37 protein-coding genes and 2 pseudogenes (2 of these 39 only partly in view) are annotated in these 57,671 nt (G+C 70.7%); 16 read left to right on the forward strand and 23 right to left on the reverse strand.

Features of this window, described 5'->3' with window-relative positions:
- On the forward strand, nucleotides 1–228 hold the 3' portion of the coding sequence (locus ACZ63F_RS15960; RefSeq protein ID WP_469711591.1) for a chorismate mutase. 99 nt of this gene lie to the left of the window's left edge; the window shows 228 of its 327 coding nt (coding positions 100–327); the start codon falls outside the window, past its left edge; the stop codon is at nucleotides 226–228.
- Nucleotides 229–826: 598 nt separating this feature from the next.
- Here ACZ63F_RS15960 and ACZ63F_RS15965 read toward each other — a convergent pair.
- Complete coding sequence (locus tag ACZ63F_RS15965; RefSeq protein ID WP_469711593.1) at nucleotides 827–1,981, reverse strand: hypothetical protein; 1,155 nt, start codon at nucleotides 1,979–1,981, stop codon at nucleotides 827–829.
- 205 nt (nucleotides 1,982–2,186) lie between these two features.
- On the opposite strand from ACZ63F_RS15965, the gene ACZ63F_RS15970 reads away from it, so the two are divergent.
- Nucleotides 2,187–3,221 carry an LAETG motif-containing sortase-dependent surface protein gene (locus ACZ63F_RS15970; protein WP_469711594.1) on the forward strand — a complete coding sequence of 345 codons (1,035 nt, stop codon included), beginning with the start codon at nucleotides 2,187–2,189 and terminating at the stop codon, nucleotides 3,219–3,221.
- Between the two features lie 129 nt (nucleotides 3,222–3,350).
- Here the strand turns inward: ACZ63F_RS15970 and ACZ63F_RS15975 are convergent, their stop codons facing one another.
- The 3 genes from ACZ63F_RS15975 to ACZ63F_RS15985 all read right to left on the reverse strand — a co-directional run bounded on the left by ACZ63F_RS15975 (nucleotide 3,351) and on the right by ACZ63F_RS15985 (nucleotide 7,849).
- On the reverse strand, nucleotides 3,351–5,126 hold the full coding sequence (locus tag ACZ63F_RS15975; protein ID WP_469711596.1) for a GMC family oxidoreductase N-terminal domain-containing protein: 1,776 nt from the start codon (nucleotides 5,124–5,126) through the stop codon (nucleotides 3,351–3,353).
- 84 nt (nucleotides 5,127–5,210) lie between these two features.
- Nucleotides 5,211–6,836 (reverse strand): succinic semialdehyde dehydrogenase, encoded by a 1,626-nt coding sequence (locus ACZ63F_RS15980; RefSeq protein WP_469711598.1) that lies wholly within the window; start codon nucleotides 6,834–6,836, stop codon nucleotides 5,211–5,213.
- 137 nt (nucleotides 6,837–6,973) lie between these two features.
- Nucleotides 6,974–7,849: a serine/threonine-protein kinase gene (locus tag ACZ63F_RS15985; RefSeq protein ID WP_469711600.1), complete on the reverse strand. Its 876-nt coding sequence runs from the start codon at nucleotides 7,847–7,849 to the stop codon at nucleotides 6,974–6,976.
- Nucleotides 7,850–8,370: 521 nt separating this feature from the next.
- Here ACZ63F_RS15985 and ACZ63F_RS15990 point away from each other — a divergent pair.
- Nucleotides 8,371–8,541, forward strand: a pseudogene (locus tag ACZ63F_RS15990) (CPCC family cysteine-rich protein); the annotation flags it as partial.
- A gap of 100 nt (nucleotides 8,542–8,641) precedes the next feature.
- Nucleotides 8,642–9,400: pseudogene (locus ACZ63F_RS15995) on the forward strand (IS5 family transposase); the annotation flags it as partial.
- A 348-nt stretch (nucleotides 9,401–9,748) separates the two neighbouring features.
- On the opposite strand, the gene ACZ63F_RS16000 reads toward ACZ63F_RS15995, so the two are convergent.
- The 4 genes from ACZ63F_RS16000 to ACZ63F_RS16015 form a co-directional block, all read right to left on the reverse strand.
- The gene (locus tag ACZ63F_RS16000; protein ID WP_469711602.1) at nucleotides 9,749–10,291 is read right to left on the reverse strand and encodes an imm11 family protein; all 543 of its coding nucleotides are present in this window, start codon (nucleotides 10,289–10,291) and stop codon (nucleotides 9,749–9,751) included.
- A 3-nt stretch (nucleotides 10,292–10,294) separates the two neighbouring features.
- Nucleotides 10,295–17,203 (reverse strand): polymorphic toxin-type HINT domain-containing protein, encoded by a 6,909-nt coding sequence (locus ACZ63F_RS16005; protein ID WP_469711604.1) that lies wholly within the window; start codon nucleotides 17,201–17,203, stop codon nucleotides 10,295–10,297.
- Nucleotides 17,204–17,295: 92 nt separating this feature from the next.
- Nucleotides 17,296–20,916, reverse strand: coding sequence for a LamG-like jellyroll fold domain-containing protein (locus tag ACZ63F_RS16010; protein ID WP_469711607.1), 3,621 nt, complete (start codon nucleotides 20,914–20,916; stop codon nucleotides 17,296–17,298).
- 32 nt (nucleotides 20,917–20,948) lie between these two features.
- Complete coding sequence (locus ACZ63F_RS16015) at nucleotides 20,949–22,466, reverse strand: VCBS repeat-containing protein (RefSeq protein WP_469711609.1); 1,518 nt, start codon at nucleotides 22,464–22,466, stop codon at nucleotides 20,949–20,951.
- Between the two features lie 548 nt (nucleotides 22,467–23,014).
- Between ACZ63F_RS16015 and ACZ63F_RS16020 the strand changes: the two genes are divergently transcribed.
- On the forward strand, nucleotides 23,015–24,910 hold the full coding sequence (locus ACZ63F_RS16020; protein ID WP_469711611.1) for a glycosyltransferase family 2 protein: 1,896 nt from the start codon (nucleotides 23,015–23,017) through the stop codon (nucleotides 24,908–24,910).
- A 10-nt stretch (nucleotides 24,911–24,920) separates the two neighbouring features.
- Here the strand turns inward: ACZ63F_RS16020 and ACZ63F_RS16025 are convergent, their stop codons facing one another.
- A complete protein-coding gene (locus tag ACZ63F_RS16025; protein WP_469711614.1) occupies nucleotides 24,921–26,537 on the reverse strand; it encodes a serine/threonine-protein kinase in 1,617 nt (538 codons plus the stop codon).
- Nucleotides 26,538–26,700: 163 nt separating this feature from the next.
- Here ACZ63F_RS16025 and ACZ63F_RS16030 point away from each other — a divergent pair, with 163 nt between their 5' ends.
- A complete protein-coding gene (locus ACZ63F_RS16030) occupies nucleotides 26,701–27,078 on the forward strand; it encodes a hypothetical protein (protein WP_469711616.1) in 378 nt (125 codons plus the stop codon).
- 16 nt (nucleotides 27,079–27,094) lie between these two features.
- On the opposite strand, the gene ACZ63F_RS16035 is transcribed toward ACZ63F_RS16030, so the two are convergent.
- The 3 genes from ACZ63F_RS16035 to ACZ63F_RS16045 all read right to left on the reverse strand — a co-directional run bounded on the left by ACZ63F_RS16035 (nucleotide 27,095) and on the right by ACZ63F_RS16045 (nucleotide 34,080).
- A complete protein-coding gene (locus ACZ63F_RS16035; RefSeq protein ID WP_469711618.1) occupies nucleotides 27,095–28,786 on the reverse strand; it encodes a serine/threonine-protein kinase in 1,692 nt (563 codons plus the stop codon).
- Between the two features lie 222 nt (nucleotides 28,787–29,008).
- Entirely contained in the window at nucleotides 29,009–31,870 is a 2,862-nt protein-coding gene (locus tag ACZ63F_RS16040) for a protein kinase (protein ID WP_469711620.1), read from the reverse strand.
- 137 nt (nucleotides 31,871–32,007) lie between these two features.
- Nucleotides 32,008–34,080: a serine/threonine-protein kinase gene (locus ACZ63F_RS16045; RefSeq protein WP_469711622.1), complete on the reverse strand. Its 2,073-nt coding sequence runs from the start codon at nucleotides 34,078–34,080 to the stop codon at nucleotides 32,008–32,010.
- Nucleotides 34,081–34,249: 169 nt separating this feature from the next.
- On the opposite strand from ACZ63F_RS16045, the gene ACZ63F_RS16050 reads away from it, so the two are divergent.
- Nucleotides 34,250–35,293, forward strand: coding sequence for a serine hydrolase domain-containing protein (locus tag ACZ63F_RS16050; RefSeq protein ID WP_469711624.1), 1,044 nt, complete (start codon nucleotides 34,250–34,252; stop codon nucleotides 35,291–35,293).
- 293 nt (nucleotides 35,294–35,586) lie between these two features.
- Here the strand turns inward: ACZ63F_RS16050 and ACZ63F_RS16055 are convergent, their stop codons facing one another.
- Nucleotides 35,587–37,293, reverse strand: coding sequence for a glycerol-3-phosphate dehydrogenase/oxidase (locus ACZ63F_RS16055; RefSeq protein WP_469711626.1), 1,707 nt, complete (start codon nucleotides 37,291–37,293; stop codon nucleotides 35,587–35,589).
- Nucleotides 37,294–37,898: 605 nt separating this feature from the next.
- Here ACZ63F_RS16055 and ACZ63F_RS16060 point away from each other — a divergent pair.
- Complete coding sequence (locus ACZ63F_RS16060; RefSeq protein WP_352359541.1) at nucleotides 37,899–39,122, forward strand: nucleotide sugar dehydrogenase; 1,224 nt, start codon at nucleotides 37,899–37,901, stop codon at nucleotides 39,120–39,122.
- Between the two features lie 409 nt (nucleotides 39,123–39,531).
- On the opposite strand, the gene ACZ63F_RS16065 is transcribed toward ACZ63F_RS16060, so the two are convergent.
- The 4 genes from ACZ63F_RS16065 to ACZ63F_RS16080 form a co-directional block, all read right to left on the reverse strand.
- Complete coding sequence (locus tag ACZ63F_RS16065; protein ID WP_469711629.1) at nucleotides 39,532–40,656, reverse strand: GuaB3 family IMP dehydrogenase-related protein; 1,125 nt, start codon at nucleotides 40,654–40,656, stop codon at nucleotides 39,532–39,534.
- A gap of 116 nt (nucleotides 40,657–40,772) precedes the next feature.
- Nucleotides 40,773–42,275: an IMP dehydrogenase gene (gene guaB, locus ACZ63F_RS16070; protein WP_352359545.1), complete on the reverse strand. Its 1,503-nt coding sequence runs from the start codon at nucleotides 42,273–42,275 to the stop codon at nucleotides 40,773–40,775.
- A gap of 178 nt (nucleotides 42,276–42,453) precedes the next feature.
- Complete coding sequence (locus tag ACZ63F_RS16075) at nucleotides 42,454–43,041, reverse strand: sigma-70 family RNA polymerase sigma factor (RefSeq protein WP_469711632.1); 588 nt, start codon at nucleotides 43,039–43,041, stop codon at nucleotides 42,454–42,456.
- Between the two features lie 277 nt (nucleotides 43,042–43,318).
- Complete coding sequence (locus tag ACZ63F_RS16080; protein ID WP_003948568.1) at nucleotides 43,319–43,930, reverse strand: response regulator transcription factor; 612 nt, start codon at nucleotides 43,928–43,930, stop codon at nucleotides 43,319–43,321.
- 381 nt (nucleotides 43,931–44,311) lie between these two features.
- On the opposite strand from ACZ63F_RS16080, the gene ACZ63F_RS16085 reads away from it, so the two are divergent.
- Complete coding sequence (locus ACZ63F_RS16085) at nucleotides 44,312–44,641, forward strand: WhiB family transcriptional regulator (protein ID WP_123974752.1); 330 nt, start codon at nucleotides 44,312–44,314, stop codon at nucleotides 44,639–44,641.
- Nucleotides 44,642–44,745: 104 nt separating this feature from the next.
- Here the strand turns inward: ACZ63F_RS16085 and ACZ63F_RS16090 are convergent, their stop codons facing one another.
- A complete protein-coding gene (locus ACZ63F_RS16090) occupies nucleotides 44,746–45,645 on the reverse strand; it encodes a LysR family transcriptional regulator (RefSeq protein WP_469711635.1) in 900 nt (299 codons plus the stop codon).
- Nucleotides 45,646–45,725: 80 nt separating this feature from the next.
- On the opposite strand from ACZ63F_RS16090, the gene ACZ63F_RS16095 reads away from it, so the two are divergent.
- The 6 genes from ACZ63F_RS16095 to ACZ63F_RS16120 all read left to right on the forward strand — a co-directional run bounded on the left by ACZ63F_RS16095 (nucleotide 45,726) and on the right by ACZ63F_RS16120 (nucleotide 51,890).
- Entirely contained in the window at nucleotides 45,726–46,394 is a 669-nt protein-coding gene (locus tag ACZ63F_RS16095; protein ID WP_352359552.1) for an MOSC domain-containing protein, read from the forward strand.
- Between the two features lie 97 nt (nucleotides 46,395–46,491).
- Entirely contained in the window at nucleotides 46,492–47,265 is a 774-nt protein-coding gene (locus ACZ63F_RS16100) for an SDR family NAD(P)-dependent oxidoreductase (protein ID WP_390642310.1), read from the forward strand.
- Between the two features lie 94 nt (nucleotides 47,266–47,359).
- Entirely contained in the window at nucleotides 47,360–48,067 is a 708-nt protein-coding gene (locus tag ACZ63F_RS16105) for an ester cyclase (protein ID WP_469711639.1), read from the forward strand.
- Nucleotides 48,068–48,725: 658 nt separating this feature from the next.
- Nucleotides 48,726–48,854: a hypothetical protein gene (locus ACZ63F_RS16110; protein ID WP_469711642.1), complete on the forward strand. Its 129-nt coding sequence runs from the start codon at nucleotides 48,726–48,728 to the stop codon at nucleotides 48,852–48,854.
- Between the two features lie 58 nt (nucleotides 48,855–48,912).
- Nucleotides 48,913–49,605, forward strand: coding sequence for an ABC transporter ATP-binding protein (locus ACZ63F_RS16115; protein ID WP_382719022.1), 693 nt, complete (start codon nucleotides 48,913–48,915; stop codon nucleotides 49,603–49,605).
- Nucleotides 49,602–51,890: an ABC transporter permease gene (locus tag ACZ63F_RS16120; protein ID WP_469711645.1), complete on the forward strand. Its 2,289-nt coding sequence runs from the start codon at nucleotides 49,602–49,604 to the stop codon at nucleotides 51,888–51,890. The genes ACZ63F_RS16115 and ACZ63F_RS16120 overlap by 4 nt, the downstream gene beginning before the upstream one ends.
- A gap of 289 nt (nucleotides 51,891–52,179) precedes the next feature.
- Here ACZ63F_RS16120 and groL read toward each other — a convergent pair whose 3' ends face one another.
- The 4 genes from groL to ACZ63F_RS16140 form a co-directional block, all read right to left on the reverse strand.
- Nucleotides 52,180–53,805, reverse strand: coding sequence for a chaperonin GroEL (gene groL, locus ACZ63F_RS16125; RefSeq protein WP_469711647.1), 1,626 nt, complete (start codon nucleotides 53,803–53,805; stop codon nucleotides 52,180–52,182).
- 126 nt (nucleotides 53,806–53,931) lie between these two features.
- Nucleotides 53,932–54,240, reverse strand: coding sequence for a co-chaperone GroES (groES, locus tag ACZ63F_RS16130; protein ID WP_004955293.1), 309 nt, complete (start codon nucleotides 54,238–54,240; stop codon nucleotides 53,932–53,934).
- Between the two features lie 450 nt (nucleotides 54,241–54,690).
- Nucleotides 54,691–55,446, reverse strand: a complete 756-nt coding sequence (locus ACZ63F_RS16135) for a polysaccharide deacetylase family protein (protein WP_469712041.1) — start codon at nucleotides 55,444–55,446, stop codon at nucleotides 54,691–54,693.
- Between the two features lie 56 nt (nucleotides 55,447–55,502).
- Nucleotides 55,503–56,396, reverse strand: coding sequence for a polysaccharide deacetylase family protein (locus ACZ63F_RS16140; protein ID WP_469711649.1), 894 nt, complete (start codon nucleotides 56,394–56,396; stop codon nucleotides 55,503–55,505).
- Between the two features lie 90 nt (nucleotides 56,397–56,486).
- On the opposite strand from ACZ63F_RS16140, the gene ACZ63F_RS16145 reads away from it, so the two are divergent.
- Nucleotides 56,487–57,659 carry a THUMP-like domain-containing protein gene (locus ACZ63F_RS16145; protein WP_469711652.1) on the forward strand — a complete coding sequence of 391 codons (1,173 nt, stop codon included), beginning with the start codon at nucleotides 56,487–56,489 and terminating at the stop codon, nucleotides 57,657–57,659.
- Here ACZ63F_RS16145 and ACZ63F_RS16150 read toward each other — a convergent pair.
- Nucleotides 57,656–57,671, reverse strand: partial view of an RNA polymerase sigma factor gene (locus tag ACZ63F_RS16150; protein WP_469711654.1) — the end only. Its footprint extends 1,271 nt past the window's final position; 16 of the gene's 1,287 nt are visible here — the last part of the coding sequence; its start codon lies beyond the right edge, outside the window; it ends in the stop codon at nucleotides 57,656–57,658. The two genes, ACZ63F_RS16145 and ACZ63F_RS16150, sit on opposite strands and share 4 nt — an antisense overlap.

A 57,671-nucleotide genomic window follows, 5' to 3' on the forward strand; every position in this document is an offset into this window, starting at 1 on the left:
ACCGGTGCGCGGGAGCGCATCGACGCGCTCGACGACCGGATCATCGGCCTGATCCAGGAACGGATGGCCGTCTCCGCCGTCGTCCAGGAGGCGCGGATCACCTCCGGCGGCCGCCGGGTGAACCTCTCCCGGGAGATGGAGATCCTCGGCCACTACAGCTCGGCCCTCGGCAGGCCCGGCACCGCTCTGGCCATGACGCTCCTGGAACTGTGCCGGGGTCGCATCTGAGTCGGGCGGACCTGAGTTCGGGACCCTTCTCACCCGTACGGCGCGTGACCGGTCCGTGCACCGTTTCGTTGGTGGGGTGTCCGTGTCAGCCAGGGGCGGGCCCGAAAGAACCACGCGTGGCTTCGCTGGAGCGATGAGGCGTACGGAACGTGCCGTGCGCCGTGGGACCTCGTTCCAGTCAAGTGACCGGACGGCAGGGGACAGCAGCCCGGTCACCCAAGAGACGGCCGGCTCCGGGGACGCCCGGGGCCGACCGGCGGAAAATTGCAAAAATGCACAAGGGCTGGGTCAAACGGTTGCGGAGGCCGCGTACATCCAGCACGATGCGTAGAAGGCCCGCAAAGCCTTCGGAGTTCCCAAGTCCCAGTTCAGGCAACGGAATTGCCGTGTACCGACCGTCCGCCAATGGTCGAGACCTGCCGTACGCCCCGAGCGCGCCGGGGCGCCGACCCGGGGCACGAACGGCGGTACAGGGCACAGAGACCAGCGGCGCAACCCCCCGGCGCCGCTCCCAGGCACCGACGCTGCCCTGACGTCGGTGCTGACGAAAGAAGGGCCCCGCGGCTCCGTTCCGCGGGGCCCTTCGCCTGTCCGCGGACTAGGTCCGGCTCACGGTGCCGCAGGCCTCCTCCTTGCCGATGTCGCGGCTGCGGTCGTACGGGTCGACGGACGGGCCGGTCGGGGTGGCGCTGCCGGCCGGGGCCTGGGAGGGGAACTGCGGGTGCAGATAGCCGTCGTCGGTGCCGCAGGCCGTGTTGCCGGCGTCCTCGTCGTAGCGGAGGAGGGTGAGGCGGCCGGGGGTGACCCGGTACCGCGTGGGGTCGGAGAGTTCGGTGTCGATGACGCGGCGCACGATCGTGCGGGTGACCTCGGTGGAGCCGTCGGTGGCAGCGGCGGCGCGGACGACCGGGTAGACGAAGGTGTAGTCGGCGTGCACGGCCACGCCCTGGTACTTGCCCTTGGCGAAGGTGATCCGGCCGCGCACCTTGACGATCTTCCCGGCCGGCTTCACGTCCTTCGGGTCGAAGCGGCTGAAGAGGAACAGCGGATCGTGGGTCTTGCTGGGGCTGCGCAGCGAGGTCTTGAGGTCCTCGAGCACCCGGGGCTGCTTGGGGTCGAGCACCGACAGAGCCGCAGCAGGGGTGCCGCCGGCCATGACGTCGGGGTTCAGGTTGGCGTCGACCAGCAGCTTCCGGGTCTGCTGGAGGGCGAGTTCGACGCGGTCCTTCGGGATCGCGCCGATCGCCGTGGCCTTCGGCAGCACGATGCCGGCCGCGCCGTCGGCCCAGCGCAGCGCCGGGGAACCGGCGAACGGGTGGGCGAGCGTGGGGGTGTCGGGGGCGACCGCGGAGGGCGGGGCGGTCGGACTGGCGGTCTCGGCGGGCAGCTGCGTGGTGGCGGCGTCCGTGCCGGCGGACGAACCGAAGGGGTCGCCCGGAATCAGGGACGGCCGCATCGCCACGACGGCGACGGCGATCGCCAGCGGAACGCCGATGACCGCCCAGGTCCTGCGGCGCCGTGCGGCCCGCCCGTTCATCTCCTGCCAGGCCGGCCCGGTACGCCAGCCCTCGGGCTGCCCCTGCTGCCCCTTGAGCCGCTCGGTCACCTCACGGGCCCGGGCTGACGGCTCCTTGTGGGCGGACTTGCGGATGTCCCGTTCGGTGTCCTGGAGGAACTGCTCCCACACCTCGTCGGATATGGAGGAGGACGACGGCTCGTCCCCCGACGATTCTTCGGACCGTCTGTCAGACATGACACTCTCTCGCTCGGCCGTTCGACGGGGCGAGAATAGCCCTGGAAACTGCCGTGTCCATGTCCTCCAGCGGTCCGACAGGCGCGTGACCCACCTCACATAAGGATTCTGTGAATGTGGAGGCAACCATTCACACGATTCACCGGTCACATCTGCGGAACCAGCGGTGACATCCGTCCGCCGCAGCTGACGCACGGGGGTCCCCATGAAACTTCTGCAACTCCGCCGGATCATGGCAACGGCGGCGGCAGCTGCTGTCATCGCGCCGGTCGCCCTGCTGTCCGCGCCGGCCGCGTTCGCGGAAGAGTCGCCGTCGACGCCCGCGTCGGAGAGCGCGCCGGACGGGACCCCCGGCGACACGTCGTCCGCCTCCCCGTCGGACTCCGGCTCGGCCTCGCCGAGCGACACCGCCTCGGCGTCCGGGTCCGCGTCGCCCTCCGGCTCCCCCAGCGACAGCGCGAGCGCCTCGGCATCGGCGTCCTCCTCCGCCGGGCCGTCCCAGTCGGCGGAGCCCAGCGAGGACCCGACCGACCCGGACGTGCCCTACTGCGAGGACCTCGACCAGGACTTCGGCGACGCCAAGGTGTCCGCCGACATCAAGGGCCTGCCCGGCAAGATCGTCGCGGGCGACGGCTTCCACGGCTTCAAACTGGTCGTGACCAACGACTCCGGGGCGGACGTCGAGGGCGTCGCCTTCTACGCCGAGATCGAGAACTACGAACTCGACGCGTCCAAGTACCTCAGCCCGTACGTCGACCTGGAGTTCAAGAACCCCGACACCGGCTCCTGGGACCGGATCGGCGACGACGACTGGGCCGGCGACTACTTCTTCTACGTGCCGAAGCTGAAGGCGGGCGCGAGCAGGTCGGTCGACCTGCGCGTCTCCGTCGACGCCAAGGCACCCGCCGGTGACGCCTACTCCTTCGGCTCCGGCGCGTACCTCGACAAGGTCGAGGGCCAGGACTGCATCGCCGAGGGCTGGGCCCAGTACGACTTCACGGTCCTCAAGGCCGGCTCGTCCAACCCGGACCCGGGTACGGCCACGCCGGGCGACGACGGCGGCAAGGACTCCGTGAAGAAGCCCCAGGGCGACGTCTCCGACCTGCCGACCGGCAACCTCGCCGACACCGGCTCCAGTTCGGCGCTGCCGGTCATCGGCCTGGTCGGCGGAGTCGCCGTCGTGGTCGGCGCCGGCGCGGTGGTCCTGGTACGGCGGCGCAGGACCGGCGCGGACGCATAGGCAAGGTCGCGCGGACCGTCGTACGGCGGCGGCCGCGCACCGACCGAAGAGGGACCTGAGCTCGGAGGGGGGCACAGGTCCCTCTTCGGTGTCCGGCTGCTTCTTCCTCCGACTGCCTCTCCCCCCCGGCTACTTCTTCTGCGGTACGGCCGGGATGCCGAGGAACGGCAGCCGCAGCGCGCCGAAGGCCTCGGCCGGGACCGCCGGGTGGTGCGGCTCGACCGCGTGCAGGCGCTGGTACGGCTCGCCCTGCCGGGGCCGCGGGTCCGTCTCGCCCTTGTTGGGCCAGTAGGACATCGCCCGCTCGGCCTGCGCGGTGATGGTGAGGGACGGGTTCACGCCCAGGTTGGCGGAGACGGCGGCGCCGTCCACGACCGAGATGCCCGGGTGGCCGTAGAGCCGGTGGTACGGGTCGATGACCCCGGTCTCGCGCGAGTCTCCGATGGGGCAGCCCCCGAGGAAGTGGGCGGTGAGCGGGGTGCCCATCAGCTCGCCGACGTTGCTGCCGGCGAAGCCGTTGATCTCCTCGGCGAGCACGGTGGCCGCCTCCGACGCGGCCCTGATCTGCTTGGGGTTGGGGGCGCCGTGGCCCTGCCGGGCGGTGAGCAGTCCCTTGCCCACGCCGTCCGGTTTCAGGTACGTCGTCAGGGAGTTGTCCAGCGACTGCATGACCAGGCCGATGATGGTCCGCTCCGACCAGCGCCGGTTGGAGAGCGAGCGCAGCACGAGGAGGGGGTGGCGGGCCGCGTTCGCCAGCCAGCCGAGGACGCGGGAGGACCCCTCCGCGTACGGCACCTGGAGGATCGACAGGCCGCCCATCGCGTTGGAGCCCTTGCCGTAGCGGACCGGCTCGATGTGCGTGTTCTCGTCCGGGTGGATGGACGAGGTGATCGCGACGCCCTTGGTGAAGTCCGCCTTCGGGGTGCCGTGTGCCTTGCGGTAGCGCCGGTCGTCGGTCTGGGCGCCGACCAGGGCCTCGGAGTTGGTGCGGGTGAGGTCGCCGAGGCGGTCGGAGAGGTACGGCAGCTGCCCGCCGGCCTTCATGCGGTGCAGCAGGGTCTGGGTGCCGTAGGTACCGGCGGCTATGACGACCCGGCGGGCCTTGAAGGTCCGGCCCTGCGCCTTCCGGTCGTCGGTGGGGAGGGTGGCGATCGCGTAGCCGCCCTGGGAGTCGTCGGTGACCGAGACGACGGTGGTCATGGGGTGGACGACCGCGCCGGCCCGCTCGGCGAGGTGGAGGTAGTTCTCGTTGAGGGTGTTCTTCGCGCCGTGCCGGCAGCCGGTCATGCACTCGCCGCACTCGGTGCAGGCGTTGCGGGCGGGGCCCGCGCCGCCGAAGTAGGGGTCGGCGACCTGGTCGCCGGGCGCCGCCTTCGCCTCGCCGTCGGCGTCCTTGCCGTCGCCGAAGAAGACGCCGACCGGGGCGAGGTGGAAGGTGTCGCCGACGCCCATCTTCTGCGCCGCCGCCTTCAGGTGCACGTCGGACGGGGTCATCGTCGGGTTGAGCCGTACGCCGAGCATGCGCTGGGCCTGGTCGTAGTACGGCTTCAGCTCCTCCTGCCAGTCCGTGATGTCCCGCCACTGCGGGTCCTCGAAGAAGGCCTTCGGCGGGACGTAGAGGGTGTTGGCGTAGTTCAGCGAGCCGCCGCCGACGCCCGCCCCGGCCAGGACCATGACGTTGCCGAGGAGGTGGATGCGCTGGATGCCGTAGCAGCCGAGCTGCGGGGCCCAGAGGTAGTTCTTGATGTCCCAGGAGTTCTTGGGGAGGGTGTCGCGGGTGAAGCGGCGGCCGGCTTCCAGTACGCCGACCTTGTAACCCTTTTCCGTGAGGCGCAGGGCGGTTACGGAGCCGCCGAATCCTGAGCCGACGACCAGGACGTCGTAGTCATAGGTGTCCTGAGACAACGTGCCATCTCCCCTTTGAGTGTGCACTGCGGGTGGTCGGTGGCTGGTCGCGCAGTTCCCCGCGCCCCTCGAGGAACAGGCCGGTTACCTGAGCCTCAGTGCCTTCATCACCCGGAGACTGGTGCTCATGAACTGGGCGTACTTCTCGTCGTCCATCCCCAGCGAGGGCGCCATCGGCAGCAGTCGCTGCTGCGCGACCGTCTGCGCCTCCGTGTACTTGAGGATGCCCTCCGAGCCGTGCCGGCGGCCCAGGCCCGAGTCCTTCATGCCGCCCATCGGGGACTGGACGCTGCCGTAGGCGGGGGCGTAGCCCTCGTTGACGTTCACGGTGCCGGTGCGCAGGCGGGCGGCGACCGCACGGCCCCGGCTGCCGTTCTTCGTCCAGACGGACGAATTGAGGCCGTACGGCGTGCCGTTGGCGTGCTCGACGGCCTCGTCCTCCGTCGTGAAGCGGTAGATGGAGACGACCGGGCCGAAGGTCTCCTCCGTGCAGACGGCCATCGCGTCCTCGACGCCCTCGAGGATGGTCGGCTCGTAGAAGTAGGGGCCGATGTCCGGGCGGGCGGTGCCGCCGGCGACGACGGTCGCGCCCTTCTCGACGGCCTCCTCGACGTGCCGCTTGACGGTCTCCAACTGCCGTTCCCCGACCAGGGACCCCATGTCGGCGCCGTAGGCGAGGGACCGGCCGAGCCGCATGGCCTTCGTACGGGCGGCGAAGCGCTCCACGAAAACGTCGGCGATCGACTCGTGGACGTACAGCCGCTCGATGGAGATGCAGAGCTGGCCGGCCGAGGAGAAGCAGGCGCGGACCGCGCCGGCGGCCGCCTTCTCGATGTCGGCGTCGTCGAGGACGAGCATGGCGTTCTTGCCGCCGAGTTCGAGGGAGACGCCGACCAGGCGGGCGGCCGCGCCCTGGGCGACCTCGCGGCCGGTACGGGTGGAGCCGGTGAAGGAGACGTAGTCGGCGTGCCGGACGACCTCGGGGCCGACGACCGGGCCCTCGCCGAGGACGACCTGGAAGACGTCCGCGGGCAGCCCCGCCTCGACGAGGAGGTCGCGGGCCCACAGGGCGGTCAGGCAGGTCTCGGTGTCCGGCTTCATGACGACCGCGTTGCCCGCGGCGAAGGCGGGGAGCGCGTCGCCGACGGAGAGTTCGAGGGGGTAGTTCCAGGGGGCGATCTGGCCGACCACGCCCCGCGGGTGCCGGAGCTCGGTCACCTTGGTGAGGGTGGGCATGGCGCCCGCGTGCCGCTTGGGGCGGAGGTAGGCGGGAGCCTTACGACCGTAGTGCCGCGCGGCGACGGCGACGGCCTGGACCTCTTCGTGGGCGTGCAGGCGGGCCTTGCCGGTCTCCAGCTGGATGAGGTCGAGGACCTCGGCCTGGCGGGCGAGGACCAGGTCGTGGAAGCGGAGCAGCACGGCGGCGCGCTGCCGTACCGGCACCTTCGCCCACACGGCCTGCGCGGCACGGGCCGCCTCGAAGGCCTTGGCCACGTCCTCGGGGGTGGACTCGGGCAGGTCGGCCAGCTTCTCGCCGGTGAAGGGCGTGTGGTTGGCCGTACGTCCGGAACCGACGACACCCTTGGTGAGCTGGGCGACCAGCTCGGGCGTGACCACGTCGGCGGCGGTTCGGGCCCCTGCGGGCGCGGGGGCGAGCGGGTTCGTGCCGGTGGGGGCCGGTGCGTGGGCCGGGGCCTGCGAGTCCGTCATGAGCCGCAGGGTATTCGGGCGCGCGGCCTTTGGGTACCCGTGGGTAACCCGGTTTCACGGAGTGCACACACCGCGCCAGTGATCACTGGCAGAGAATGCGCTGATCAGCCGCCTCGGATGCCCTCGGGTGCGGACGATCAGCCACGCTCCGGTTTTTTGGCGAGGAGGAGGCCGAGGGCGGTGAGGGGGGTGAGGCGGCGGGGTTCGGGGGCCGCCGGGGTTGGTGGGACGGGTGGGTGGACCGGGGCAGGTGCAGGGGGCTCGGTGACCCACGCCGGAAGGTTGACCCCGGCAACCTCGGCGAGCACCTCCGCGGCGCCGGTGGCCGTCGGCCGAGCCTCGGGCTCGGCGGCGAGGAGCTTGTCGAGCAGCGGTCCGAGGGGCCCCTGCGCACTCCCCACGACCGCCCGGAGCAACGCGCCCAGCGACCACAGGTCGGAGGCGGGCCCGGCGACGCCCCGCCCCGCACCGCACTCGGGGGCGTCGAAGGGGCCGCACCCCTGTCCCCCGCCGATACCGAAATCGGTGACGACGACACGGTCTCCGCCCGCTTCGAGCAGGACGTTGGACGGCTTGAGGTCGCGGTGGACGATGCCGACGCAGTGCGCGGCGTGCAGCGCCCCGAGGACGGCGAGCCCGATCCGGGCGGCCTCGGCGGCCGCCAGCGTCCCCCGGGCGGCGAGGACGGAGTGCAGCGACTCCCCCTCCACCAACTCCATCACCACCCAGGGAAGTTCGTCATCGAGGAGTACGTCGTGGATGGCGACGGCGGCGGGATGGTCGACGCGGGCGGCGGCCCGCGCCTCGTGCAGCAGCCGGTGCGCGGCGCGCCGCCGTTCCTCGTCGTCCGGTTCCCCGGCCAGGCGCGGCTCCTTGACGGCGACGTCCCGCCCGTCATGCTCGTCCCGGGCCCGCCACACGGTCCCGGCCGGCCCCGAGCCGATGCGCCGGGCGAGCCGGTAACGCCCACCGATCAGCCGTCCCTCGACCGGCAGTTCGCCGTCTTCGCTCATGGCACATGAGTACCTTGCACACCGTGCCGTTGTCGAAGCGACGCGGTCAGGGGGCCGTCGGCTGAGGGCAGACGCGAAGGTGCCTGACCGGAAGATTCCGGCCAGGCGCCCTGGATCGTACGTTCACTCACCTGGTACTCCAGCAGGATTTCGCTGTCTGACCTGGTCTTTCGCCGGGTGGCGGGAATGCAGCGTGACTTCGAACGTGCGGGGGCGGTCTCACGGAGACCGCCCCTCGATCGTGCGACAACGCTGCAGGTAGTGACAGCGGCGGGCGATTGCCTGCCGTTGGCGGCGCCAGGCTTTCCTCACCCTGCGGCGATACGACCCAAAAGTCCGCACAGCAACCTGAGCCTCTACCAAGTCCTCGACACGTTAACGGACCTGCTGCGGTGCTGGGACGGCACCTGCACCACCTGCGGCCGCCCCCTCACCAGAGCGAGAACTTAACGAAGCACTACTAGGTCGTTTCTTGTGGATCACCCGTGCAACCGGAACGATTTCAGCCATGACCGCTACGGATCGGCCCCTCGGTTGCCCCTGGGAGGGGCCCTGTCACCTGCCCCTGTTGCTTCCAGCAGACCCTGGAGGAGCGGGCCAACTTCGAGATCTGTCCAGAGTGCGGCTGGGAGGACGATGCGGACGCACACATTGTCCGAGGTGGGCCCAACGGCTCGCTGAGCTTGACGCAGGCCCGGCTGGACCACCTTGAAGAGGTTGCCGAGACGGGCGATGAGTCCGTGACGCGCGGCGGTGAGGGTCTATGGCTGTCGGAAGCACGACGCCAGGTCCCACCGGCAGATGATCGGCGCGATCGCTTCACGTTGCAGACCGGAACGCCGTGGGTGCATCTGCCGGAGAGGTACGGCAACTGGCGAGGCATCTACAACCGACTGCGGATGTGGGGCTACGACGGCACCTGGGAACAGGTGTTCACCGCACTGATGGCCCAGGCTGACGCTGACGAGGACCAGGCCTGGGCCGTATCGGTGGACTCCATAATCGTGCGCGCTCACCAGCACGTGGCCGGGGCCCGCCAAAGGGGGCCTCGGCCGGCAAACCCGCCGACCATGACATCGGCCGGTCCCGTGGCGGACTGACCATGAAGATCCACCTCGCTGCCGGTGCCCGCTGCCGACCTCTGGCGTTCGTTCTTACCGAGGACAGGCCGGCGACGCGCCCGACTTCACGGACGTCATGACTCGCCTGCGCGTTCCCCGACGGCGTGGTCGTCCGCGCACCAGGCCGGACGTGGTCCTGGCGGACAAGGCCTACTCATCCCGCGCGATCCGCGACCACCTGCGCAAGCGCGGTATCCGCGCGGTCATCCCCGTCCCGGCGGACCAGCGAAGCCACCGGCCAAGGCGCGACAGCCGGGGCGGTAGACCGCCGGCCGTCGATCGCGAGGCATACACGCAGCGCAACACCGCCGAGCGGTGCATCAACCGTTTGAAGCAGTGGCGCGGTATCGCGACCCGCTACGAGAAGACCGCAACCATCTACCTGGCCGGGCTCCACATCGCTGGCATTTTCCTCTGGTCCTCCCGGTGATCCAAACGAAAGTCCCAAGTCGACGTCGAAGACCTGCCCCAGCAGAACCCGCGGATCCAGCAGGGGCACCAGGCAGGTTCTGTGGACGAACAGCTCCTGCTGAGCCTCCGTGAGGCGGTTTGAGACGGTGAGCCGAAGCAACTCGGGGTCGGTTTCGGCGACATCTCCGAAACACAGAGCACAGGAATACACGGTCGCGCTCACGATGCCACTCCCTTCATGTCACCCGAGTCCGGACCATCGCCCCTTTTCGATCTGCCCCAAAAGGGCCAGGCCCTCCGGAGTCATCCGGAGGGCCTTCTGCGCCTTGTCGGCCACTGCGTCTACCACAGCCAGCCGTTCAGCCTTTCAGGATTCCGCCCAGTCGACGGAGACAAAACGGAACCCTTCGACTCCGGCGCCCTCAAGCGCGCTTTTGACGAGATCACCCACGAACACCATGGTGATACCACCGGGCACCCGGAACACTCGCGACGCGACCTCATCGGCCGCATACGCCCGAAATGCCGGAAAGCGCAGCGCCTCGTAGGTCTCGTACTTGTCGATGACGGATGCGTCCCGATCCACGACGTCGAGCACGTTCGGCGCCTGCACCAGAAAAACGGGCTCTCCGTCCAGCACGCCGTCGGCGATCTTGTGAATGTCGGAACCGGCACACCGGACCAGCACGTCGTAGGCCCGCTCACTGCAGACCCAGTCCCTCATCTGGGGATACCAGAACACATCGGGCTTGCGCTTCGCGCTCCCCGGCTCCCACTCGAACTGGAAGACTGCACCGACAGGCGGATACGGCGTATCCCAATCGTGCTCGACGACACTGAACGGGAACCGGGAGTCGTCCGCGTCGACACATCCATACTCGTCCATGTCGAGTTCTGCCAGATAGGCCACTACCTATTTACCGTACCTTTCATATCTGGCGTACTGGTCCACGCCGCTGAGCTGCGTTTTCAACTCCGACATGAAGTCGAGGACCGCCTGTTTTCCGCCTCTGGCGTCGGCCGCCTGGACTTCGTCATTGATATAGGCGTAGTAGGAGTGCACAAAGGTTCCGCGGTGCCCCTGGTGACTCATCCATACGCCGTTCTCTGCCGAGTCGATGTCGATTCCGTGCTTCTTCAGGATCTGCCAGGCCGCCTTCACCTTGGCACAACCGCAGGGGATCATGTGATGGGCCTGAGCGGACACGCCGTCCGGCTTGGCTTCCCCGGCCTTCTCCAGGTTCCTTCCCAGCTTCGCGCTGTTGCAGTTGTGCACCAGGACGGGGATGGAGCCGGTCAGCACATAATACGTGTGCAGGTCCGCGACCGTGAGGTTGTGGACCGTGGCCTGCACAACCGTCCAGCGCCGGACAGCGGTGATCTGCACGAGGCTTCCCGTGCTGGTCCGCAACCGGTCGCCGCCGTGCAGGTCGGTCGCCTTGACCCACGCGCCGAGCCCGGCGACCCAGAACGGATGCCCGTCGGTCGCGGTGACGGACGCCGTCTTGGAACCCTTCTTGCCGTCGACGTCGACAGTGACCTTGACGAGGTGCTTGAGTCCCTTGCCTGTGATCTGGGCGGTAACCGTTTCGGTTCTGGTTTCACCGGTTTTCGGGTCGGTGGCGAGGACCTTGTCGCCGATGTCGACGTCCTTGATCCTCTTGGCGGTGCCGTCGGCCATCACAACCCGCGTGTCGGGCGTGAAACTGTTGCAGACCTTTTCTGCGGTCTCGGCCGCCTCTTCAGCGGCCGTGGCCGCCTTCTCGCTCTTTCTCCAGTCCTTGAAGGTGTTCCACAGCTTCTTGCCGAGCCCGACGATCCGCTTGCCCAGGGCGTACGCCTTGTCGACGCGGTACCAGTACTTCGAGACCAGCTTGCCGAGCGGGCCGCCGCCGATGAACGACGTGACGACGTTCGCCGCGGTCGCCCCGCACGAGCCCAGGCTCCCGGTCGTGAAGCAGTCCAGCGCGTCCGTGATACCCAGTTCGTCGGCGATGATCTTGCCGAGCTCCTTGGCGATGGCGATCGCGCGCTGCTTGGCGGAGTCCTCCTTCGCCCGGGCCTCGTCCGCCTTCGCCTGCGCCGGGGTGGCTGTCGTACCGCTGCCCGTGCTGCCCGAACCGCCGTTGTCCCGGGTGTCGACCGCGCCACGGTGGGTGGAGGGGCCGGGGCCGCACTCGTTCCAGCCGCCCACACAGTCCGCCAGACGCAGGCCCGACGCATCGCTGTTGGTGACCGGGCTGTTGTTGGCGTACGCGTAACCGTTGATCTGCTGTGGGTCGTTGTAGTCGACGACCGGGTCCGCCGAGATGAAACGGCCCGTGTCCGAGTCGTACTCGCGGGCGCCCAGCGTCGTCAGGCCCGTGGACTGCTGGATCGTGCCGCCGACGAAGCCCTTGTCGTTCACCCAGCTCGTCGAGGAGGACGACGACTCGTCCCTCTCGTTGCCGAACGGGTCCGTGCGGCGGCGAGTCGTCGAACCCGTCTTCGCATCGACCGCCAGCTCCGCCGTGCCCTGATGGTCCGAGGCGAGGAAGTGGACGCCGTCCGCCTCCCGCATCGCGACCGTGGCGTCGGCGAAGGTGTAGTACCGGGTCGCGGTCACCTTGGCCGTGGACTTGTCGTAGTGCAACTCCATACCTGGGAGGTAGAACGTCTTCTCGGTGGAGGTGTCCCGGATGAGCCGTTCACCGTCCGCGTCGTACTTGTACGACGTCACCGCCCCGTCGGCGTTCGTGACCGTGGTCAGCTCGCCCTGCTTGTCCCAGTCCAGCGACTGGGTGTCGCCGCCCAGGACACGCGTCTTGGTGTTGCCGGACGCGTCGTAGGTGTACGTGTCCCGGGAGGTGACCTGCGGCGTGGTGCTCGTCGCCGTGGTGGTTTCCGTCACCGATGACACCGTGTGCGCGCCGGAGGCGGCGCCGTTCGGGCCGGAGCCCGCTTCGCCGTACTTGTACGAACGGCTCGACGTGGCGGCCCCGTTCAGCCCGTGCCGCACCTCGCTCGTGCGGTTGCCGATCGAGTCGTAGCCGTACTCCGTCCAGTAGGGAGAGACACCACCGACCGTGGACGAGGAGGCGCCCGCGGCGCAGGCCGTGTCCGTGCTGCCCGTGCCCTTCGCGCCGTTCGGCGTCACCGACGACGTCCACGTCTGCTTCAGCCGCTGCAGACCGTCGTACGTGAAGCACTGGACGTCCGACGTTCCACCCGTCGGCGTGTCCGCGATGGACAGGATGTTGCCGCCGGCGTCGTACGTGTAGTCGGCGTCGTAGGCGACACTGGACGCGCCCTCAACGTCCACCCGCGAGTTGGTCAGCCGGTCGGTGCCCGCCTCGTAGGTGTTGGTGATCCACGTCTTCTTCGCCGTCGACTCGCCCGTGTAGAGCTCGATCTGTTCGAGGTTCGACGTCGGGGAGTAGGACGCGTCGGTAACGTAACTCAGGCCTCCGAGCGAAGTGTTGACGCCGACCGGACGCTGGAGGTCGTCGTAGACGTAGGACAGCGCCTCGGCGGACAGGTCGCCCGCCGCCGGCAGGCCCTCGCCCTGGAGCGTGCCGTCCCGGTTGTACTGGGTGGTGTACTCGTACGTGCCGCCCAGCTGCGGCTCGGCCGTCTTGGAAAGGTAGTACCTCGTCGAAGTCGGCTTGTAGTCGTTGGTCTCGTCGAGGACCGGGTAGGTTACCGACGAGTAGACCGCGCCGTCCTTGTAGGTGTAGGTGCCGTACAGCTCGCCCTTGGCCACCGTGTCGTACTTGGTGACGGAGAGCCTGGTGCCGGTCGTCGCCTCGCCCTGCCAGGTCGACACCGCACGGCCCAGTTCGTCGTAGACGGTGGACGTCTTGTCGCCGTTGACGGTGACCGAGGTCTGCCGGTCCAGTTCGTCGTACGTGTACGACGACGAACCGGTGTCAGGGTCGACGGCCGTCTTCTTGCGGCCCAACTGGTCATACGTGTAGGACCACTTGTTGCTCTTGTCGTCCGTCACGCCCGTCAGCAGACCGGCGGCGTTGTAGCCGTAGGACGTGATGACGGCGTTGCCGTCGGTCGGGTACTCGATCTGGGTGACCGTGTTGTCCCGGGCGTCAGTGACGGCCGTCGTCTTCGTGCCGCCGCTGGGCGGCGTGGTCGTGACGCGGTCGCCGCCGTAGGTGTAGCTCGTGCGGTACTTCTCCGTACCCTGGACCTTGAAGATCGAGGCCGTGGTACGGCCCGCGCCGTCGTACTCGGTGACCGTCTGCGCGTCGAGGTCGGCGTTGACCGGCTCGAAGAGCGTGGCGGACGGGGCACCCGAGGTGTAGTAGGTGTCGTTGACCTGCCGCACACGGCCGGAGCCGTCGTACAGCGTGTCGGCGACCATACGGCCGCCGTCCGCGCCCTGTGTCTGCTCCTGACGGGGCCGCAGCCAGCCGTCGTACAGCGACCATTCGCTGCCGTACGTCGATCCGTCGGCCTGGATCTTCTGCGTGTGCACGGCGGTCGGTCCGGCGTCGGCGCGCACCAGGTACTCGTACTTCATGGACGGCGTGAAGTTCGACGCCTTGGGGCGGTCAGGAAGCCACACCGACACCAGGCGGCCGAGGCCGTCGTAGGCGAGGTCGGTGCGCTTGCCGTTCATGTCCACCTTGGCGGTCGGCAGGCCCCAGGCCGGCGCGTACTCGGTGGAGGTCGTCCAGCCGAGGCGGTTGGTGACCGTCGACTTGGTCGCCAGGCCGTAGGTGTCGGTGTAGGCGGTCGAGGACGTGTAGGCCGTCGAGGACGAGGCGGTCTGCGCGTCCTTCACCACCAACGGGCGGCCGTAGCCGTCGTACGTCGTCACGGCGGTCGTCTGGTACGTCGCCGTCGTGCCGTCGTGCGAGAGCAGGCGCTTGGTGGTCGTGGCGTCGCCCTTGGTGGGGGCGGCGCCCAGCGTCGTCGAACCGTCGTAGTAGGTCAGGTCGTCGGAGATGACGTCCTTGGAACGGTCGGGGGTCGAGGCACAGTCGACGCCGACCTTCTCGACCCGGGAGACGTACGAGTACAGGTGCAGGTTCGCGCTGTCCGCGTACTCGGTGCGGGTGCACTGGTTGTCGGCGACGCCGACCTCGCCGTCGTCGTCGACCATCGTCGCGCGGCCGGTCGTGCCGTCGTAGGTGGTCGTCGACTTGGTGTGCCGCCAGCCGCCCACCGCGAGCGCGGTGTACGTGTCGGTCGAGCCGGTCGAGACGTAGCGGGCCCTGCGGGTGCCGAAGGACTCCGTCTGGGTCGCGGTCACCGCGGTCCACGGCACCGTCACCGACTTCTCGGTGACGTCCGAGCCGTTGTAGGTGATCGTCTCCAGCTCCTGGCCGGCCTTCCAGTCGGAGTCGTCGTAGGAGACGCCGTTGGAGTCGGTGACCGTCACCGAGCGGGTTTTGCCGTCCTTGTCCACGTCACCGTCGAGGCCACGGAAGAAGGTGTGCTCGGTCTTGGTGTTGGAGGCGGAGTTGGTGCCGTCCGAGGTGACGACGCGCACCTTGCCGTAGCCGCGCCAGTCGCCCCACGTCCGGTACTCGGACTTGGTGATGCCGTCGGCCGGCGTCTTCCGCCAGCCCGCGTCGCCGAGGTAGGTGTACGAGGTGACCTGGTCGGCGCTGTCGCCGGTGAGATCGGTCTGGACGACCGAGGCGACGACGTATTTGTGGAACCAGTCGACGACGGGGTCGCTCGCCCCGGGCGGGTTCCACCTCACCGGGAAGCAGCGCACCGTCGAGGAGTCCTCGGCCGGGACGTTGCCGGTCGTGCACTGGTTGGCGGCGTAGTTGACGCTGAGCGTGCCGCCGGACTCGTTCTTCACCGCGGCCAGCCGGAAGCGGTAGAACGGCTGGAGGTTGTCGCCGGTCGTGTCGACGCGGTTGGGAAGCTGGCTGCCGTACAGCTCGACGGACGGGACCGAGGCGTCGGTGCCGACCTTGCCGGTGTGGTCGATCTTGCTCAGCCAGAGCGACTTGGAGCCGTCGCCGTTGTCGGTGAAGACGTGGGTGAGGCTCCACGCGTCGACCGGGGTGTAGGTCGAGTCACCGGTGCGGATCTGTGTGGTGATCTTCGTGAGCTTCTTGCGGGTCCAGAACGTCGGTGAGTTCTGGCCGGGGCACTTGGTGCCGGCCTTGCAGTTCTGGTCCCAGGGGACGTCCGGCCAGTCGGCTGCCGTGGAGTCCGTGAGCGCGTCGGCCGAGCAGTCCGTCAGGGAACCGATGCAGCGCTCGGCGGTGGTGAAGAGGACCTGGGCGGCAGGCTTGGTGGAGTACACCGAGCCGTCGCGCTGGCCGTAGTCGATGCGCTTGAGGTAGCCGCCACGGATGTAGGCCTTACCGTTCTCCGTGGTCTTCAGGCCCTGGGTGTAGTAGTTCGTCTCCGTGCCGTAGTAGTACGACATGGCGTTGCCGTGCGGGTCGACGACGTAGTCCAGGTTCCAGCGCCAGGCCTGCGTGCAGTACGCGTCGGCGAACGTCGCGTTGTAGCAGGGCTCGCCGGAGTCGTCGCCGTAGACCGGGACGGTCCAGGTGGAGTTGGTCTCCTCGTTGCCGCTCGCGTAGCCGGTGAGGTGGTTGAGACCGAAGTAGTACTGGGTTCCGTCGGCGGTGGTGATCTTCCAGTACTCGCCGTTGTTGTCACCGTTTCCGGCGCCGGTCAGGTGCTCGACCTTGGAGTTGTCGTCGGAGCTGACCCGCCACTGACCGGTCGTGTCGTCCTTGATCAACTGACCGGAGGTGCCGCCGGTGAGGGAGAGCGTGGCGTTGTCGAACGCCCAGCACTCGTCGCCGTTGGTGGCGTCATGGCCGTCGTCGGCGCAGGGCTTGTAGCTGCGCTCGATGTAGCCCGGCTCGTAGGTGAAGCCCTGGCCGGTCCACGAGCCCTGGTTGTTGGTGGTCGCCGTCTGGCCGTCGATGGACTGGGAGTTGTAGCTCAGACCGACGGTCGGCTGCATACCACCGGGGACCGGTGGCGTCGTCATCGGGTAGTTCCAGGTGAACGCGCCCGACGAGGTGTCCACACCCCACTGCGAGGACGGGGCGAGACTCGTCGCCTTGTAGTCGCCGCCGTCGCCACTGCTGCCGGACGTGGCCGCGACCACGGTGGCGGAGGACGTGCTCGCATCCGCTTCAAGAAGCTGGCTGGACGGGCCGGATGTGTCACCGGCCGCCTGGACGGTCGCGGTCAGCGTCTGCTTCGCCGCGTTGTTGGCGGTCTTCAGGTACGTCGGTGTCGAACAGGCCCTCTTCTGCGGCGTGGTCAGCACACAGGCCGGGTAGGTGGCCAGCCGCAGCCGGGAGCTGTAGTCACCGCCGTAGGCGTCGGCGAAGTCCGAGTAGTCCAGGGTGACCTGGGCCGGGCCTTTGGCAGCGGCGCCGTCGGTGCGGGCGACGGTGAACAGCACGCCGTCCACGCCCGCCGACTGGGCGGCCTTGCGGCCGAGGACCTCGAGCCGGACGGACTCGGGGCCCTTCGTGCCACCGGCCGCCTTCGCCGTGAGCGGCAGGCCCTTGGCCTTGGCCGCCTTGCCGGTGAGCTCGACCTCGGCCGCCCCGGCCGCGGGCCAGTGCGCCTTGTCGGCGTGCTTGACCGCAGCCTTCCTGGCTCCGTCGGTCTTCTTGAAGGACTTCGCGGTGGCGTTCTTGCCGCGCACCGGGTCGTCGAGGGTCGTCCGGGTCTTCGGCCTGGTCAGGCCGCCGTCGGTGGCGGTGGCCGCGGGGGCGTACTGCGGGAGCAGCCCTATGGACAGCGCCAGTCCGAGGACCACCGCGGCCCGTCTGCGACCACTCCGCCAGGCCGGTCGTACCGACCGGTACCAGGGAGGAGATGACATCAACTCTCCTAGAAGTAGGGGTTATCGGGGGTGGCACGCATGCCGAGAAGGGCGGGCGGCACAGTGGCCGCCCGCCCGGTCGAAGGGATCTGCTACGCCGAGGTCTCGTCGATGCTGGAGCCGCCCGGCAGGACCGCGACGGTCGCCACCAGCGAGGCGTCCAGCGGACCCTGGTACATGCGCACCTCGTCCACGGCTCCGGAGAAGTACTCACCCGCCGTCGTCCCGGTCAGCGCGCGTCCGATCTGGAGACTCGTCGTGCTGAAGTCCCAGGTGTTGTCCCAGGAGGCGTCGGCCACGGCGGTGCCGTTGACGTACAGCAGGACATCGCCGAAGACCGCGTTGTAGACCAGTGCGAGGTGGTCGCCGTCGCCCTCGGAACTCGGCGGGTCGGCGGAGTCGAGGAGAGTGGTCGTCACCGGGGCGACCGAGTCCGCGTCGGTCACCACCAGCTGCCAGTGGCGGCTGGAGGTCTGGTACCTGACCTTGATCGCGGACCCGTTGGCACCGGACAGCGACAGCACCGTCTCGTCCGTCGCCGGGCTCGCCGAGGCCAGCCGGGCCCGTGCCGTCAGGGTGAAGCTGTCCTGCGCGGTGAGCGGTCCGGCCGCCGCGCGGGTGGCGTAGCCGCGGACACCGTCGAGCGCCAGGTGCCCGTCGCCCCACAGCGGCGCGGCCGGCGCGGTGCAGTCCGGGTCGGCCTCGGGGTCGCAGGACTCGTCCGGCACGTAGATGGACGCGCCGCCGCCGAGGGTCAGGCCGGTGCCGCCGCCGTTCTCCGGGGAGACGCCGTTCGTCGCCTCGTCCAGCTGCCAGTAGGCCAGCTGGTGCGGCTGGATGCCGCCGAGCTCCTGGCCCTCGGTGGGCGGGATGACCCGGTCGTGCAGTTTGACGTCCGCGACACTGCCCTTGAGGTTGCTGGTGTAGCCGTCCAGGTCGAGCCGGCGGCCGATCTGCACGGCACCGGTCGCGGTCCACACGGTGTGCCGGGCCTGCACGTCGTCGGCGACGAGGACACCGTTGACGTACAGCATCAGCTTGCCGAGCTCGGCGTCGTACACGCCGATCAGGTGCGTCCAGCTGCCCACGACCGCCGTGGCGCCGGAGACCTTCCAGGTGCCCAGCGTCTCCATGTCGCTGACCGGGATGCGGAAGGTCCAGGAGGCGGTGTCCTTGTCGTAGCCCAGCTCGAAGCCGGCCTGGGCGGTGCCGTCCTGGCTGACGACGGTCATGTTCTGGGTGGGCAGCGTCGGCAGCATCACCCAGGCGCTCACCGAGAAGGACCTGCCGGTGTCGACGGAGGCGGTGCCCGAGTCGAGGTAGGCGTTGTCGGTGCCGTCGAAGGAGGCGGCGGTGTCGGTGGAGCCGAGCGGGCCGGCCGCGCCGAAGGCCACTCCGGAACCGGGGGTCGCGGCGGGGGTGGTGCTGCTCCCGGCCGCCTTCGTGGCGCCCTTGGCGTCACCGAGGGTCCAGGCGGCGACCGGCGCGCGGCCGTCGCTGACCAGGAAGACGTGCACGGTCGGCGTCTTCTGCGCGTTGCCGGCGCCGTCGACCGCGGTCACGTGCAGGACGTAGGTGCCCTCGCTGGGCGGCATCCAGCGGATGGTCGCCGGTCCGCCGGTGGAGTCGGGGGCCACCGTCTTCTTCGTGCTGTCGGCCTGCGGGCCGGTGACGTAGTAGGTGTACTTGGTGACGTCGGTGGACGGCGAGTCCATGGTGAAGTCGCCGTAGTCGCCGACGCCCGGGTGCCACGCCTCGTCGTCGGGGTACTGGGCCGAGGTGATCGCGGCCGACTTGGGCTTGCTGGTGTCGTAGATGAACTCGCAGCGGGTCTGGTCGCCGTCGGTCGACCAGGCACCGTACGACTGCTGGTCGTAGCCGCGGACCGCCCAGGCGACCGTGGTGTTCGACGGGACGGTGAACCCGGCCTCGCCGTCACCCGCGACGTCGCTGCCGATGGTGTAGAAGAACGTGGCCACACCGGTCTGGTCGCTCCAGCTGGAGTCGACGGTGGTCTTCTTGGCCGTCGTGGCGTAGTGCGTGACCGTGTTGCCGGCGGAGTCCGTCCACCAGACCTTGAACTGGGCCTGGAGTGTCTCGGTGTTGGAGCCGATGTCGCCGTGGTCGTAGTCCCGGATCACGGCGGAGACCCGCGGGGCCTCGGTCACGTAGTGCTCGGTGGCCGCGCCGTACTCGCAGGTGCCGCCCGGCTTCATCTGCAGGTCGTCCTGGACGGGCTCCAGGGGCGGCCGGTTGTAGGTCACTTCGAGGTGCGCGTTGCCGCAGAAGCGCTTCCAGTACGAGGTGTCCGACTCACTGGCCGCCTTGAGGCGGAACGTGGTGGTGTCCCAGCTCTTGTCGGCCGCGGTCTGGATGGTGCTCTTCACGTCGAAGCGGACGTTCTGGTTCGTCGAGGTGCACGTACCGGCGTTGGCCGTGGACGAGTCGGTGCCGAGGGTGGCCTTGGAGGCCGGCTGGTTGTCCCAGTCGGTCTTCGAGCTGATCGCGCTCGCGCCGGTGCTGTTGACCCGGGCGAGCTGCACCGCACGGGCGCTGGAGCTGTAGGTGAACACCTGCGTCACCGCGAACTCGGCGCTGACGATGTCCTTGCCCGCGAAGGTGCCGGTCGGGATCGCGAAGAACTGCCGCTTCACGTCCGACGAGCTGCTGCACCGCACCGACACGTCGGAGGGGCACAGGCCGACGCCTTCGTCGTCGTCGAACTTCCAGAAGGAGGTGCCCGAGTAGTGCGAGGACACCATGGTCCAGGCCGTGTTGGTGGCGGTCTTGACGACCGGGTCGATGTAGACCGGGTAGACGGTGCCGGCGTCGGTGAGCAGGTCCGTGTCGGGGGTGAGCGTCATCGTGTCCGCGGAGACGTCGACGCCGACGTCGGCGACCCGGGCGCCCTCGGGGGGCGTCTGGGTGTTCTCGTCGGCGGCGGGCGCGTCGTCCTTCGCCGCGTGGCTGGAGTCCCACATCACCGGCTGCGGCGCCTCGAAGACCGCGCCGCCCGAGCCGGTGTCGGTGGCGGTCAGCCCGCCGTCGCCGGTCTCCGTCAGCTTCACCGCGGTGGTGTCGAGCGGCAGGCGCAGCTTCGCCAGCTCCGGGTCGGCCGCCGCCTTCGCGTTCTTGACGACCAGCACGTGCGAGAAGCCCTCGGCGCTGGCGGTGACCTTGAGGTCGACGCCGTCCAGGACGTTCGGGTACGTGGCGGTGGAGCCGTCGATCTTCGGCCTCGGCAGCTTGTCCGGCCAGTCCAGGGAGACGGAGCGGCCGTCCTTCTCGATCTCGGCGAAGGTGGTGTCACCGCCGCCGGAGAAGGACATGGCGGTCAGCGCCGCCTTCGGGGCGAGGGTGCCGTTCTTCCGCCTGACCAGCGTGGTGTCGATGTCCGTCCACTTGCCGTCGACGCGGGTGCGGACGGGCTGGACGTACTCGCTGACGGTGAACGTGCCGTCCGGGTTGGCGACGGTGGTGCTGCGTTCGTCGCGCAGGCTCTGGATCTCGACGGCCTTGCCGGACTTCTTCGCCCTGGTCTGGGCGGCGGCCGGGGAGAGCGACGAGCCGCTGTCGGCGGCGGTGTCCTTGGCGGCGGCCGACGTCTGCTCGGCGGCCGGGGCGGGGACGACGCTCAGACCGGTCGTCAGCAGGGCCGCCACGGCGGCGGCCGCGACGAGGGGGCGGCGGCCGGGTCTTCTGCGGATCTTCATGGTGCGGTGCTCTCTGCTCCCGTGCCGGCCGTTCACCCGATCACCCCGAACGTCGAGCCCGCGTCGGGCAGGCCGCCCGAACCGGGCACGTGGACGGTGGTTCCCGTGCTGGTGGTGCCGTCGATGTCGGACCACGGCAGGACGTACGCGACGCCCTTCGAGGTGGCCGGTTCCTTGCTGTAGGGCACGCCCACGTAGAGGTTGGTGCTGCCCGCAATGAGCCCAATGCCCGTGTAGTCACGGGCCGTCGCCGTGCCCGGCAGCCCCGAGCCCCGGGTGAGCTCCTTGTCGGCCGCGCCGATGGCCGAGTCGAGCGGCCTGAAGATGTGGACGGCTCCCGCATCCTTGACCGTCGCGGTGTCCTTGCCGGGCTCGCCGACGGCGAGGCGGACCGTGGCCGAGGTGGTCACGACGCTGGTGTCGGTGTTGGCGATCGCCACCCGCTGGCCCATGAAGTCACCGGCGACGGCATCGCCCTCGAGGTCCGCCGTACTGCCGTCCATCGCCGTGACCAGGGAGTAGGCACCGGATGGCTGGACACGTACGACCGCGACACCACCAGCGTCCGCCAGGGTTCCGACGTCCTCGCCCGGCATCCCGATGGCGAGCAGAACGTCGGAGTTGTACGTCTGGTCGCTCGGCCGGTAGCCGGTCATGGAGATCGAGGTGCCGAAGCGGTCGCCGGACTCCGCCACTCCGGGAATCCCGGTGCTGTCCTGGTCAAGGCCGAGGAGCGGGGTGGGCATCCCGTTCGCGAGCGTGTGGCTGAACACGGCGACGCCTCCCGCGAAGGCCTCGTCCCCGATGGCCTCGCCCGGAGAGCCCACGGCGAAGTAGCGGTTGGTCCCGGCCAGCGAGGAGCCGAAACGGTCCTCCTCCTCGGGAACTCCCGACACCCCCGGGGAATCCTGACTGAGTGCGAGCTTGGTGCTGCCCTGGGCGTATTCGATGCAACCGGCGTGGGGATACGTCGTACCGCTCACGGTGACCCCCTCACCCGGGACACCAATGACCAGGTACGGAGCGCCGCTCGCCGTCGTGCCCGCCTTCAACGCGTAGCCGAACCAGTCGTAGGCCTCGGTCGCCGAGGTGGGGTTGAACCCCGCCTGCGAGTAGCCCTCGATCCTGGAGCCCGCCCCGACACCGGTGGGCGTGCCGTGGATGATGTAGATCGCCCCGGCGTCCACAAGGTTCTTGCCGTCCTTGACGACGTCCTCGTACGGCGCGCCGACCACCAGGTCGCTGCAGCCGTCGCCGTCGGCGTCGTAGGCGGCGTAGGACGTGCCGAAGCCGTCGCCGGCCTCGGGCGTCGCGTCCATGCCGCTGATCGCCTGCGAGATCTCCGAGACGCCCTTGCCCCCGCCCAGGATCACCCGCACGAGACCGGCACGCTTGGCCCCGTTCACCGTGGCGCCCGGGTCCGCGATCACCGTGTCCTGCACCCCGTCGCCATTGAAGTCGCTCGTCGTCCCCGCCGTGCATGTGGCGGCGGCCGCCTCCGGCGAGGTCAGCGTCACGCCCCCCGTCGCGGCCAGGAGAAGGCCGGCCAAAGCGACCAATTTCCCCGCCAGATGTGTACGCGTACGCACACTCCACCCCTCGTTGTCCCGTCGGGCGAGCCCAGGTAAGACCACCCCATGAATGACGTAAGAGGAGACTAAATACGAGTCGAATAAAGACCGTCAAGGCCGTTCGAAAAACCGGCTGCACACAGCAACCACACAGAGTGTCACCATCTTTGCCTTTCGCGCCGCAACGAACAAGAAGAGGACTTCGGGCGGTAAAAACGGACAAAAGATGCAGCATTCGCGCATCAACTTGGCGCGCCCCCATGGCACTTCACAGGATATTCACATGACGGCTCCGGAACGGTCGTGATACGTTCATGAACAGAAGAGCCTTCATGTGCGCAAACGCCATGACCTCTTTTATCGTTATTCAGCGCCGCGATCCGACGAGGCAATTACACCTGTCGGCCTTCCGATAATTCGGCAGAACGATCGGCCCTCTTTTTCGGTTATCGAATCCCGCGCCCGCATCGGCCACCCTCTCCGCAAACGGTCGGTCAACGCCTGGCCAGGCAGGTAAAATCCGGGGAATGTCGAGAATCAAGGTCAGCGTCATCGTCCCCGTCTACAACACCGGCAAGTACGTCGACGAGTGCGCACCGTCGTTGGTGGGGCAGAGCCTGCCGGCCGACGAGTACGAGGTGATCTACGTCGACGACGGGTCGACGGACGACACGCTGTCCCGGCTGGAGAAGATCGCCGCCGAGCACTCGAACGTCCAGGTGCACACCCGGCCCAACTCGGGCTGGCCCGGCGCTCCCCGCAACCTCGGCCTGCGGCACGCCAAGGGCGAGTACGTCCAGTTCGTCGACCACGACGACAAGCTCGGACCCGAAGCCCTGGAACGGCTCTACGAGCACGCGAAGCGGAACGACGCCGACGTGGTCCTGGGCAAGATGTCCAGCACGATGGTGCGGCCTCGGCGCGTGTTCCGGCACACGGTGGACGTCTGCACCATCGAGAACGACGAGCTGATGCAGAGCATGTCTCCGCACAAGATGTTCCGGCGCGCCTTCGTCGAAGAACACGGTCTGCGGTTCCCGGAGGGTCCGTGGATCATGGAGGACCTGCTCTTCGTCAGCGCCGCCTACCTGAAAGCGGAACGCATCTCGATCCTCGCCGACTACCCCTGCTACTACTGGCTGAAGCGGGACGACGGCGGCAACAACACCCAGCACCGCTTCAACCCCCGGCACGGGTTCTGGCCCAACGTGCGCACCATCGTCCGCCAGATCAAGGACGGCACCACGCCGTCCGACGACGTCGACGCCCTCCAGAACCGCCTGCTGCACCGCTACTACCACGTGGAGGTCCTCTCCCGCGCTCGCGAGCCCGAGATCCTGCGCGAGGACCCCGCCCAGCAGCGACCCCGCTTCGACGCTGCCCGGAAGGTGGCCCTGGAGGAGTTCCCGGCCGCCGTACGGGAGGGTCTGCCTGCGGTGTCAGGCGTGCGAGCCCAACTCCTCGAACGCGGCGACTTCGACGGCGCGGTCGCGTTCGCGGAGCACGTCCGCGAGGTGCAGGCTCGCGGCGAACTCGGCCAACCCCGGTGGGAGGACGGCCGCCTGGTCGCCGACGTCGGGCTGAGCCTGGTACGAGGCGACGGCGAGCCCCTGGTCCTCGTCCAGCGGGACGGGAAGCACTGGCTCGACCCGGAACTGCTGGGCGGGGTGCCGGGGACCGAGGACGGCTGGGAGGTCCGTGACCCGTTCCGGCTCGCCTACGCCGAACTGGTCGTCAAGGACCGCGACCGGGAGGACTGGTGGTACCCGGAGGGCGACCTGGAGGTACGGCTGGAACCGCTCGGGGAAGGCCGGTCCCGGCTCGTCGCGTCCGGGCGCCTGACCCTGGATCCGGAGCGGCTGGCCGGCGGCCGGCCGCTGGAGCGCGGGCCGCACGAGGTGTGGGCGTTCGTCCACCTGCTCGGCATCGACCGCATGGTCCGCATGACCGGCGCCGGCCCGGAGAACACCCCGGCCGCCGCCCCCGCACTCACCGGCGGCCGGCTCGCCCTCCCGTACTGGACGGCGGGTCGGGCGCAGCTCACCCTCGATGTGGGGCCCCGCCTGCGCAAGCTCGGCCTCGACACCGCCGAGGCCGCCGCCGCGAACTCCGCGCACGGCAGGCACTCGCTCCCGTTGCCGTACGTGGCGGCGGCCGCGTCCACCGCCCCGGCCCCCGTCAAGGTCTCGGTTGCCACGTTGTCGGTGAACGCCGAGCTGGCCCCCGACGCCGGTGTGGTGCACCTGCGCCTGCCGGCCCGTCTGCAACTGCCGTCCGGACGGCACCCGGTCACCCTCCCGAAGGCGCCGGCACCGGTCGCGTACGCGGTCGTCCGCAACGGTGCCCTGGTACGGCTGGAGGGCCCGGCCTACCGCCCCGGCACCGCCCGCCGTCTCGTGGACCTGGTCCGGCGCAGCCGGTAGCGGCCCCCTCTCACGTGGCCGTGAACGTGTCGACGGCGACGTCGAAGTACTCCCGCGCCTCCCGCACCTTCCCGACCGGCGCCGACACCCACACGTCGTACAGCAGGCCGTCCTCCTCCCAGCAGAGGTCGTAGGTGTGCCGGGGACCCTCCGCCGCGCTGAAGCCCTTCCAGGTGAACTCCCAGAAGGCGGCGGGGTGTCCGGAATGGGTGGTGTCGGTGACCCGGCCGTCGTGGTAGCCGGGGTTCGTGCTCGGCCCCTCGGCCGCCGCGCGCCGCATCACCCCGTCCGGTCCGCCGGTCTGCGTCTCGGAGAGCCTGATGCCGAGCCGGAAGGTCTGCCCCGGCGACATGTAGAAGACACGCTCGCCCTGCGGGTCGCGGGTGAAGCCCTCCGGGACGGCGAGGGAGAAGCCGGCCGGGTCCCGCGCGAGGCGGTAGCCGGAGGGCGCGGTGCGGGAGTGGGTGGTGGGGGGCGGGGCGGCCGGAGCGGTCGGGGACGGGGACGGCGTGGTGGCCGGGGCCGAGGGGGGCGTTTGGTGCGAGGCGGAGACGGCCGTGGTGCCTCCGGGGCCCGGGGCGGTGCCGCCCCCGTCGCCGTGGAACAGCAGCGTGGCCGCCGACACGCCCGCCCCTGCCATCGCGGCGACCAGCAGCGCGGCGACCAGCACCCCACGGGTGGACGACCGGGGCGGCACGGCGGGTTCCGGAGGCGGCGGCGACGGGACGTCCCGCTGGGTCGGCGTGTACGACGCGACGCCCGCGCTCCGCGCCACGCCACCGGCGCCCGTCACGGCCCCCGTCTCCAGGAACCCGCGCAGCATCAGCTCGGCCTCCGCCGCACCCAGCCGGCGCTCGGGATCCCGCTCAAGGAGCCCCCGTACGACCGGCAGCAGCGGCTCGGCCTGGGCCGGTGGCCGGATCTCGTCGGAGACCACGGCGTGCAGGATCCCGCCGAGCGAGTCGCGCCGGAACGGCGACTCGCCGCTGAGCGCCGCGCACAGCAGCGCGCCCAGCGACCACAGGTCGGACGCCGGTCCCGACCGGCCGCCCGACATCCGCTCGGGCGCGGTGTACTCGGGCGAGCCGACGAAGGAACCGGTCTCGGTGAGCGTGGTGGCGCCCGCGACCTGGGCGATGCCGAAGTCGGTGAGCACGACACGCCCGGTGGCCGCCTCCACGAGCACGTTCGCCGGCTTGATGTCCCGGTGCAGCACTCCGGCTCCGTGCGCCGTCCGCACCGCGCTCAGCAGGGCGATCCCGATCCGTGCGGCCTCGCCCACGTCCACCGGCCCGCTCCGCGAGATCCGGTCGGCGAGCGAACCGCCCTCGATCAACTCCATGACGATGTAGGGCCGTCCGCCGTCCTCGACGACGTCGTGCACGACGATGATGTGCGGGTGGTGCAACTGGGCGACGGCCTGCGCCTCGCGCAGCGTGCGTTCGCGGCGCAGCCGGGCGTCGTCGTCCGGGAGGGAGTCGTCGACGGTGAGCTCCTTGACGGCGACCTGCCGCCCCAGCAACTGGTCGGCCGCGCGCCACACGACACCCATCCCGCCCCGCCCGAGCCGCGCCTGCAGGCGATAACGCCCCGCGATCAGACGGACGGCGTCCCCGTCGGTCCCCATGGCCCCATGATGCCGCACCGGACGCCCCCCTTCCGGCGCGGTGACCGGCCAAGTGCGCCGCCGCGAACACTTCAGAGGCGATCGTTCTCAGCCACATCGAGTTCTGAAATGGATACAGGGCGCGGCAAATCATCCGGACATAAGCCCTGAGCAAGGAAAGCGGGTGGCCGGAACCACGCTGCCATGTGAAGCGCCTACCGTCACGAATGTCGCGGCGGCGGCGATATTCGCCACGACCACCGTGACCGACGCCAGCGCGGCGAGTGGCGGAGCATCATGCTCCACGACCGGCGCCAAGGGGAGCCTCACGTTCTCCAACTGGTCGAACAATTACGTGGGCATTCAGCTCATCTCCTCCAACGGTGGCGAGAACCTCAAGGGCCGGCCCTGGCACTACGAATACGACGGAAACGGATCGACTCTCACCTTCAGTACTCACGCGTCGGACACCGACAATTGGCTCCGCGAGGTCGGTGTGCACGTGGCGGTCTGGGAAGGGGACAAGATCGTCAGCGGGCTCACCTGCGCGGACTGGGCCTGAAGGTCGCTTGACGCTCTCACGGCTTTGCTCCGCCCTCCCGCCAGCCCTGGAGAACGAAGGTGAACCGCTTGCTGGTGGTGGCCCAGTCGTCAATCGGTGAGGCCGTGTAGATCGCGTACTCGACGCCGTCGCTGGTGAAGTAGCCGACGTCGACGGCCCGGTACGGCCCCGGCACCTTCGCGTCCTTCGGCAGCGCGGTCCACGTGTACTCCCAGCGGGAGCTCGGCAGATCGCGGTACGTGTCCTCCTTCAGACTCACCGTCTTGTAGTCCACCAGCCGTTGTCTGAGCAGCCCTTCGAGGTTGCGCATGTGGTCGTACGCGTTGCTGTAGTCGGGTGAAGTGTCGACAGCGACGCGTACGAGGTGCGTGCCCCCGTCGGGCGAGTAGTCGATCTGCTCCAGACCGTTCGTCTTCTTGATGGACACCGAGCGCTTCCAGCCCGCGGGCAGGTACAGCGTGAAGCCCACGGGATCGTCGTACTTCTTCCAGCCCGCGGGAATCGTGCCGCCCGGTGCCACGGTCGCGCCGCCCGACGAGGTGGAACCTGACGTGGCCGGGGCGATCACACTGCCGGTGCCGTCCTGCTGCTGTCCGAAGTCCCACTTCTGCAGGACGACGGCCGCGCCACCACCGAGCAGCGCGGCCAAGGTGACGACGAGTGCGAGCGTGCGCAGCCGGCGTCGCCTGGGCTGGGCGGCAACGGGGGCGGACGGCGCGGCGACGGCCGTCGGCGAGGTGGTGGATCCCCCCGGGGGGCGCTGCCCGCCGTACGAGTTCCCGTACTCCCCGCCCCGCGAGCCGTCGTACGCCTCGCCGTGCGAACCGCCGGAGTCCCGCCAGATCCCACCGGCATGCGACTGCGTCGGCACGTACTTCTGTGCCCCGCTCGGCCGCCTGCCCTCCGCCGCCTCGGCGAGCAGCTGCTCGGTCTCCTCGGGGCTCGGCCGCTCGGCCGGTTCCTTGCGCAGCAGGGCCGTGATGACCGGCTCCAGCGCACCCGCGCCGTGCAACTGGGCGGCCTCGTCCTCGACGACCGCCTGCATGGTGGTCAACGGCGAGGTACGGCGGAACGGCGAGCGCCCCTCCACCGCCGTGTACAGCGTCGCGCCCAGCGCCCACAGGTCGGAGGACGGCCCCGGATCGTGCCCGCGCACCCGCTCCGGCGCGAGGTAGTCGACGGATCCGACCACTTCCCCGGTACGGGTGATCGTCGTGTCGCCCTCGATCTGGGCGATGCCGAAGTCGGTGAGGAGGACCCGGCCGTCACGGCCGATCAGGACGTTGCCCGGCTTGACGTCCCGGTGCAGCACCCCGGCGCTGTGCGCGGCGCGCAGCGCGCGCAGCACCCACAGCCCGATCCGGGCGGCCTCCCGCGGCTCGATGCGCCCCTGTTCCTTGACCGCGTCGGCCAGCGAGTGGCCCTCGACCAGCTCCATGACGATCCACGGGCGGCCGTCGTGTTCGAGTACGTCGTGGACGGTGACGACGGCGGAGTGGTTGATGCGCGCGGCGGCCCTGGCCTCCGCCCGGGTGCGGGCCAGCAGGATGGCCTGGTCGCTCTCGGAGACGTAGAGCGCGGCCGTCAACTCCTTGATGGCGACAGCCCGGTGCAGCACTTCGTCATGGGCGCGCCACACCCGGCCCATGCCGCCGCTGCCGATGATGTCGGCCAGCCGGTAGCGGCCCGCGATGAGCAGGCCCTGCATCTGATTCACGTTGCCCCGCAATGCTCTTGTCAGGGTCAGACTAAGGACCGCTCCCCGGTCAGGGAACAAGGGGGGTCCCACGGAGACAGCACTGTGACGGTTCTCGCTTCCGCCGGCGGATGTGAACGAAATCCCCCCACCGGAACGGGAACCAACCGCCCCGGAGACGCGTCGACTTGCGTCCGGCCCGCCCCCTGGTACGTCTGCGGCTGCCGCTGCGTCTCAGCCCGTGTACCGGTACGTCGACGACGCCTGTTCGTACAGCGTGGTGACCTCGTCCCGGTCGGCCTCCGGGCCGCGCACCTGCACGATGTGGTACCGGCCGTTGATCAGGAAGACCATGTTGCGCACGAACAGGTCGCCCTCCTGGCCGTCCGTCCAGGTGAACTGGCCCTCGGCCGACACCTGCTGCCCGACCGTGATGGTTCGCAGCCCGCCCGCGGTGGCCCAGCTGGAGTCCCGGTAGGGCTGCAGCTCCGGCTCCTTGTCCCGCTGGTACACCATCGGGTCGCCGCCGTAGGTCGCCGCACTGTCCCGGCCGGCCACGACGATCAGCTCGAACTTCCCGTGCGAGTAGATCACCTGGCCGCTGCCGTTCTTCGGGGAACGGCTCCAGCCCTTGGCCACGGCGATCCGGAAGCCGTTCGGGTCGTCGCGCAGGGTGAACCCGTCGGCGACCGTGGCGCCGCCGGTCGAACCGGCGGTGGTCTGCGTCTCGGTGGACGGGGCCGGCGTGGGGGTCGGTGTCGGCGTGGTCGTCCGGTCGTGGCTCGGCGCGGGACTCGCCCCGCCTGCCGTGCCCGTCCGGTCGCCGGCCGCCGGGCCGCCCTCGGCCCCGGTGTCCTTCTTCGGCAGGAACAGCATGGCGTACGCGACCGCCGCGGCCAGCAGGAGCAGGACCAGCAGAAGCAGGGTGCGGCCCAGCCGGCGCGGGGACCTGGCCTCCTCCCGGGCCCGCTTGTGCCGGCCGTGCGTCGCGGGGAGCCCTGCCTTGCGCCTGCGCACCAGTTCGCCGCGGCGCCGGACGATCGGCAGCCGCCGCGGGTCGACGGGCGGGGCGGCGACGACATGGGCGCCGGCGTCCGGCTCGGGCGCGGACCGCACCAGCGAGCGCAGCCAGCCGCGCAGCTCCTCGAAGTCCAGCCGCTCGGTCGGGTCCTGACGCAGCAGCGACTCCACGACCGGCCTGAGCGGCCCGCACTCCTCCGCGAAGGCGGGCGGCTCCGAGCACACCAGCTGCACCAGCTCGGCCGTGGACTCCTCCGGGTACGGCGCGTGTCCCTGCACCGACCTGAACAGCAGCGCACCGAGCGCCCACAGGTCGGTGGCCGGGCCGATGGGGGCCGCCAGTTGCCAGTTCTCGTGCACGGGGACCGCCTGCTCCGGTGCCCAGCGCTCGGTCACCGGCCCCACGACGGTCATCCGCACCTGCCGCGCCCGCTCGGCGGCCAGCGCGGTGCCGGGCCCTCGCCGTCCGGGAACGGCGGCACCGGGCTCGCCCCAGCGGGCGGCGGCGGGTCCGGCACCCTGCGCGGGTACGACGGCGGGCGCCTGGCCCTGGCCGCCGGGGAGTTCGGCGCCGGTCAGGGGCGTGCCCGCGCCGGGTCCGGCCGTCGGGAGCGCGGTGCGTTCCTGGCCGGGGGCCACCGCCGGGGGCGTGCCGGGGCGGGGGCGGGGTGCGGCACCGTGCCAGGGCGACGGCGCGCCGCGCACCCCGTACGGGTCCGCGATCCGGCCGGGTGGCATGGCACCGGCGGCCCGCTGCTCCCCGCCCGGCACCTGCGCCTGCCCGTTCGCGTACGGCGGTTGCGCCACGCCGTTGGCATACGGCTGCTGAGCCGCCCCGTTGGCGTGCCCCGGACCGTACGGCGGCTGCGGCGCGGGCGCCGCGGTGTCGCCCTCGGCGGGCGGCCGGGCACCGGGCAGCGCGGCGCGACCGTTCTGCTGGGCCTCGTGGACCCGGGCGGCGGCCCTGGCTCCCGCCCGGTACGCGGCGATCGCGCCGGCCCGCGCCGCCCGGATGTCCGAGCCGGTCTCCAGTGCCCGCCGCTCCACGGCACCCGTACCGGCGCCGCCCGTACCGCTGCCGCCCGGACCGGTGCCGCCGGTGCCCTCGTCCGGACCGGCCCCCGGCAGCCCGCCGGCGGCCCGCGCCTGGATCGCGGCGCGACGGGCGGCCTCGGGATCGGTCTCCGGCGCGCCGAGCGCCTGCTGCGCGCCGCCCGTACCACCGGACGCACCACCGATGCTCCCGATGCCCCCGACAGGGACGACCCCCGAGCCGCCGGAACCGCCCGAAACGCGCGAACCGGGCGACGCGTCAGGGCCGGACGGACCAGATGGACCAGATGGACCGGCTGGACCGAACGGGCCAGGCGGGTCGCCGGGCGTGGCGGAACCTTCCGCCACACCGACCCACCGGCGCCCGTCGGCCGGCGCACCGCCCTCGCCGCCCTCGCCCTCGGGCGCCGGCACCGGGTCGTACCCGCACAGCGCCTCCTCCGCCGCACCCGCCGCGAGGCCGGTCAGCATCACCCGGCCGTCGTCGCAGACGAGGACCGTGCGGGCGGTGATGTTGCGGTGCACCCAGCCGTGGGCGTGCAGCACCCGCAGCGCCATCAGCACGTCGGAGGCGACCTCGGCCGCCCGGTACGGGCTCAGCGGCTGCTCCGCCAGCACCGCCGCCAGCGACCGCGCGGCGACCGACTCGCTGACGATCCAGAGCGAACCGCCCTCGGCGAACACGTCGAATACCTGGTCGAGCCGGGGATGATCGGGGATCCGGGCGGCGGCCTGCGCGGCCTCGACGGCGCGCCGCACCACCGGGTCGCTGGGCCGGCGTGTCGCGGTGCGTGCCGTCGGCGGCCGACGCGCGCCGCGGTCACGCGCAGTGAAACCGTCCGGCAACCCCTCGGCGTCCAGCACCTCCGCCTCGACGACCTCCGGCAAGGGCACCTGGCGGACGAACACTTCCTGCCCGCTGTAGGTGTCGAAGGCCCGGGTCTCGGTGTGTTCGTACTCGTCGGCGGGGGGCAACGGCAGGCGGTAGCGGTCGGCGAGCACCCGACCCGCGTAGTCGTCCACGTTGCCTCCCCCGGCCGCCCGGCTGGTCAAATCCGTTCGTTTCGCGGCCCGTTCTGCATGCATACCTGGATGCGTACGGTCCGCAACCACTCACGATACGTGCCGGAGGCAAGTCTCATTGTGGGGATGCGAATTTGTCACCGGGGCTCGAAGGACGCCGTCAGCGTCTTCCAGGTGTCCCTGCGCAGCTCACTGCTCCAGTCGTCGGCCTTCGCGGTGTACATCAGCGCGTACCCCTGCTGGGAGCTGACGACGAACCCCCGGTCGACCGTGTGGTACTTGGTGCCGCCGTCGACGTACGTGAACTCCCAGTCGGCCGTGTTCCAGCCGCGGTAGCTCACCTCGGCTATGCGGATCTTCTGGTACTGGGAGCGCACCATGTAACGCTCCTGGTTCTTCCAGTCCGCGACCGGATCGTCCTTGGGCGTGCTCGTCCAGGCGATCAGCAGCTTCTGACCGTCGGGCCCGGTGAACCGGTCCCCGGCGGAACTGCTGGTCTGGAACTTCCAGCCCTTGGGCAGCCCGATCGAGTACCCCTGGCCGCCGCTGTACTTCTTCACCACCGGCGCGCCGGCACCGTCGGTGTCGCTGCCACTGGAGTTCGACGCCGAGGACGAGTCGTCGCCGGAGTCGCCCGAGCCACCGCTCCCGGAGGCGCCGGCCGCCGAGGCGTCCCCGTCCGTCCGCGTGCCGCCACTCGTGTCCTGCTTGGTGGAGTCGCCCCCGGAACCGGACTTCGCACCCGAACCGGAACCACTGCTCGCGCTCGCCCCCGCGGACGCCACCGCCTTGGAACCGCCACTCTTGCCGCTGCCCTTGCCGTCCCCGTCGTCGCCGTTCAGCACGACGGCGAGCACGGTACCGAGTACCGCGAGCACCACCACCACGGCGATGATCACCAGGGTGCGCTTCGGCACCACGTCGGTGAGCGGCGCCCTGGGCACGGGCCGGGGCGCCAGGTCCAGATCCGGCGGCGGCATCACGGGCCACCCCGAGCTCGCCTTGCCGGCCGTCTGCTTGCTCCCCGCCGGTGCGGTGGCCGCGCCGGACCCACCACGGGCGGCCGGACGCGCATCCCCGACCGGTCCCGAGGGCGAACCGGTCACGACCGGGGCCGCGGGTGCCGCGCCCGCGCCCGCCTCGGCGCCCGCGCCGGCGTTCTTCGTCCGGATGGCGGCAGCGGCGCTCGCCGCCCCCGCGGCCTTCCGCACCGACCGCAGCGCCCCGCGCAGCTTCTCCCCGGCCTCCTCACCCCGCTTGGCCCCGGCGCCCTTCTCCTGCTGCGGCGCCTCGGGCTGCGGAGGCAGCGGTACGACCCGGGTGGCGTCAGCGGGCACCGCCTCCGGGGCGTTGATGACCGCGGTGAGCATCGCCCGCGCGCCCGCGTCGTCCAGGCGCTTGGCCGGATCCTTGGTGAGCAGCCCGTAGATGACGTCCCTCAGCGGTCCCGCGTTCTTGGGCTCCTCCAGCTGCTCGGTCATCACGGCCGTCAGGGTGGCGATCGCCGACCCCTTGTCGTACGGCGGTGCGCCCTCGACCGCCGCGTACAGCAGACCGCCGAGCGACCACAGGTCGGCCGCCGGGCCGGGCTTGTGACCGCGGGCCCGCTCCGGGGAGATGTAGGAGGGGGCGCCGACGAGCATGCCGGTGGAGGTGATGGACGGGTCGCCCTCGACCTGGGCGATGCCGAAGTCGGTGAGCACGACCCGGCCGTCGCTCTCGGAGATCAGCACGTTGGACGGCTTCACGTCCCGGTGCAGGATGCCCTCGCGGTGTGCCGACCGCAGCACGTCCAGGATCGCCAGCCCGACCTCGGCCGCCCGTTTCGGCTCCAGCAGGCCGTCCTCACGGATGACCTCGGCCAGCGACTTGCCCTCGACCAGCTCCATCACGATCCAGGGCCGGTCGTCCTCCTCGACCACGTCGAAGACCGTCACCGCGCTGTTGTTGCGGATTCGGGCAATCGCCTTGGCCTCGCGCAGGGTGCGCGTGATCAGGCGCCGCTTCTCCTCCTCGTCGATGTTCGACGGGAACCGCAGCTCCTTGACGGCCACCGTCCGGCCGAGGGTCTCGTCCTCGGCCCGCCACACCGTGCCCATGCCGCCGCGGCCGAGCACTCCTCCCAGCCGGTACCGCCCGGCGAGAAGACGCTCACTGTTGTCCTGACGAGTCTCCTGACGAGAAGTCCCCGCCCGCTCCGCCTCCGACATGCGTCCCCTCATGCAACCCGCCCTGACAGAGCCTTCATTGTCCCTCACCCGACAAGTGCCCAACGCCCAGGGGCCCCCTGATCGCGCATCGGGGCCGGCCGACCGGAACCCCCGGTGACGAGTGCGTCACACGGGCGGGATGATGGGCTGTGAGAAGGGAGGAACGCGGATGCCGTCGCTTCGGACACTGATGGCCATACCGGTCTCCCTTGCCCTGCTGTTCGCCCCGCTGATGGCCGGTTCCGCCTCCTCCGCGGAGGCCACGGACCCCCTCCTGTCACAGTTCGTCATCAATGGCGGAGCACCGGCAGCCGCGCTCCTGGACCGCGACGGCGACGACGTCCGCTACGCGGGCGCCGGCCGGGGTATCGCCCGTGCCGACCACTTCCGTGCCGGCAGCATCACGAAGACGTTCATCGCCACCGTCGTCCTGCAACTGGCCGCGGAACACCGGCTCTCCCTCTCCGACTCCGTGGAGCGGTATCTGCCGGGACTGCTGCGCGGACACGGCGTCGACGGACGGAGGATCACCCTCCGGGCCCTGCTCAGCCACACCGGCGGGCTCGCCGACTTCACCACGGTCACCCGGGGTGCCGTCCCCCTCGACCCGCTCCAGGCCGTACGCCTCGCACTCGCCCTCCCTTCGACCGGACTGGGTCACTACGCGTACTCCAGCACCGACTACGTCGTCCTCGGCATGGTCATCCGTCAGGTCACCGGTCACACCTACGCCTCCGAGGTCCGGCGGCGCATCATCACCCCCCTCCGTCTCACGGGCACGTCCCTCCCCGGTGCCCGCACCTCACTGCCCTCCCCGCACGGCCACGCCTACGCGACCGACGGCTCCGACGTCACCGAGCTCGACCCGCGCGTGGCCGGCGCGGCGGGTGAGCTGGTGACCACGCTCGACGACCTGGACCGCTTCTACGCGGCACTGCTGGACGGCGAGCTGCTGCCCCCGCGCCGGCTGCGCGAGATGCTCGACACCCGTGCCGCACATGGCGCGTACGGCCTGGGGATCTTTCCTGTGAAGCTGCCGTGCGGGACCACGGTCTGGGGACACAACGGCCGGATCGCGGGCAGCTACGTGCGGAGCGCTGCCACGATCGGCGGCCGGCATGTCCTCACGTTCCGTGTGAACACGACGGCGATCGCAGACCCGGACCTCGAACCCGCACTGCTCGCGGCCGAGTTCTGCCCTCGCGACAAGTAGAACGGCCCGGGTTCGAGGAGAGATCCCGACGCCGGGTCGCTCGATCGGGTGATGACGGACGGTCGCGTGGCACCGGTGGTCCGGCACCGCCGGGAACCGCCGTCGTGGCTCGGCGCCGTCGCGGAACGGAGGAGGATTTTCCGGCGGCCGACCGGCAAGAGACCGGGGACCGACCGCAGGGGGGAACAGCGGAAGCGCGCGGCAGGCATCGGACACCCGGCACAGCGCCACTCACCCGGCACCACGGGGGCTGCCCCCGCACCACGCCCCGCAGGGAGTCACCCGGCCAGGCACTACCGCGGCACGATTTCCGGTGCTCCCAGCCTTGCCGCGTCCGCTGTCTGGTCGTCCGGCTGGAGTTGGGACTCACGTTCGGCCTCCACGCGCTTCTCGTAGTGCTCGACCTCGCGTTCGACCTGGTCCTTGTCCCAGCCGAGGACCGGGGCCATCAGTTCGGCGGCCTCGCGGGCGCTGCGGGTGCCGCGGTCGAAGGTCTCGATGGAGATGCGGGTGCGCCGGGTCAGGACGTCGTCGAGGTGGCGGGCGCCCTCGTGGGAGGCCGCGTAGACGACCTCGGCGCGCAGGTAGTCGTCGGCGGCCGACAGCGGCTCGGCCAGGCCGGGGTCGGCGGCGATGAGGTCGAGGACCTCCTCCGCCATCGAGCCGTAGCGGTTGAGGAGATGCTCGACGCGGACCACGTGCAGGCCGGTGCGGGCGGCGATCCTGGCCCGGGCGTTCCACATCGCCCGGTAGCCCTCCGCACCGAGCAGCGGGATGTCCTCGGTGACGCACTCCGCGACCCGCATGTCGAGCCCGTGCACCGCCTCGTCGACGGCGTCCTTGGCCATCACCCGGTACGTCGTGTACTTGCCGCCCGCGACGACCACGAGCCCCGGCACCGGATGCGCGACCGTGTGCTCGCGCGACAGCTTGCTGGTGGCGTCGGACTCGCCGGCCAGCAGCGGGCGCAGACCTGCGTACACGCCCTGCACGTCGTCGCGCGACAGCGGCACCGCGAGCACCGAGTTGACGTGGTTGAGGAGGTAGTCGATGTCGGCGCTGGAGGCGGCCGGGTGGGCCTTGTCCAGGTCCCAGTCGGTGTCGGTCGTACCGATGATCCAGTGCCGGCCCCAGGGGATGACGAACAGGACCGACTTCTCGGTGCGCAGGATCAGGCCGGTCGTGGAGTGGACGCGGTCCTTGGGGACGACCAGGTGGATGCCCTTGGAGGCGCGGACGTGGAACTGGCCGCGCTCGCCGACCAGCGCCTGGGTGTCGTCGGTCCACACCCCGGTCGCGTTGACGACCTGCTGGGCGCGGATCTCGTACTCCCCGCCGCTCTCCACGTCCTGCACCCGGGCCCCGACGACCCGCTCGCCCTCGCGCAGGAACCCGATCACGCGCGCGCGGTTGGCCGCCTTCGCGCCGTAGGACACCGCGGTGCGCACCAGGGTCGCCACATAGCGGGCGTCGTCCATCTGGGCGTCGTAGTACTGGATGGCGCCGACCAGGGCGTCCTTGCGCAGCGCGGGCGCGACCCGCAGGGCGTGACGGCGGCTCAGGTGGCGGTGGGCCGGCAGGCCCCGGCCGTGACCACGGGCCATCGACATCGCGTCGTAGAGCGCGACGCCCGAGCCGGCGTACAGGCGCTCCCAGCCCTGGTGCTGGAGCGGGTAGAGGAAGGGCACCGGCTTGACCAGGTGCGGAGCGAGGCGCTCCAGGAGCAGGCCGCGCTCCTTGAGGGCCTCGCGGACCAGGGCGAAGTCGAGCATCTCCAGGTAGCGCAGGCCGCCGTGGATCAGCTTGCTGGACCTGCTGGAGGTGCCGGAGGCCCAGTCGCGGGCCTCGACGATGCCGGTGTTCAGGCCCCGGGTGACCGCGTCCAGCGCGGTACCCGCGCCGACCACTCCGCCGCCCACCACGAGCACGTCCAGCTCGCGCTCGGCCATGGCCGCCAGGGACTCCGCTCGCTGCTCCGGCCCCAGTGTCGCTGTCCTCACCGCTGCCTCCCGCTCTGCCGCCACGCGGCCATCGCTCGCCATCGGTCCATCGCTCGCCGCCGGCCACCGGCCGCCATCAGCAACCACCGCCCGCGGGCCGCCGGCCACCGCTCGCCATCGGCCGTCGATCACCGCGGGGGCATCGGGTGCCCGAGGCCCTCGATCGCCGTCGTCACCGGTACCCGTCTACCCGTCGGTCCCGGGTCGATGTCGCTCACTGATCGTCGTCGGTCACTGGTCGTCGTCGGTCACTGGTCGTCGCTCGCCGGTCGTCGGTCACTGGTTGTCGACCGGCTCGTCGAAGGGATCGTCGAAGGGGTCGTGGACCGCGGCGTCCGCCGTCGAACGCGTCGTCGGTCGTCGGTCGCGTCGGCCGCGCCCCCGGCGGGCGTGGCTCCTGCCCAAATTCTGACCGGCCCGCCCGGCTTCAGCCACCACTCACCCCCAGCCTGTGGACAACGGTCACCGAACCCATGGAAGACACATGAACACAATCCCGCATAACGGTCATATTTACTCCTAGTCTGACCGTGCGCCTCGCTCATCCTGTCCACAGGGCTTGCGCACCTGTCCCGCTTCGGTTACTGGGAAGGACGGCCCACGCCATGCCCGCAGACCTCGCCGTCATCGGACTCGGTCCCTACGGCCTGCCCCTCGCCCAGGCCGCCGTGGCCTCCGGCGTCTCCACGATCGGCTACGCCACCGGCCCCGAGGCGGGTGGCCCCGACGCGGGCTCGCTGAGCCCCGCCGAGCTGCGCCGGATGCTCGCGAAGGGCTTCCGGGTGGCCGAGGACCCGGCACAGCTGGGACGGGTGCGCACCGCCGTGATCTGCGCGCCGACCCCGCGCGGCGCCGACGGCGGGCTCGACCTGGGCCAGGTGGAGGCAGCCGCCCGCACCCTGGCCGCGCGGCTGCGCCCGCACACGACGGTGATCCTTGAGTCCCCCGTCCATCCGGGGACGACGGAGGACTTCCTGCGGCCCCTGCTGGAGAAGGGCTCGGGCCTCCGCGCGGGCCGCGACTTCCACCTCGCCTATTCGCCCAGTCGAGTGAATCCCGGCAACCGGGACTTCACGCCGGCCAACACCCCGAAGGTCATCGGCGGCCTCACACCAGCCTGCACGGAGTCGGCCGCCACGTTCTACGGCCGGCTCACCGACAAGGTGGTACGCGCCCGTGGCCCGCGCGAGGCCGAGACCGTGCAGCTCCTGGAGACCAACTTCCGGCACGTCAACATCGCCCTCGTCAACGAGATGGCCGTCCTCTGCCACGACCTGGGCGTCGACCTGTGGGACGTCATCCGCTGCGCGGAGACCAAACCGTTCGGCTTCCAGGCCTTCCGCCCGGGCCCCGGGGTCGGCGGCCACGGCGTCGCCCAGGACCTGTCCGGCCGCGCGGGCCGCGGCCTGCGCATGGTGGAACTGGCCCAGCAGGTCAACAGCCGGATGCCGGGGTACGTCGTGCAGCGCGCCGCCGCCCTCCTCAACGAGCACGGCAAGTCGGCGCGCGGCGCGCGCGTGCTGCTGCTCGGGGTCACCTACAAGGCCGACCTCGCCGACCAGCAGAACAGCCCCGCCCAGGAGATCGCGATGCGCTTCATGGAGCTGGGCGCCTCGGTCAGCTACCACGACCCGCACATCGCGTCCTGGAGCGTCCTGGACCGCCCGGTGCCGCGCGCGGACTCCCTCTACGAGGCCGCCGCCGACGCCGACCTGACGATCCTGGTCCAGCAGCACCGCACGTACGACCTGCAGGGCCTGTCGGTGAAGGCCCAGTTGCTGCTGGACACCCGCGGGGCGACCCCGACGGGGGCGGCACACCGGCTCTGAGCAGGACCGGTGCGCGGAGCAGGCGGCTTGCCGACCGGCGCGCGGGGGTGAAGGGGGGCGCGTGGGTGGCTCCGGCTCGTGAGCTGGTGGCGGGTGGGGTGGGGCGCGGCTCACTTACGGGGTGGTGGAGCGCGATGCGGCGGGAGATGCGGTACTGCGGAGGCTCCTGAGAAGTGAACGGGTGTGCGCCTCTGGTTTCCGCAGCGGCGGCCGCTCTCCGGTGCTGGGCCGTTGAACGGTGGCGCTGGACATCGGGCCGGCCCTCGTGGGCCGGGTCCGCCACGGTCCCACCGCAACCGCACGCCCCCTCCCCCGCAACACGCGCCCCCGCCACCGCACCTGGGCATGCGAAAGGGCCGGTCGCCGCCCGGGACGACCGGCCCTCCAGCCGCCGTACGGCGGCCGGCGCCTACCGCTTGTGCTGCGAGTCCGCGACCGTGACCTCGACGCGCTGGAACTCCTTCAGCTCGCTGTAGCCGGTGGTGGCCATGGCGCGGCGCAGGGCGCCGAACAGGTTCATCGAGCCGTCGGGGGTGTGGGACGGGCCGGTGAGGATCTCCTCGAGGGTGCCGACCGTGCCGAGGTCGACCTTCTTGCCGCGCGGGAGCTCCTCGTTGACGGCTTCCATGCCCCAGTGGTGGCCCTTGCCCGGACCGTCGGTCGCGCGGGCCAGCGGAGAGCCCATCATCACCGAGTCGGCGCCGCAGGCGATCGCCTTGGGGAGGTCGCCGGACCAGCCGACGCCGCCGTCGGCGATGACGTGCACGTAGCGGCCGCCGGACTCGTCCATGTAGTCGCGGCGGGCGGCGGCCACGTCCGCGACCGCGGTGGCCATGGGGACCTGGATGCCGAGCACGTTGCGCGTGGTGTGGGCGGCGCCGCCGCCGAAGCCGACCAGGACACCGGCCGCACCCGTGCGCATCAAATGCAGGGCCGCCGTGTACGTGGCGCAGCCGCCGACGATCACGGGGACGTCCAGCTCGTAGATGAACTGCTTCAGGTTCAGCGGCTCGTGCGAGGACGAGACGTGCTCCGCGGAGACCGTCGTACCGCGGATGACGAAGATGTCGACGCCCGCGTCCACGACCGCCTTGGAGAACTGGGCGGTGCGCTGCGGGGAGAGCGCGGCCGCCGTGACCACGCCGGAGTCGCGCACCTCCTTGATGCGCGCGCCGATCAGCTCCTCCTTGATGGGGGCGGAGTAGATCTCCTGGAGGCGGCGGGTGGCGGTGTCGGAGTCCAGCCCGATGATCTCGTCGAGCAGCGGCTGGGGGTCCTCGTGCCGGGTCCAGAGACCTTCGAGGTTGAGCACGCCGAGGCCGCCGAGCTCGCCGATGCGGATCGCGGTGGCCGGGGAGACGACCGAGTCCATGGGGGCGGCCAGGAACGGCAGCTCGAAGCGGTAGGCGTCGATCTGCCAGGCGATCGAGACCTCCTTCGGGTCCCGCGTACGGCGGCTGGGGACGACGGCGATGTCGTCGAAGGCGTACGCCCGGCGGCCGCGCTTGCCGCGCCCGATCTCGATCTCAGTCACGTCTGTGGCCTTTCGCTCTGCGTTTCAGCGTCTTCCAGTATCGCCGACGGGTACGGCAAGGGCGGCCCCGGTGCGCCCGGGACCGCCCTGGAAAGACCCTGAAGAGGCTCCGGCGACTACTTGCGGCTGTAGTTCGGCGCCTCGACCGTCATCTGGATGTCGTGCGGGTGGCTCTCCTTGAGGCCCGCGGCGGTGATCCGCACGAAGCGGCCCTTGGACTCCATCTCGTCGACGGTGGCCGCGCCCACGTAGCCCATGGTCTGGCGGAGCCCGCCGACGAGCTGGTGCAGCACGTTGGCCAGCGGGCCGCGGTAGGGCACCTGGCCCTCGACGCCCTCGGGGACGAGCTTGTCGTCGGAGGAGACCTCGGCCTGGAAGTACCGGTCCTTCGAGTACGACCGGCCCTGGCCGCGCGACTGCATGGCGCCGAGCGAGCCCATGCCGCGGTACGACTTGAACTGCTTGCCGTTGATGAAGAGCAGCTCGCCCGGGGACTCCTCACAGCCCGCGAGGAGGGAGCCCAGCATCACCGTGTCGGCGCCGGCCGCCAGCGCCTTGCCGATGTCGCCGGAGTACTGCAGGCCGCCGTCGCCGATCAGCGGGATGCCGGCCGGGCGGGCGGCGAGGGACGCCTCGTAGATGGCGGTGACCTGCGGGACGCCGATGCCGGCGACCACGCGGGTGGTGCAGATCGAGCCGGGGCCCACGCCGACCTTGATGCCGTCGACACCGGCGTCGATCAGCGCCTGCGCGCCGTCGCGGGTGGCCACGTTGCCGCCGATCACGTCGACGTCGACGCTGGACTTGATCTTCGCCATCCAGCTGAGGGCGTTGCTGTTGTGGCCGTGCGAGGTGTCGACGACCAGGAAGTCCACGCCGGCCTCGGCGAGCGCCTGGGCCCGCTCGAGCGCCTCGGGGCTGGCGCCTACGGCGGCGCCGACGAGCAGGCGGCCCTCGGGGTCCTTGGCCGCGTTGGGGTACTTCTCGGCCTTGACGAAGTCCTTGACCGTGATCAGGCCCTTGAGGACGCCCTGGTCGTCGACGAGCGGCAGCTTCTCGATCTTGTGCTTGCGCAGCAGCTGCATGGCCTCGCTGCCGGAGATGCCGACCTTGCCGGTGACCAGCGGCATCGGCGTCATGACCTCGTGGACGCGGCGGGAGCGGTCGCTCTCGAACGCCATGTCGCGGTTGGTGACGATGCCCAGCAGCTTCCGGTCGGGGTCGGTGACCGGGACACCGCTGATCCGGAACTTCGCACACAGCGCGTCGGCCTCGGCGAGGGTCGCGTCCGGGTGCACCGTGATCGGGTCGGTGACCATGCCGGACTCGGAGCGCTTCACCAGGTCGACCTGGTTGACCTGGTCCTCGACGGAGAGGTTGCGGTGCAGCACGCCGACACCGCCGAGCCGGGCCATCGCGATCGCCATGCGGGACTCGGTCACCTTGTCCATCGCCGCGGAGAGCAGCGGGATGTTGACCCGGACGTTGCGCGAGATGCGGGACGAGGTGTCGACCGCGTTCGGGAGGACCTCGGAGGCTCCCGGCAGCAGCAGCACGTCGTCGTAGGTCAGCCCGAGCGTGGCGAATTTGTCGGGCACTCCGTCGACGTTGGTGGTCATGACACCTTCCCCAAATGGCCTTGATCGGTGCGGATGTCCATGCTAACGGGAAGCACGGCTCCCGAATTCCACGGTACGACTCAGCTTCGGGCTTCGTATGTTCGTACGGGAACGGGCGTGCGCCTGTTCATCAGGAGGGGACAGACCCGGTCGGACACAGGGGGCGGGACCCTGCCGCCTACTGCTCCGCCAGCGCCCGCAACCGGCTCAGGGCGCGGTGCTGGGCGACCCGCACCGCACCCGGTGACATTCCCAACATCTGGCCGGTCTCCTCCGCCGTGAGGCCCACGGCGATGCGGAGCAGCAGCAGCTCGCGCTGGTTCTCCGGGAGGTTGGCCAGGAGTTTCTTGGCCCACTCGGCGTCGCTGCTGAGCAGCGCGCGCTCCTCGGGGCCGAGGGAGTCGTCGGGGCGTTCCGGCATCTCGTCCGAGGGGACGGCCGTGGAGCCCGGGTGGCGCATCGCGGCGCGCTGCAGGTCGGCGACCTTGTGGGAGGCGATCGCGAAGACGAAGGCCTCGAAGGGGCGGCCGGTGTCGCGGTACCGGGGCAGGGCCAGCAGGACCGCCACGCAGACTTCCTGGGCGAGGTCCTCGACGAAGTGGCGGGCGTCGCCCGGGAGGCGGGACAGGCGCGTGCGGCAGTAACGCAGCGCGAGGGGGTGGACATGGGCGAGCAGGTCGTGCGTGGCCTGCTCGTCCCCGTCTACGGCGCGATGGACGAGAGCACCGATCGTCCCCACGGCCGCGACCGCCTCGTCCTCGCGCATCGGTCCATGGTGCCCTGCTGCCGTCGGCGGCGTGGCATCGCGTCCGTCGTTGTGCACCGAAGCGTTATGAGCAGGTGCGCCGGAACTCATCTCCTGCGCCCTCCCCTTCCGCTCGAACGACTCGTCCCCGAGAGACTCCACACCTCAAGGATGCGGCATCCGCGCCGAAACGAGCAGCACGCCTTCGGCGCTCCGCCTTGTGGACCCCGCCCACCATCGGGTAGGCGGGGGCGTCCGGTCGGTCCGCTTCTCCGCTGCGGCGCAGATCACCGCCGTACTAACGAACGAGACCCCAGCGGAAGCCGAGGGCCACCGCGTGGGCGCGGTCGGAGGCTCCGAGCTTCTTGAACAGGCGCCGGGCGTGGGTCTTCACGGTGTCCTCGGAGAGGAACAGCTCGCGGCCGATCTCGGCGTTGGAGCGGCCGTGGCTCATGCCCTCCAGGACCTGGATCTCGCGCGCGGTGAGGGTGGGCGCGGCGCCCATCTCGGCCGAGCGCAGGCGGCGCGGGGCCAGCCGCCAGGTCGGGTCGGCGAGGGCCTGGGTCACGGTGGCCCGCAGCTCGGCACGCGAGGCGTCCTTGTGCAGGTAGCCGCGGGCGCCGGCGGCGACGGCAAGGGCCACGCCGTCCAGGTCCTCGGCGACCGTGAGCATGATGATGCGCGCGCCGGGGTCGGCGGACAGCAGCCGTCGCACGGTCTCGACGCCCCCCAGTCCGGGCATGCGCACGTCCATCAGGATCAGGTCGGATCGGTCGGCACCCCAGCGGCGGAGGACTTCCTCGCCGTTGGCCGCCGTCGTCACGCGCTCGACGCCGGGCACGGTCGCCACCGCGCGGCGCAGCGCCTCTCGGGCAAGCGGGGAGTCGTCGCAGACGAGGACGGATGTCATGACCGCCCTCCGCAGCTGATGCGCGTCACCTTGAGCCTCCAGGCTGGTACGGAATCGTCACCTGTGCGGTCGAACGTCTCGGACGCCTGCCCGAGAGCCTGTTGCTTCAACCGCCACCGCACTCTCAACGACGGTCACTCGAAAGAGTTACGGGGCTGCATGCCGTCTTCGGCACTCTACGTGAGGGCGCGGACACGGTGCAGACATGGACGTCAGACCCTCAACTTTTCATCACAACCAATGCCCCATTTAGACCTTTTTCTTCCCGTTTCACGGTGTCTGGGGCTAGATTGCCAATGAGTCATATTTTCATCTCTCTAGACCGGAGATGTACGGTCGTTGGCACCGTATCCGCCCAGAACGGCTACAAGGGGTCACGTAATGGCAGATTTCTCCCGCCTTCCCGGACCGAACGCGGACCTGTGGGACTGGCAGCTCCTGGCTGCCTGCCGTGGGGTCGACAGCTCGCTCTTCTTCCATCCCGAGGGCGAGCGCGGGGCGGCTCGGAGTGCCCGTGAGAACTCGGCCAAGGAGGTCTGCATGAGGTGCCCGGTCCGCGCGGAGTGCGCGGCGCACGCGCTGGCGGTCCGCGAGCCGTACGGCGTGTGGGGCGGCCTGACCGAGGACGAGCGCGAAGAGCTCATGGGGCGGGCGCGCAACAGGCTGGTGTCGGCGTCGACGACCAGCGGCGGCTCCGCCTCCGACACGTGAAAGAACGTTTCTGCAATCTGTTGACAACCCGTTGACGATCTGACGACGTTCGGGCACGCGGACGTGCCCGGCGCCCTTCCGTCACGCCCGCCGGGGCCTTCCCGTCACGCCCGCCGGGCCGCCCGGCCCAGCTGATCGAGCGTCGCCGCCACCGCCGGCACCTGAGCCAGGTCGGGCAGCGTCAGGGCGACGATCTCCCGCCGTACCGCGGGTTCCAGGACCACCGCGCGCACGCCTCTGGGCCGTACCGACTCCACCGCAAGACGCGGCAGCACGGCCACGCCGAGACCCGCGCCGACCAGGCCGACCACCGCTGGGTAGTCGTCGGTGGCGAAGTCGATACGGGGCGTGAAGCCCGCGCTCTCGCAGGCCTGGACGAGCTGTCCCCGGCAGCGCGGGCAGCCCGCGATCCAGGGCTCCTCGGCAAGTTCCCCGAGAGCGACCGACTCCGCACCGGCCAGCCGGTGCCGCTCCGGCACCAGGCCGACGAGCCGGTCGGTGAGCAGCGGCCGCACCACCAGGTCGTCCCACTCCTCGGCGTCCGCGGCGCCCTCGTAGCGGAAGGCCAGCGCGATGTCGCAGTCGCCGGCGCGCAGCAACTCCACGGACTTCGGCGGCTCGGCCTCCTCCAGGGAGACCCGGGTGCCGGGGTGGGCGGCGCGCAGGGCGGCGAGGGCGGTCGGGACCAGGGTCGAGCTGCCGCTCGGGAAGGAGACCAGGCGCACCCGGCCCGCGCGCAGCCCGGCGATCGCGGCGACCTCCTCCTCGGCCGCGGTGAGCCCGGCGAGGATCCCGGAGGCGTGCCGGACCAGGGCCTCGCCGGCCTGGGTCAGGCGCATCTCGCGGCCGTTGCGGACCAGCAGCGGAGTGCCCACGGAGGTCTCCAGGGCCTTCATCTGCTGGCTGACGGCGGGCTGGGTGCAGCCCAGCTCGCGCCCCGCCGCCGAGAAGGACCCGGTGGTGGCGACGGCCCGCAGGACGCGGAGATGACGTGCTTCGATCACCCCTTGAGCATAAGGCCGACTTGGACAGGGCGCCCGAAAATGCGTCGACGCTTTGGGCGGGGGTCCCGTACCGTCGGAGCATGGATCTTCTCTCGGTGAACCTCGGCCGTCCGACGCCGTCGCCGCACACGGACCAGGTGGACGGCGTGACCGGTATCGACAAGCGGCCGGTGGCCGGGCCGGTGCGGGTGGCGGCGCCCGGGCCGAAGGGGACCGCGGGCAGCGGTCTCGCCGGGGACGCGGTCTGCGAGCTGCGCCATCACGGCGGCGACGACCAGGCGGTGTACGCGTACGCGCGCGAGGACCTCGACCACTGGGCGAAGGAGCTCGGCCGCCCGCTGCCGAACGGCTGTTTCGGTGAGAACCTCACGACAAACGGGCTGAACGTGTCGGGGGCGCTGATCGGCGAGCGCTGGCGGATCGGTCCCGAGGTCGTCCTGGAGGTCACCTCCGGGCGCATCCCGTGCCGTACTTTCCAGGGCCATCTGGGCGAGCGGGGATGGGTGAAGAGATTCACGCGGATGGGTGCCACCGGTGCCTACCTCCGGGTGATCGAACCGGGTGAGATCCGGGCCGGCGACCCCATCGAGATCATCCACCTGCCGGAGCACGGGGTGACGGCGGCGATGGAGTTCCGCGCGACCACCACCGAGCGGGAGCTGCTGCCCCGGCTGCTCGCGGCGGGCGCGGCCCTGCACCCGGAGGCGCTGGCGCGGGCCCGGAAGTACGTGGCGGCGCAGAGCGGCTGAACGGCCGTCACGCGCGGTCCGTTCACCGGTGCTTCACCCTCAGGGAGAGCCGGTGCGCACAGCGGACGCCGTCAGTCCGGGTAACTACCCTTGGGCCATGACAACGGCTCTGATTACGGGATCGACCGCGGGGATCGGTGCCGCGTTCGCGCGGCGGCTGGCGGCTGACGGGCACAACCTCGTCCTGGTGGCGCGGGACACCAAGCGGCTGCGCGAGCAGGCGACCGAGCTGCACGACCGGCACGGCATCGAGGCGGAGGTGCTCACCGCCGACCTCGCCGAGGACGCCGGCATCGAGTCGGTCGCCGCCCGGCTCGGGGACCGCCGTCACCCGGTCGACCTGCTGGTCAACAACGCCGGCTTCGGCAACAAGGGCCGCTACCTGGACGTCTCGATGGCCGACGAGCTGCGCATGCTCAAGGTGCACTGCGAGGCGGTGCTGCGGCTGACCTCGGCGGCGGCCGAGGCGATGCGCGAGCGTGGCCGCGGCGGAGTGGTCAACGTGGCGTCGGTGGCGGCGTTCGTGCCGCGTGGGACGTACGGCGCCTCCAAGGCATGGGTCGTGCAGTTCACCCAGGGTGCGGCGCGCGACCTCGCGGGCAGCGGGGTGCGGCTGATGGCGCTGGCGCCGGGGTTCGTCCGCACGGAGTTCCATCAGCGGGCCGGGATGGGCACGGACAACATCCCGGGCTGGATGTGGCTGGACGCCGACAAACTGGTCGCGGCGGCGCTGGCCGACCTCGCGCGCGGGAAGACGCTGTCGGTCCCGGACCCCCGCTACAAGGTACTGACGGGGCTGGCGAAGGTGGCGCCGCGCGGCCTGGTGGGCGGCATCAGCGCGAAGACGGGCCGCAAGTACGGGCCGCAGTAGGGAGCCCGCGGAACATTCCGGGACACACCGGGACGGTGCCGGTGAGACGATGGTGTCGTGCGGTCGCGCCCGCAGGGGGGCCGGAGGCGGTGTCATGACGTTCGTGCAGCTCATCGAGTGCAGGACCAGGCGGTTCGACGAGATGGACCGGCTGATGGACAGGTGGGTCGAGCAGACCAAGGGGAAGCGGACGGCGACGCACACGCTGGTCGGCAAGGACCGCACCGACGCGGAGCGCGTCGTGGAGATCGTGGAGTTCCCGTCGTACGAGGAGGCGATGCGGAACTCGCGGCTCCCGGAGACCGACAAGGTCTTCCACGAGCTGCTGGCGCTGTGCGAGGGGACGCCGACGTTCACCGACCTGGACGTCGTGCGCGACGAGGGGCTGTTCGCCGGCACCGCGCGGCGGTTCTTCGAGACGGTCGCCGCGCCCGGCCCGCTGGTGCCCCTGGACGGCCTGCTCGCCGAGGACTACCACGAGCACGATCCGGTCGAGGGACAGGACACCATCGGCATGGACGCGATGCGGCGCAAGCTGGAGATGTGGCGCGGGGCCTTCGACTTCACGTTCCTCGTCGAGGACCAGATCGCGCAGAGCGACCGGGTGTGCACCCGGTGGCTGTGGACGGGTGTGCAGAAGGCGGCGTTCATGGGGGTGGCCAACACCGGCCGGCAGGCCACCATGGCCGGGACCACCATCCACCGCTTCAATGCCGACGGGAAGATGGCCGAGGGCTGGCTGCAGTACGACCGGATGGGACTGCTGGCGCAGCTGGGCGCGCTGGACGCGCTGGAGAACTAGGCCGACCATCGAAGTACCCGCGAGGGGCGAAGCCCCCCGTTCCCATACGGAACGGGGGGCTTCCTCGGCTCTGCCTGCCAGGGGAGGCATCAGCGCTTCACGCAGGTGCAGGGCACCGTCGAGCTGATCGTCGCCGAGCCGGCCGCGAACGCCGTCATCCACAACCGGGGGTCGCCCTCGTCGCCTCACCGGCCAAGGACCGGGGTACCACCCCGCGCCCCGGCGCTCCCGGCAAGACCGTCCGGGCGGTCGCGACCAGTTGAGCGGCGGCATCAAGTTCCGGTCCGCCCGGCACTGACGGTGCGTCACCAGCCCTCCGAAAAAGCTCAGCCCATGACCAGGCACAAGCCAAGTACAGACCAAGCAAAGGCAAAGTCCGCCATGCGAAAACTCCACCGAAAGTGGACAGAGTTGAATTGACCATGCCATTCACCTCCCCGTCGTGACTGCTAGGTTCACGACGGCCCCGGACCTGACCATCCGGCGCCATGCATGAACAACGGGAGGAAAACACGCGCAAGTTGGCAGTCGGCGCGATAGCCGCAGGCCTGTTCGCCGTGAGCGCGGGGACGGCGGCCGCCGTCTCGTGGCACACCATTCCGACGCTGTCCACCGGCGGCGGTTCGTTCACCAGTGGCCAGTACGCCTTCTGGCCCTCGTGCCGCTCGACCAGCGGAACTGGGACGGCGCCGCTCTGCACACCGACGACGCCTACATCCGCGTCTGCCGTGACAAGGGCTCGTTCAACCCTGACAACTGCTCATCGACGAAGCACTACCAGAGGTAGTCAGCGCTTCGGCAGGACTGCGGGCCCAGGGGCACCACCCCTGGGCCCGCACGCTTCTTTGGGGGAAGCCATCAGCACGTCAGACATCATCTCGGCCATCGGAGTCGACCTCTCCTACGGCAACCAGCAGGCCGTCCGCGACGCCCACCTCTCGGTCGCCCCGGGTGAGGTCGTGGCCATCACAGGGCAGAGCGGCTCCGGAAAGTCCTCGCTGCTCTACTGCCTCGCCGGCGTCCTGCCGACCACACGCGGTCAGGTGCGCTTCGAAGGACGCTCACTCGGTGACCTCTCCGACGACGAGATCAGCGCCCTGCGCCGGGAACGGTTCGGATTCGTCTTCCAGTACGGCGAACTGCTCCCGGAACTGACCATCGAGGAGAACACCGCGCTGCCACTGCGCCTAGCCGGACAGCGCAAGCGCCCAGCCCTCACCAGAGCGGGCGAAGTGCTGGAACGGCTCGGCCTCGGCGAGCTGCGTGAACGCCGGCCGTCGCAGGTCTCAGGTGGGCAGAGTCAGCGCGTCGCGGTGGCGCGCGCCCTGGTCCACCGGCCCGCGGTCGTGTTCGCGGACGAGCCGACGGGCTCCCTGGACAGCGCCAACGCCTCCGCCGTACTGAAGGAGTTCCTCGGACTGGCCCGCTCACAGGGCACCGCCGTCATTCTGGTGACGCACGATCACGGGGTGGCCGCACAGGCCGACACCCGTTACACGATGGCGGACGGGGTGCTCACGCCGCGAGGTGCGGCGTGACGGAATTCCTGCTCGGTCTGCGACTCCTCTTCGGCGCGGGGCGAGGCAACCGCACACGCTTCTTCCTGATGGCGGTCGGCGGCTCCATCGGTGTCTGCTGCCTGGCCCTCGTCCTCACCATTCCGGCGATCCTCCACGCCCACGACGGCCGTGCCGCGGCACGACAGCCCGTCACCGCCTCCCAAGGACCGGCGGACGGCACGCTCGTCGTCCAGCGCTCCGACGCGTACGGGTCCAGACCGTTCACCCGCGTGTTCATCGCACGGGGAACCGAGGGAACACGGTCGGCCCCGCCCGGGCTGACCCGGCTCCCCGGCCCTGGCGAGGTCTTCGTCTCACCGCGCCTCCATGACCTCCTGCGTGCGGCGCCCGCCGTCAAAGGGCTGCTGCCGGGACGTGAGAAGGGCACCATCGCGGGGGCCGGGCTCGCGCACCCGGACGAGCTGTACGCGTACATCGGCACCACGCGCGCCCGTATCGCCCACGAGGGCCGGACCCTGAAGGGGTTCGGGTACGACTACGCCCCGTCCCCCGCTGTGGAACCGTCCACGCTGACGGACGTGCGGTTCGCTCTGGCCACCCTGGTTCTGCTGCCCCTGGGGATCTTCCTCACCGTCTGTGCGCGTCTGTCCGCCGCCAGCCGCATGCGGCGCCTGGCGGCGCTGCGTCTGCTCGGCCTCAGCGTCAAGGGCACCCAGCGCGTGAACGCCGCGGAGACCGTGATGGCCGCAGTGCTCGGCGCGTTGCTCGGCCTGGCCGAGTACTGGGTTCTCAACCAGGTGATGTCCAGGACGGGGCTGCCCGCGCTGCGGTGGTATCCGGACGACGGTGCCCTGTCCGCGACCACCGTCGCCGTGTGCCTGATCGGCTGCCCGGCGCTGGCCTGGTTCGTCGGCCGCAAGAGCGCGCGGGAGGCCGCCGCCAACCCGCTGGCGGTACGCCGCACCGCGGTCCCGCGACCGCCGTCCAAGTGGGGCGGTCTCCTCCTGATCGCCGGTATGGGCATCGTGTCCGGCTTCTGCGTCAGCGGTGTGCTCGGGCACCCCGCGTCGAGTGTGGGCGTGAACGCGCTGCTCGTGGTCGGCGGCGTCGTGCTGACCGGGGTCGGGCTCGTGCTCACGCTCCCGTTGATCTCGTACGTGCTCGCCCGCCGCGTGGCGGCGTCCACCCAGTCCCTCACGCTCAACCTGGCGATGCGGCGCAACGAGGCCGAGCCCGGAAGCACGATGAGGGTCGTCACCGGTCTCGTACTCCTCGTCTACGCCGCCTCGCTCGCCCAGGGCGTACTCATCCAGATGGAACAGGCCACCCGGCCGGACGGCCCCCTGCAGGACTACTCCCTCTCCCTGTCCGCTCTCACCCCGGGTCAGCAGAGGGAACTCGGCGACGTGGCCGGTGTCCGCGCCCACGCCATCCTGATGAACTCCTGGGTCGACCTCGACAGCATGAGTCCCAAAGACGCACTCGCATCGTCGGCCACCGCCCTGATCGCCACCTGCGCGCAGCTGGACCACATGGTCGAGCGCTCCAAGGGCTGCGTGGACGGCAAGGTGATGCGGCTCGTCGACCCCAACTCCAGCCTCGGATCCGAACTGAAGCCGGGCGCGTCCTTCCGCTTCCGCCTCTCGGGGAGCAAGGCCGGGCACCTGGACATCGGCCTTCCCACCAGGCAGGTCGTCTACAGCGCGAGCTCCGTGTCCACCGTGGGCGGTGCCGTGCTCCTCGTCCCTCCGTCCGCGCTGCCCGCACACGCACGGCCCCGTGACGCCGAGTTCGTGCTCACCAGCAGTTCGGAACCGGGCCAGGTCCGCAAGGTCCTCGACGACATCGGGGCGATCGCACCGATCGCCGAGGTCGAGCTGGTCGGACTGAACGTCCAGGGACTTGAACAGATATCGGTCGTCGAAACCCTGCTGGGCCTCGGCATGATCATGGGGCTGGTCATCGGCGTGGCCGCGTTCCTGGTGTCCGTGACCGACCGCGCGGTCGAACGCCGTGCGCAGGTCACCGCCGTCACCCTGATCGGCGCCCGGGCACGGACCATGCGGGCCGTGCAGTGCCTCCAGGTGGTGCTGCCGCTCGGTCTCGGTCTCGCCCTGGCGGTCGTCACCGGGAAGCTCGCCGAGTCCAGCTACCTGATCACAGGCGGTGGAGCGATCCGCTGGGACGTCGCCGGCATCCCCCTGCTGTCCGTGGCGGTGGCGGGAGTGGTGGCGGCCGCGGCGGCGGGCTCACTGCCACTGGCCGGCCGCCGGATCGATCCGGAGCTGATCCGCCGCGACTGACCGGTTGGTTCGCTGTGGCGCAAACGGCTGCCCGAAGCCGGACCTCGGCTTGGGGCAGCCGGACGCTGACCTATGACGCTGTCGTGACGTCGGAGAGCCCATGGTGACGATTGGGCGACACAGACCCGTGACGAAGCGCGAGATCATCGGGGTGCGGCGCCACCCGGGTCCATGACTCCGGAAGGGCGAAGCCCCCGTTCCCGGCGGACGACCGGGAACGGGGGCTTCCTCAGAGACCGGTGCCTCGGAGACCGGCGCCTCGGAGACCGGCGCCTCGGAGACTGGTGCCTCAGTGCGAGTGGCCGTGCGAGTGGCCCGCGGCGGCGGCCTCTTCCTCTTCCTTCTTCTCGACGACCAGGGTCTCGGTCGTCAGCAGCAGGGAGGCGATGGAGGCGGCGTTCTCCAGGGCGGAGCGGGTGACCTTGACCGGGTCGATGACACCGGCCTTGACCAGGTCGCCGTACTCCCCGGTGGCGGCGTTGTAGCCGTTGCCCTTCTCCAGCTCGGCGACCTTGGAGACGATGACGTAGCCCTCCAGGCCGGCGTTCTCGGCGATCCAGCGCAGCGGCTCGACGGCGGCCTTGCGGACCACGGAGACACCGGTGGCCTCGTCGCCGGTCTTGCCGAGGTTGTCGTCGAGGACCTTCACGGCGTGGACGAGCGCGGAGCCACCACCGGAGACGATGCCCTCCTCGACCGCGGCGCGGGTCGCGGAGATGGCGTCCTCCAGACGGTGCTTCTTCTCCTTCAGCTCCACCTCGGTGGCGGCGCCGACCTTGATCACGCACACGCCGCCGGCCAGCTTCGCGAGGCGCTCCTGGAGCTTCTCGCGGTCCCAGTCGGAGTCGGTGTTCTCGATCTCGGCCTTGATCTGGGCGACGCGGCCGGTGACCGCACCGGAGTCACCGGCGCCGTCGACGACCGTGGTGTCGTCCTTGGTGACGGTGACGCGGCGGGCGGAGCCCAGCACGTCCAGGCCGACCTGGTCGAGCTTGAGGCCGACCTCCTCGGAGACGACCGTGGCGCCGGTCAGGATCGCCAGGTCCTCCAGCATCGCCTTGCGGCGGTCGCCGAAGCCGGGGGCCTTGACCGCGACCGCGTTGAAGGTGCCACGGATCTTGTTGACGACCAGGGTCGACAGGGCCTCGCCGTCGACGTCCTCGGCGATGATCAGCAGCGGCTTCGAGGCGTTGGACTGGACGATCTTCTCGAGCAGCGGCAGCAGGTCCGCGATGGAGGAGATCTTGCCCTGGTTGATGAGGATGTAGGGGTCCTCCAGGACGGCCTCCATGCGCTCCTGGTCCGTCACGAAGTACGGCGACAGGTAGCCCTTGTCGAAGGCCATGCCCTCGGTGAAGTCCAGCTCCAGACCGAAGGTGTTGGACTCCTCGACGGTGATGACACCGTCCTTGCCGACCTTGTCCATCGCCTCGGCGATGAGCTCGCCGACCTGCTGGTCCTGGGCGGACAGCGCGGCGACGGCGGCGATGTCGGACTTCTCGTCGATCGGGCGGGCCGATGCGAGCAGGTCCTCGGAGACGGCGGCGACGGCGGCGTCGATGCCCTTCTTCAGGGCGGCCGGGGAGGCACCGGCGGCGACGTTCTTCAGGCCCTCGCGGACGAGCGCCTGGGCCAGCACGGTGGCGGTGGTCGTACCGTCACCCGCGATGTCGTTGGTCTTGGTCGCCACCTCCTTCACCAGCTGCGCGCCGAGGTTCTCGTACGGGTCCTCGATCTCGACCTCGCGGGCGATCGTGACACCGTCGTTGGTGATGGTGGGGGCGCCGAACTTCTTGTCGATGACGACGTTGCGGCCCTTGGGGCCGATCGTCACCTTCACCGTGTCGGCAAGCTTGTTGACGCCGCGCTCAAGGGCGCGACGGGCGTCCTCGTCGAACTTCAGGATCTTCGCCATGGCAGCGGATGCCCTCTCGGAAATCTGGGGTGAACAAGGCTGCGCCCCTGGCGCCCGGCTTCTCGGAGGATCGCGGGGGCCAGGGGCGCAGCTTCAAGCGGAGTGCTTGAGGTGTGAGTCGCAGGCTTACTTCTCGATGATCGCGAGCACGTCGCGAGCCGAGAGGACGAGGTACTCGTCGCCGTTGTACTTCACCTCGGTGCCGCCGTACTTGCTGTAGAGCACGACGTCGCCGACCTTGACGTCGAGCGGCAGGCGCTCGCCGTTCTCGAAACGGCCCGGGCCCACGGCGAGGACGGCGCCCTCCTGGGGCTTCTCCTTCGCGGTGTCCGGGATGACCAGGCCGGAGGCCGTGGTCTGCTCGGCGTCGAGCGGCTGGACCACGATGCGGTCCTCAAGCGGCTTGATGGCAACCTTGGAGCTGGCGGTCGTCACGATCCGACCTCCCCCTTCGGAGATCTCACGGGGTTAACTGTCTGAGGTGGCGACCAGGTCGATCCGTCGTCGCGGGTGCCGGACCTGCCCGTCGCGTTGTTGGCACTCTCATCTGCCGAGTGCCAGAGCCGAGACTATGACCGGGATTAGCACTCGGTCAAGCGGAGTGCCAATCGCCTGCGGCGCGGCGCGGAAAAAGACCGGGTTGCGCGGTGTTGTGGTGACCGTCCCCGGGGGCTGCCGCCCCCGGACTCCCGCTTGTCGGCCTTCGGCCTCGTCCTCGAACGCCGGACGGGCTGAACGGGTGGCTGAGCGCCGTCCTCGACAGCAGCCGGACGGGATGCATGGGTGACCGGGCGCCGTCGCCACACGCCGGACCGGTGGCGGCGAGGTGGGCGGGCGGCTGAACGGGTGGCCCAACACCGTCGTCACATGCCGGACCAACCCCGTCTACAGGTAGTCCTCCAGCCGGCCCACCGTCAGGCCCGCCGCCTGCACCCGGCGCAGCAGGCGGGCGGTGCGCTCCCTGAGGGGCGGGCCGAGGGCCTCGTCGGGGCCCACCAGGATGACGTCGCCGGGGCGGAGCTGTCTGTCGCCGGTCCGGTAGGTGATGCCGTCGGGGGTCGTCGCCGCCCGCCACAGCACCACCGCGGCGACTCCGCAGGCCTCCGCGGCGCGCAGGGTGGCGGTGTCGTAGGTGCCGTAGGGCGGGCGGAAGAGGCGGGGCCGGATGCCGAAGCGGGACTTCAGCTTCTCCTGCTGGCCGCAGATCTCGGCGCGCTGGCCGGCGTAGGGCAGGCCCGGCATGGCCGGGTGGTCGAGGGTGTGGTTCTCGACGCTCGCGCCGACCGACTGGAGGCGGGCGAAGTGGCCGTAGCCGGGGCCGACCACGCTGTCCGTGAGGAACATGCTCACCGGCAGCCGCAGTTCGCGGACCATGTCGACGAAGCGGGGGTCCTTCTCGGCGCCGTCGTCGTAGGTCAGGAAGACCACCCGGTCGGAGGTGGGGACGTGGTCGACGACCGGAGGGAGGGCGGTGCGCAAGGACAGCGGGTGCAGCGGCGGGCGGGGCGCCGGGGCGAGGGGCTCGGTCAGGCCCCACCGGCGGTACGGCGGCTCGCCGGACGGGCCGTGCGGGTGCACCCGGTCGGCGGCCTTGCGGCCGAGCCGTTCGATGGGGTCGACGGACGGTGCGCACGCGGACATGCACGCCGACAGGACGAGGGCGGCGGCCAGGACAGCGGCCGTCGCCCTCGGTCGGCTCACAGGTAGTCCTCCAGGCGCGCCACCGCGTAGCCGTCACGGGTGACCTTGTTCAGGAAGCGGCGCATGTCGTCGACCATGGTGCCGTCCCAGTCGTCGCGGCCCCGGAAGTGCGTGAGGACGATGTCACCGGGGTGCAGCGAGCGGTCCCACTCGCGGTACTCCCAGTGGTCGACGAACACCTCCTCGTCCCAGATCGGCGCGTACTTGATGCCGCAGGCCTTGGCGGCGCGCAGGGTGTCGCCGTTGTAGTTGCCGTAGGGCGGCCGGAAGACCGTCGGCGCCTTGCCGAACTGCCGCTTCATGATGTCCTGCATGCCGCAGATCTCGTGCTTCTGCTCGTCGTAGGTCAGACCGGGCAGGTAGGGGTGGGTGAGGGTGTGGTTGTTGAGGGTGTGGCCCTCGGCCTGCATCCGGCGGAAGTAGCCGTAGTCGTCCTTGACCAGGTAGTTGCTGAGGAACGCGGTGTAGGGGATGTGCAGTTCGCCCATCATCCGAAGGAAGTCCGGGTCCTTCTCGGCGCCGTCGTCGATGGTGAGGAAGACGACCTTCTTCCTGGTCGGGATCGTGGTGAAGACCGGGGGCAGGTCGTCCTCGACCTGGCCGTCCACCTCGAAACCGTCGCGAGCGGTGATCGTCGGCTTGTGCTTCGGCGGGGCCGGGGGCCGCAACGGGACCGCGTCGAGACCCCAGCGCCGGGCGGCGGCGACCAGGGCGGCGTGGTCGTCGGGGGCGGCGGCCGCCCGGTGGGCCTGCTGGCCCGCGGCGGGCCGGACCGCGGCCTCGTCCCCCGGCCCGGCGCAGCCGGAGACGACGGCGACGGCCGCTACGGCGGCGAGAGCGGCCATGGCCGAAACCACCCTATTTTTGTCATTTTGTACGACTGCTCGCATGGCCTCGGATCTTTCCAGCCCTCTCCCCGGAACCCCGGCAGACACCTCGGCCGGAGGCGAACCGTCAACCGACTGGCCGACAATGACCCGGTGACCGACCTCCTCTCCCCCCTCCTCACCCCCGAGGGCCACGCCCTGCTCGACCAGGTGCGTGGCACCGCGCCCGCCGACGAGCTGGCCGTGGCCACCCGGCTGCGCCGCGAGCACCCCGCCGAGCTGGTGTCGGCGGCGCTGGCCCAGGCCCGGCTGCGGCAGCGGGCGGCGGCGAAGTTCGGGGAGGCGGACGCGGACCGCATGTTCTTCACCCCGAACGGGGTCGAGCAGTCGACGCGGGCGACCGTCGCCGCGTACCGGGCCGAGCGGCTGAAGGCGCTCGGGGTGACCTCGGTGGCGGACCTGTGCTGCGGGATCGGGGGCGACGCGATCGCGCTCGCGCGGGCCGGCATCCGGGTCCTCGCCGTGGACCGGGACCCGGTGACGGCGGCCACCGCCCGCGCGAACGCCGAGGCGCTCGGCCTCGCGGACCTGATCGAGGTCCGGGAGGCGGACGTCCAGGAGGTGGACACCGCCGGCCACGACGCCGTCTTCGTCGACCCGGCCCGGCGCGGCGGCCGCGGCCGCATCTTCGACCCGGAGGCCTACTCACCGCCCCTGTCCTGGGCGGTGGCGACCGCCTCGACGGCCCGGGTGGCCGCCCTGAAGATCGCCCCCGGCATCCCGCACGAGGCGGTTCCGGCGGCGGCCGAGGCGGAGTGGATCTCGGACGGCGGCGATGTGAAGGAGGCCGTCCTCTGGTTCGGCACCGGCGCCCCGGGGGCCGTCCGCGCCACCCTCCTCCCCGGCCCGCGCACCCTGCTCGGCCGCGGCCTGCCCGACCCCGCCGTCCGCCCGGTCGGCCGTTACCTCTACGAACCGGACGGCGCCGTCATCCGCGCCCACCTGGTCGCCGAGGCGGCCGGGGAACTGGCCGGCGGCCTCATCGACCCCACGATCGCGTACGTCACGGCCGACACGCTCCGGGCCACCGATTACGCCACGGCGTACGAGATCACCGACGAACTCCCCTTCAACGTCAAGAAGCTGAAGGCCCTGCTGCGCGAGCGCGGGGTCGGGAACCTGACCGTGAAGAAGCGCGGGTCGGCGGTGGAACCGGAGGAACTGCGCAGGAAGGTCAAGCCGCAGGGCCCGAACGCGGCGACCGTGTTCCTGACCCGGGTGGCCGGGGCGCCCACCATGCTGCTCGGCCACCCTGCCCGGCCCTAGGACCGGGCCTCC

This window comes from Streptomyces sp. NPDC104761 (assembly GCF_055583445.1).

Bases quoted from the DNA above. Each gene is read 5' to 3' on its own strand.
- ACZ63F_RS15965 (WP_469711593.1), bottom strand. From the start codon at position 1,981: ATGTCTGACAGACGGTCCGAAGAATCGTCGGGGGACGAGCCGTCGTCC.
- ACZ63F_RS15970 (WP_469711594.1), top strand. From the start codon at position 2,187: ATGAAACTTCTGCAACTCCGCCGGATCATGGCAACGGCGGCGGCAGCT.
- ACZ63F_RS15980 (WP_469711598.1), bottom strand. From the start codon at position 6,836: ATGACGGACTCGCAGGCCCCGGCCCACGCACCGGCCCCCACCGGCACG.
- ACZ63F_RS15985 (WP_469711600.1), bottom strand. From the start codon at position 7,849: ATGAGCGAAGACGGCGAACTGCCGGTCGAGGGACGGCTGATCGGTGGG.
- ACZ63F_RS16005 (WP_469711604.1), bottom strand. From the start codon at position 17,203: ATGTCATCTCCTCCCTGGTACCGGTCGGTACGACCGGCCTGGCGGAGT.
- ACZ63F_RS16010 (WP_469711607.1), bottom strand. From the start codon at position 20,916: ATGAAGATCCGCAGAAGACCCGGCCGCCGCCCCCTCGTCGCGGCCGCC.
- ACZ63F_RS16020 (WP_469711611.1), top strand. From the start codon at position 23,015: ATGTCGAGAATCAAGGTCAGCGTCATCGTCCCCGTCTACAACACCGGC.
- ACZ63F_RS16025 (WP_469711614.1), bottom strand. From the start codon at position 26,537: ATGGGGACCGACGGGGACGCCGTCCGTCTGATCGCGGGGCGTTATCGC.
- ACZ63F_RS16035 (WP_469711618.1), bottom strand. From the start codon at position 28,786: ATGCAGGGCCTGCTCATCGCGGGCCGCTACCGGCTGGCCGACATCATC.
- ACZ63F_RS16045 (WP_469711622.1), bottom strand. From the start codon at position 34,080: ATGTCGGAGGCGGAGCGGGCGGGGACTTCTCGTCAGGAGACTCGTCAG.
- ACZ63F_RS16050 (WP_469711624.1), top strand. From the start codon at position 34,250: ATGCCGTCGCTTCGGACACTGATGGCCATACCGGTCTCCCTTGCCCTG.
- ACZ63F_RS16060 (WP_352359541.1), top strand. From the start codon at position 37,899: ATGCCCGCAGACCTCGCCGTCATCGGACTCGGTCCCTACGGCCTGCCC.
- guaB (WP_352359545.1), bottom strand. From the start codon at position 42,275: ATGACCACCAACGTCGACGGAGTGCCCGACAAATTCGCCACGCTCGGG.
- ACZ63F_RS16075 (WP_469711632.1), bottom strand. From the start codon at position 43,041: ATGCGCGAGGACGAGGCGGTCGCGGCCGTGGGGACGATCGGTGCTCTC.
- ACZ63F_RS16080 (WP_003948568.1), bottom strand. From the start codon at position 43,930: ATGACATCCGTCCTCGTCTGCGACGACTCCCCGCTTGCCCGAGAGGCG.
- ACZ63F_RS16085 (WP_123974752.1), top strand. From the start codon at position 44,312: ATGGCAGATTTCTCCCGCCTTCCCGGACCGAACGCGGACCTGTGGGAC.
- ACZ63F_RS16095 (WP_352359552.1), top strand. From the start codon at position 45,726: ATGGATCTTCTCTCGGTGAACCTCGGCCGTCCGACGCCGTCGCCGCAC.
- ACZ63F_RS16100 (WP_390642310.1), top strand. From the start codon at position 46,492: ATGACAACGGCTCTGATTACGGGATCGACCGCGGGGATCGGTGCCGCG.
- ACZ63F_RS16105 (WP_469711639.1), top strand. From the start codon at position 47,360: ATGACGTTCGTGCAGCTCATCGAGTGCAGGACCAGGCGGTTCGACGAG.
- groL (WP_469711647.1), bottom strand. From the start codon at position 53,805: ATGGCGAAGATCCTGAAGTTCGACGAGGACGCCCGTCGCGCCCTTGAG.
- ACZ63F_RS16135 (WP_469712041.1), bottom strand. From the start codon at position 55,446: ATGTCCGCGTGCGCACCGTCCGTCGACCCCATCGAACGGCTCGGCCGC.
- ACZ63F_RS16140 (WP_469711649.1), bottom strand. From the start codon at position 56,396: ATGCGAGCAGTCGTACAAAATGACAAAAATAGGGTGGTTTCGGCCATG.